The 57,252-nt window shown below is 65.5% G+C and carries 51 protein-coding genes and 2 pseudogenes (1 of these 53 only partly in view); 30 read left to right on the forward strand and 23 right to left on the reverse strand.

The features are described from left to right. Positions 1–218, forward strand: a pseudogene (locus E7773_RS14850) (TrbC/VirB2 family protein); the annotation flags it as partial. 116 nt (positions 219–334) lie between these two features. Here the strand turns inward: E7773_RS14850 and E7773_RS14855 are convergent. The 6 genes from E7773_RS14855 to E7773_RS14880 form a co-directional block, all read right to left on the reverse strand. Next, positions 335–544 carry a hypothetical protein gene (locus E7773_RS14855; protein ID WP_293992814.1) on the reverse strand — a complete coding sequence of 70 codons (210 nt, stop codon included), beginning with the start codon at positions 542–544 and terminating at the stop codon, positions 335–337. Between the two features lie 484 nt (positions 545–1,028). Continuing rightward, a complete protein-coding gene (locus E7773_RS14860; protein ID WP_293992816.1) occupies positions 1,029–3,797 on the reverse strand; it encodes an RHS repeat-associated core domain-containing protein in 2,769 nt (922 codons plus the stop codon). Continuing rightward, complete coding sequence (locus E7773_RS14865; RefSeq protein ID WP_293992819.1) at positions 3,797–5,650, reverse strand: hypothetical protein; 1,854 nt, start codon at positions 5,648–5,650, stop codon at positions 3,797–3,799. The genes E7773_RS14860 and E7773_RS14865 overlap by 1 nt, the downstream gene beginning before the upstream one ends. 82 nt (positions 5,651–5,732) lie before the next feature. After that, positions 5,733–6,362, reverse strand: coding sequence for an Ig-like domain-containing protein (locus E7773_RS14870; protein WP_293992821.1), 630 nt, complete (start codon positions 6,360–6,362; stop codon positions 5,733–5,735). 224 nt (positions 6,363–6,586) lie between these two features. Next, a complete protein-coding gene (locus E7773_RS14875; RefSeq protein WP_293992823.1) occupies positions 6,587–7,225 on the reverse strand; it encodes a PilZ domain-containing protein in 639 nt (212 codons plus the stop codon). Continuing rightward, a complete protein-coding gene (locus E7773_RS14880) occupies positions 7,226–7,873 on the reverse strand; it encodes a PilZ domain-containing protein (RefSeq protein ID WP_293992825.1) in 648 nt (215 codons plus the stop codon). It abuts the gene before it with no gap. Positions 7,874–8,123: 250 nt separating this feature from the next. Between E7773_RS14880 and E7773_RS15575 the strand changes: the two are divergent. The 6 genes and pseudogenes from E7773_RS15575 to E7773_RS14905 form a co-directional block, all read left to right on the forward strand. Then, positions 8,124–9,845 (forward strand): annotated as a pseudogene (locus E7773_RS15575) (PAS domain-containing protein); the annotation flags it as partial. Positions 9,846–9,894: 49 nt separating this feature from the next. After that, entirely contained in the window at positions 9,895–10,488 is a 594-nt protein-coding gene (locus E7773_RS14890) for a histidine kinase dimerization/phospho-acceptor domain-containing protein (RefSeq protein ID WP_293992828.1), read from the forward strand. An 8-nt stretch (positions 10,489–10,496) separates the two neighbouring features. Beyond that, positions 10,497–10,685 carry an ATP-binding protein gene (locus tag E7773_RS15580; RefSeq protein WP_363130594.1) on the forward strand — a complete coding sequence of 63 codons (189 nt, stop codon included), beginning with the start codon at positions 10,497–10,499 and terminating at the stop codon, positions 10,683–10,685. A 458-nt stretch (positions 10,686–11,143) separates the two neighbouring features. Continuing rightward, a complete protein-coding gene (locus tag E7773_RS14895) occupies positions 11,144–11,488 on the forward strand; it encodes an antibiotic biosynthesis monooxygenase (protein ID WP_293992831.1) in 345 nt (114 codons plus the stop codon). A gap of 37 nt (positions 11,489–11,525) precedes the next feature. Continuing rightward, positions 11,526–12,422, forward strand: a complete 897-nt coding sequence (locus E7773_RS14900; RefSeq protein ID WP_293992833.1) for an aldo/keto reductase — start codon at positions 11,526–11,528, stop codon at positions 12,420–12,422. Between the two features lie 54 nt (positions 12,423–12,476). After that, positions 12,477–15,038, forward strand: a complete 2,562-nt coding sequence (locus tag E7773_RS14905) for an excinuclease ABC subunit UvrA (RefSeq protein WP_293992836.1) — start codon at positions 12,477–12,479, stop codon at positions 15,036–15,038. 5 nt (positions 15,039–15,043) lie between these two features. Here the strand turns inward: E7773_RS14905 and E7773_RS14910 are convergent, their stop codons facing one another. After that, positions 15,044–15,727, reverse strand: a complete 684-nt coding sequence (locus E7773_RS14910) for a TMEM175 family protein (RefSeq protein WP_293992839.1) — start codon at positions 15,725–15,727, stop codon at positions 15,044–15,046. Positions 15,728–15,834: 107 nt separating this feature from the next. Between E7773_RS14910 and E7773_RS14915 the strand changes: the two genes are divergently transcribed. The 9 genes from E7773_RS14915 to E7773_RS14955 all read left to right on the forward strand — a co-directional run bounded on the left by E7773_RS14915 (position 15,835) and on the right by E7773_RS14955 (position 27,913). Further along, complete coding sequence (locus E7773_RS14915) at positions 15,835–16,959, forward strand: NADH:flavin oxidoreductase/NADH oxidase (RefSeq protein WP_293992842.1); 1,125 nt, start codon at positions 15,835–15,837, stop codon at positions 16,957–16,959. A 371-nt stretch (positions 16,960–17,330) separates the two neighbouring features. Beyond that, entirely contained in the window at positions 17,331–17,672 is a 342-nt protein-coding gene (locus E7773_RS14920) for a hypothetical protein (protein WP_293992845.1), read from the forward strand. A gap of 895 nt (positions 17,673–18,567) precedes the next feature. Beyond that, the gene (locus E7773_RS14925) at positions 18,568–19,917 is read left to right on the forward strand and encodes a site-specific integrase (RefSeq protein ID WP_293992847.1); all 1,350 of its coding nucleotides are present in this window, start codon (positions 18,568–18,570) and stop codon (positions 19,915–19,917) included. 32 nt (positions 19,918–19,949) lie between these two features. Continuing rightward, a complete protein-coding gene (locus E7773_RS14930; RefSeq protein ID WP_293992848.1) occupies positions 19,950–20,186 on the forward strand; it encodes a helix-turn-helix domain-containing protein in 237 nt (78 codons plus the stop codon). Between the two features lie 44 nt (positions 20,187–20,230). After that, positions 20,231–21,178 (forward strand): hypothetical protein, encoded by a 948-nt coding sequence (locus E7773_RS14935; protein ID WP_293992851.1) that lies wholly within the window; start codon positions 20,231–20,233, stop codon positions 21,176–21,178. Continuing rightward, a complete protein-coding gene (locus E7773_RS14940; protein ID WP_293992854.1) occupies positions 21,175–22,128 on the forward strand; it encodes a hypothetical protein in 954 nt (317 codons plus the stop codon). Before E7773_RS14935 ends, E7773_RS14940 begins: the two co-directional genes overlap by 4 nt. 81 nt (positions 22,129–22,209) lie before the next feature. Beyond that, the gene (locus E7773_RS14945; protein ID WP_293992857.1) at positions 22,210–25,194 is read left to right on the forward strand and encodes a RelA/SpoT domain-containing protein; all 2,985 of its coding nucleotides are present in this window, start codon (positions 22,210–22,212) and stop codon (positions 25,192–25,194) included. Positions 25,195–25,363: 169 nt separating this feature from the next. Beyond that, complete coding sequence (locus E7773_RS14950) at positions 25,364–26,674, forward strand: MBL fold metallo-hydrolase (RefSeq protein ID WP_293992860.1); 1,311 nt, start codon at positions 25,364–25,366, stop codon at positions 26,672–26,674. A 69-nt stretch (positions 26,675–26,743) separates the two neighbouring features. Further along, complete coding sequence (locus E7773_RS14955; protein ID WP_293992863.1) at positions 26,744–27,913, forward strand: SEC-C domain-containing protein; 1,170 nt, start codon at positions 26,744–26,746, stop codon at positions 27,911–27,913. Between the two features lies 1 nt (position 27,914). Here E7773_RS14955 and E7773_RS14960 read toward each other — a convergent pair whose 3' ends face one another. Continuing rightward, positions 27,915–28,190, reverse strand: a complete 276-nt coding sequence (locus E7773_RS14960; protein ID WP_293992865.1) for a helix-turn-helix transcriptional regulator — start codon at positions 28,188–28,190, stop codon at positions 27,915–27,917. A 123-nt stretch (positions 28,191–28,313) separates the two neighbouring features. On the opposite strand from E7773_RS14960, the gene E7773_RS14965 reads away from it, so the two are divergent. From E7773_RS14965 to E7773_RS14980, 4 genes are all read left to right on the forward strand, one after another. After that, on the forward strand, positions 28,314–28,676 hold the full coding sequence (locus tag E7773_RS14965; RefSeq protein WP_293992868.1) for a hypothetical protein: 363 nt from the start codon (positions 28,314–28,316) through the stop codon (positions 28,674–28,676). 80 nt (positions 28,677–28,756) lie between these two features. After that, positions 28,757–29,113 (forward strand): hypothetical protein, encoded by a 357-nt coding sequence (locus E7773_RS14970; RefSeq protein WP_293992871.1) that lies wholly within the window; start codon positions 28,757–28,759, stop codon positions 29,111–29,113. Positions 29,114–29,116: 3 nt separating this feature from the next. After that, positions 29,117–29,524, forward strand: a complete 408-nt coding sequence (locus E7773_RS14975; protein WP_293992874.1) for a hypothetical protein — start codon at positions 29,117–29,119, stop codon at positions 29,522–29,524. A gap of 182 nt (positions 29,525–29,706) precedes the next feature. Beyond that, positions 29,707–30,570: a GyrI-like domain-containing protein gene (locus tag E7773_RS14980; protein WP_293992876.1), complete on the forward strand. Its 864-nt coding sequence runs from the start codon at positions 29,707–29,709 to the stop codon at positions 30,568–30,570. Positions 30,571–30,618: 48 nt separating this feature from the next. Here the strand turns inward: E7773_RS14980 and E7773_RS14985 are convergent, their stop codons facing one another. From E7773_RS14985 to E7773_RS15000, 4 genes are all read right to left on the reverse strand, one after another. Then, positions 30,619–31,164, reverse strand: a complete 546-nt coding sequence (locus E7773_RS14985) for a hypothetical protein (RefSeq protein WP_293992879.1) — start codon at positions 31,162–31,164, stop codon at positions 30,619–30,621. After that, positions 31,161–33,623 carry a hypothetical protein gene (locus E7773_RS14990; protein ID WP_293992882.1) on the reverse strand — a complete coding sequence of 821 codons (2,463 nt, stop codon included), beginning with the start codon at positions 33,621–33,623 and terminating at the stop codon, positions 31,161–31,163. Before E7773_RS14990 ends, E7773_RS14985 begins: the two co-directional genes overlap by 4 nt. 42 nt (positions 33,624–33,665) lie before the next feature. Next, positions 33,666–35,057 (reverse strand): hypothetical protein, encoded by a 1,392-nt coding sequence (locus E7773_RS14995; protein WP_293992884.1) that lies wholly within the window; start codon positions 35,055–35,057, stop codon positions 33,666–33,668. A 223-nt stretch (positions 35,058–35,280) separates the two neighbouring features. After that, entirely contained in the window at positions 35,281–36,006 is a 726-nt protein-coding gene (locus E7773_RS15000) for a hypothetical protein (protein ID WP_293992887.1), read from the reverse strand. A 33-nt stretch (positions 36,007–36,039) separates the two neighbouring features. Here E7773_RS15000 and E7773_RS15005 point away from each other — a divergent pair, with 33 nt between their 5' ends. After that, positions 36,040–36,675, forward strand: coding sequence for a hypothetical protein (locus E7773_RS15005; protein ID WP_293992889.1), 636 nt, complete (start codon positions 36,040–36,042; stop codon positions 36,673–36,675). Here E7773_RS15005 and E7773_RS15010 read toward each other — a convergent pair. From E7773_RS15010 to E7773_RS15025, 4 genes are all read right to left on the reverse strand, one after another. Further along, the gene (locus E7773_RS15010; RefSeq protein ID WP_293992892.1) at positions 36,650–37,111 is read right to left on the reverse strand and encodes a hypothetical protein; all 462 of its coding nucleotides are present in this window, start codon (positions 37,109–37,111) and stop codon (positions 36,650–36,652) included. The genes E7773_RS15005 and E7773_RS15010 overlap by 26 nt on opposite strands. A gap of 112 nt (positions 37,112–37,223) precedes the next feature. Beyond that, a complete protein-coding gene (locus E7773_RS15015) occupies positions 37,224–37,730 on the reverse strand; it encodes a hypothetical protein (RefSeq protein WP_293992895.1) in 507 nt (168 codons plus the stop codon). Positions 37,731–38,106: 376 nt separating this feature from the next. Next, positions 38,107–39,198, reverse strand: a complete 1,092-nt coding sequence (locus E7773_RS15020) for a hypothetical protein (protein ID WP_293992897.1) — start codon at positions 39,196–39,198, stop codon at positions 38,107–38,109. Positions 39,199–39,247: 49 nt separating this feature from the next. After that, entirely contained in the window at positions 39,248–39,910 is a 663-nt protein-coding gene (locus E7773_RS15025; RefSeq protein WP_293992900.1) for a hypothetical protein, read from the reverse strand. A gap of 56 nt (positions 39,911–39,966) precedes the next feature. Here E7773_RS15025 and E7773_RS15030 point away from each other — a divergent pair, with 56 nt between their 5' ends. Beyond that, positions 39,967–40,527: a hypothetical protein gene (locus tag E7773_RS15030; RefSeq protein WP_293992902.1), complete on the forward strand. Its 561-nt coding sequence runs from the start codon at positions 39,967–39,969 to the stop codon at positions 40,525–40,527. Then, positions 40,524–41,813: a DNA sulfur modification protein DndB gene (locus E7773_RS15035; RefSeq protein WP_293992905.1), complete on the forward strand. Its 1,290-nt coding sequence runs from the start codon at positions 40,524–40,526 to the stop codon at positions 41,811–41,813. Before E7773_RS15030 ends, E7773_RS15035 begins: the two co-directional genes overlap by 4 nt. A gap of 4 nt (positions 41,814–41,817) precedes the next feature. Here E7773_RS15035 and E7773_RS15040 read toward each other — a convergent pair whose 3' ends face one another. From E7773_RS15040 to dndC, 4 genes are read right to left on the reverse strand one after another with little or no spacing between them, the layout of a single operon-like run. Then, on the reverse strand, positions 41,818–42,984 hold the full coding sequence (locus tag E7773_RS15040) for an aminotransferase class V-fold PLP-dependent enzyme (RefSeq protein ID WP_293992907.1): 1,167 nt from the start codon (positions 42,982–42,984) through the stop codon (positions 41,818–41,820). Next, a complete protein-coding gene (gene dndE / locus E7773_RS15045; protein ID WP_293992910.1) occupies positions 42,981–43,355 on the reverse strand; it encodes a DNA sulfur modification protein DndE in 375 nt (124 codons plus the stop codon). Before dndE ends, E7773_RS15040 begins: the two co-directional genes overlap by 4 nt. After that, positions 43,336–45,348, reverse strand: coding sequence for a DNA sulfur modification protein DndD (gene dndD, locus E7773_RS15050; protein WP_293992913.1), 2,013 nt, complete (start codon positions 45,346–45,348; stop codon positions 43,336–43,338). Before dndD ends, dndE begins: the two co-directional genes overlap by 20 nt. 4 nt (positions 45,349–45,352) lie before the next feature. Beyond that, positions 45,353–46,825, reverse strand: coding sequence for a DNA phosphorothioation system sulfurtransferase DndC (dndC, locus tag E7773_RS15055; RefSeq protein ID WP_293992915.1), 1,473 nt, complete (start codon positions 46,823–46,825; stop codon positions 45,353–45,355). 165 nt (positions 46,826–46,990) lie between these two features. Here dndC and E7773_RS15060 point away from each other — a divergent pair, with 165 nt between their 5' ends. Together E7773_RS15060 and E7773_RS15065 are read left to right on the forward strand one after the other, a co-directional pair. Then, positions 46,991–47,905, forward strand: a complete 915-nt coding sequence (locus E7773_RS15060) for an HNH endonuclease signature motif containing protein (protein WP_293992917.1) — start codon at positions 46,991–46,993, stop codon at positions 47,903–47,905. Next, positions 47,902–48,975 (forward strand): class I SAM-dependent methyltransferase, encoded by a 1,074-nt coding sequence (locus E7773_RS15065; protein WP_293992920.1) that lies wholly within the window; start codon positions 47,902–47,904, stop codon positions 48,973–48,975. Before E7773_RS15060 ends, E7773_RS15065 begins: the two co-directional genes overlap by 4 nt. Before the next feature lie 329 nt (positions 48,976–49,304). Here the strand turns inward: E7773_RS15065 and E7773_RS15070 are convergent, their stop codons facing one another. Both E7773_RS15070 and E7773_RS15075 read right to left on the reverse strand, forming a co-directional pair. Then, on the reverse strand, positions 49,305–50,054 hold the full coding sequence (locus E7773_RS15070) for a hypothetical protein (protein ID WP_293992922.1): 750 nt from the start codon (positions 50,052–50,054) through the stop codon (positions 49,305–49,307). After that, positions 50,054–52,384 carry a hypothetical protein gene (locus E7773_RS15075; protein ID WP_293992925.1) on the reverse strand — a complete coding sequence of 777 codons (2,331 nt, stop codon included), beginning with the start codon at positions 52,382–52,384 and terminating at the stop codon, positions 50,054–50,056. Before E7773_RS15075 ends, E7773_RS15070 begins: the two co-directional genes overlap by 1 nt. A 342-nt stretch (positions 52,385–52,726) precedes the next feature. Here E7773_RS15075 and E7773_RS15080 point away from each other — a divergent pair, with 342 nt between their 5' ends. Next, the gene (locus tag E7773_RS15080) at positions 52,727–53,212 is read left to right on the forward strand and encodes an outer membrane beta-barrel protein (RefSeq protein ID WP_293992928.1); all 486 of its coding nucleotides are present in this window, start codon (positions 52,727–52,729) and stop codon (positions 53,210–53,212) included. 202 nt (positions 53,213–53,414) lie between these two features. Here E7773_RS15080 and E7773_RS15085 read toward each other — a convergent pair whose 3' ends face one another. Then, positions 53,415–53,921: a GNAT family N-acetyltransferase gene (locus tag E7773_RS15085; protein WP_293992931.1), complete on the reverse strand. Its 507-nt coding sequence runs from the start codon at positions 53,919–53,921 to the stop codon at positions 53,415–53,417. 95 nt (positions 53,922–54,016) lie between these two features. Here E7773_RS15085 and E7773_RS15090 point away from each other — a divergent pair, with 95 nt between their 5' ends. The 4 genes from E7773_RS15090 to E7773_RS15105 all read left to right on the forward strand — a co-directional run. After that, entirely contained in the window at positions 54,017–54,271 is a 255-nt protein-coding gene (locus E7773_RS15090) for a hypothetical protein (protein ID WP_293992933.1), read from the forward strand. Between the two features lie 94 nt (positions 54,272–54,365). After that, the gene (locus E7773_RS15095) at positions 54,366–55,499 is read left to right on the forward strand and encodes a hypothetical protein (protein WP_293992936.1); all 1,134 of its coding nucleotides are present in this window, start codon (positions 54,366–54,368) and stop codon (positions 55,497–55,499) included. 127 nt (positions 55,500–55,626) lie between these two features. After that, complete coding sequence (locus tag E7773_RS15100) at positions 55,627–56,895, forward strand: hypothetical protein (protein WP_293992939.1); 1,269 nt, start codon at positions 55,627–55,629, stop codon at positions 56,893–56,895. 14 nt (positions 56,896–56,909) lie between these two features. After that, on the forward strand, positions 56,910–57,252 hold the 5' portion of the coding sequence (locus E7773_RS15105; protein WP_293992942.1) for a hypothetical protein. 5 nt of this gene lie beyond the right edge of the window; only the first 343 of its 348 coding nucleotides appear in the window; the start codon lies at positions 56,910–56,912; its stop codon lies off the right edge, out of view.

A 57,252-nucleotide genomic window follows, 5' to 3' on the forward strand; every position in this document is an offset into this window, starting at 1 on the left:
CCGACGGTGCGACCGCGCTGGTCGCGGCGGTGCAATGGCTGCAGGGGGCGTTGCTGGGCACCGTTGCGACGACTGTGGCGGTGATCGCGGTCGCGGCGGTCGGGTTTTTAATGCTCGGCGGACGGATGGATTGGCGGCGTGGGGTGACGGTTATCGTCGGATGTTTTGTACTGTTCGGGGCAACGAGCATTGTCGCGGGGGTGCGGGGAACAACGGGCGATGCGATCGCGGCACCAGCTGTTCCACCCTATAGCGCCCCGCCGCCCGTGGTGCGGCCTTCGCCGGTGCCGACCGCGGCATACGACCCCTATGCCGGAGCTTCCGCTCAGCCGAATTAGGGTGAAGCGCTGCCCACGTACCACAGCAGCGGGTTGTCCTCTCCAGCGCCCGGCACGTAGCGCGCGGTCATCGCGCCGGTGCCGTCATATCCCGCGATCCGCTGGTCGCCGGCGTAGAGGTACGTCTCCGTCCCCGCGCCGTCGCTCGCCTGGTACAGCCGCCCCAGTGGGTCGTACACCAAGGTCGCGCCCGTGCCGCTCGCCACCAGCCGGTTCTCCGCGGCTCTCTTCGCAAGCCCATCTTAAGAGCAAAGCCGACGCCATGTGGCGGCCTACGCGTGCGTATATGTGATCAGTAATGAGCGTAGCTCCATAATCCGTAATCGCGGAAATCTTATCCTATACCTAGCTGAATATTTTTTTCGTGAGAGCACAGATAGAATCCGACGCTGTAATTATCAGTATCCAACCACCCCTTTGCTGTTTCAACGTACGCACAATACTTATTAGTGGCGTCGGCAAACTTATATGAATACATATATGGCCCTTCAATTTTGTAATAAGGATGTGATCGGTAGACTACATTTGACAAACTACGTCTATCAATCTCTTTATAATAACAATGTCCACTCTCACGACTAAGGCAGTTATTGACCATATCGATAGGATCGAGCTTTTTGTAAGAATTTGAAACTAAGAACGCTACTATAACTATAACTACCAAAAATATTACGGGTAAAATAAAATTCCTCATTTTACCATTCCCCTAAATGTTCCGTATATATCTCTATCTGGAACCAAATACATAGTTGGATGTTTGCCATCGACGCCTGGTACTAAGCCTTTGTCGACCAGCGCTACGCCGACATCACGGATCAAGTTCGTGCCACTGGAGTCTGGTTTCCAGTCATATGGCTGTCTTGCTACCTGCCCGTAAGCTTTAATAGTATAAACACCGTTTTTTACACTGACGCTGCCCTGCCAATTAATACGGTAATAACCTACGAGATTCGTGGGGCTTGAAGATGTAGTAAATCTTACAGCGGCTGGCTGACCTGTTCTGACCGCCTGAGCGATTGCTTTGGGAATTTGAGAATTAGGATAATACCCAGCAGCCGCATCTCGCACAATTTGGCCGTGACTTTGCTCGGTACCGATACCAAAGCAGCCGACGCAGAATTGAACATCTTTTTCGGCATATCTATTAGACTCAAAGGCTCTTTGCATTTCGATGTTGCTGCTTATTGCCGGGGTCGTTGGGTCGTTAGGCTCCGCATATGAGATGCCGCATCCATTTACCGCCACAAAGCTTTCGCCAATTGCGCATTCTCCGCTTGGATCATTTCCATTTACGGGGTCGTTGGCGACATAGGCATACAGATTGTTCTGATCCTTATACCCGATCGGGTCTGTCTGCAGGAACCGGCCGAGGAACGGCGAGTAGAACCGCGCCTTGTAGTAATACAGCCCGAGCTGCGGGATCCACAGCTGCCCGGTGTACTGGTAGCGCCCCATGTTGAGGTTGGCCCCGGTCGTGCGGTCCAACGAGGGCACGCCGTACTCGTCGTAGCCGTTGATCCCGAGCAGCGCGCCGCTCGCGTCCGCCACCGACACGATCGAGCCGCGCTCGTCGCCCTGTAACGCGCGAGGGGCGGTGGTGGCGCTGCCCACGTACCACAGCAGCGGGTTGTCCTCGCCCGCACCCGGCACGTAGCGCGCGGTCATCGCGCCGGTGCCGTCATATTCCGCGATCCGCTGGTCGCCGGCGTAGAGGTACGTCTCCGTCCTCGCGCCGTCGCTCGCCTGGTACAGCCGCCCCAGCGGATCGTACACCAAGGTCGCGCCGGTGCCGCTCGCCACCAGCCGGTTCTCGGCGTCGTAGGTGAAGCTGTGCGTCCCGTCCGAAGCGAGGTTGCCGTTCGCATCGTAGCCATACGTCCGCGCGCCGCTCACCGTGCTGACCGACCCGGTGTACTGGTTGAGCGCGTTCACCGCGTAAGAGTGGCTGACATCGGTATAGCCGGGCCACGCATAGGCGGTGTTGCTGCGGAGCCTCGTCACCAGCTGGCTCGCGTTGTTGTAGCCGAACGTGCTGGTCACGTCCCCCGCCGTCCCCGACAGATCGTCGGCCAGGCTCGCCAGACGCGACGCAAGGTCGTACCCGAACGTCGTCGTCACCGCGCCCCGCGTCTCCGTCCACGGGCGGCCCTGCGCGTCATAGGTCATGCTCGCGATCGACGTCGTGTTGCCGAGCCTGACAAGGTACAGGCGCGCGAGCTGGTCGTAATTGTACATGAAGAACACGCTGTCGGGGAAATTGAGCCGCTTGCGGTTGCTCTCAAAGTCGTAGCCCGAGGTCACCGTGCGGGCGACGCCGCCCATCGCGACCGTCTGCGAGCTTTGCCGCCCGAACCCGTCATAGGCGGTGTCGACCGTGTCCGCGCCGCTCGCCGAATCGAACCGCGCGTAGAGCTGCAGCCCGCGCGGGTCGTAACCGTAATAGACGTTGCGCACCGCGGAAGCCGGCGGCGTCGTACACGCGAAGCTGGCCACGCACGCGCCCGGCACCGTCTTCTCGATCGGGCGGTCGAGCCCGTCATAGGCGTAGGTGAACACGCGCGCGTCGCGCTTGACCAGCTTGGTCCGGTTGTTGTTGCGGTCGTACGAATATTTTTCGCAATCGTTGCCGCTGACCGACGCGCCGTCCGGCCCGGTGACGAACGCCCCGAACGCATCGGTCGTCTCGGTGATGTTGCCGATCGCGCACGTCGCGATACCGCCGGGCACCGTTTTCGACGGGAACGCCCAGGCAACCAGGCGGTCGAATCCGTCATACGTATAGCCGGCCACATTCCCGTCGGCGTCCGTGACGGTCAGGGGCTTGCCGTTGGCGCTGTAGGTGTAGGTGACGTAGTCCTGCTGTAGCGGCGTGCCGAGTGCCTTGATGACCTTGTTGAGCTGGCCGTCATCGTAATATTTGTTTTGGGTGATGCGGTCGGGATTCGGCACGGTGCTGGCGGTGGTGAGCATGCACGCCGGCGTCGCCGTCGAGCCCCAGGTCGATGAATCCATCCGGACCGCGGTGCATTCGGCGCGACCGACCGAGTCATAGCTGTACTGAGTCATGGACTTTTCGACCCAGGCGGGGGCGCTCAGGCTGGCGTCCCATCCCCACACCGTAACCACCGACTTGCGGTCGAGCAGGTCGTTCGTCGTTTCCACTTTCGAGAACGGCGTGAACCCGGTCCAGTCCGACGGCGCCACCGTTTCGGACTGCCAAGCGGATAGTGCGCCGGTTTCGACCGTCACCGTGTTCGTCGTGTCGTTGTAGGTCGTTCGGGTCGCCGGATAACTGAATGGGGTTACACCATCGGCATCGGGCGCGATCGTCCCTACCACCCGGTCGATGTCGTCGTACCGGACCGCTGACAGGTACGGCGAAGCCGACGTCTGCGCGACGGCGGCGCCGGGGAGCGCGAGCGCGACGACCGCGAGCAGCGCTTGAGCCAGACGGACCATCACTGGCACGTCGTCCGCGCGGCGCCGGGTGTCGTCGTGCTGATCTTTCGACTGTATGCGTCATAACCATAGCAGGTGCGCAACGTCGTCAGCGTGCTGCCAACATACGCTGTCACCGCCGTCCCGCGCAGCAGCAGATTATCTACCGTGCCGTCCGCGCCGTATTCGTACGAGGTCACGCGTTGCGGCGCTGACGTGTCGCACACCGGGGTCGGGCTGCTGCCCGCCGCGGTCTGGCACTCGGTCATCGTGTCCGGCATCCAGATCGACTGCCCGGTCGAAACCAACGCCCCTCCCGAATTCAGGACGTATGCCGCCTTCTGCACATAGGTATAGACCTTGAGCGGCCGCGCCGCGCCGGCCGTCGGCGCGGGCTTCATCTCGGTCAGCATCCCGCCCCAAGCGGCGTAGGTCCAGTTCGTGACGTTGCCTTTCGGGTCAGTCCGCGACAGCGGTTTTGCCAGGTTCTGCGTGGTGACGCCGCTCGAACCCGCCGTGCCGTATGTAAAGGTTACGACGCGATCCGCCAGTCCGCTCCCGGGTTTGGCCCTGACGGTTTCTGTGGCGATCGCGTTGAAGTTCGCCGCGGAGTAGGTGGCGAGATATTTGTTGCCCTCGGGGTAGTCGACTTCGGTCAGCATCGTCCCGTCCTGCGACGGGTTGTTGGGACTGGGCTCGGCGCTTTTGCCACCGGCCCATTTGTATGTCGTCGTTCGATTGTAGGGATCGGTGATGGTCAACGGGCTCGAGTTCGAATAGCTGATCGTCGTTGTCTTGCCTGACGGGCCTGACGGGTCAGTCACCTGAGCACTGTCCAGATCGGTCCAGTTGGGAAAATCCCAGTCGTAGTTGCGCCAGGAAGCGTCCTCCGGAGCAGCGATTTTCCAGACGCTTCCATCGGCGAGTGTTTCGATGGGAATGTCGCTCGAGTCCGTGCCCAGACTTGCCTGGCAGACGCTGTACGAGGGTGGCTTGACGCACGTCAGGTCGCCGGGGTTTTCAATGCCGCTATAGGTATAAGAGGTTACCCTGCCGAGCGCGTCCGTGAAGCTCGATAGCTGCGGCGTCCCATCGTACTGGTAAGTGACCTTGCGCGGCCTAAGATCGCAGGTGGACGAGGCGTCCACATATGTTCGCGCCAGATCGATGGCACACGCATCGGCGACATAACCGTTGCTGCCGATATCGAAGAGAATTGCATAGCCCGTCGAATCGGTGACGAGCTTCAGGTTCTTGTTAGCGTCATAGTAGAATTTCTGAATGCGGCCGTCCGCGAACAGAATGTTGTCGACTCGTTGCGAGTAGATGCCACCGCCGATTGTTCCACCGGCATCGACGGACGGATTGAACGTGTAGATGTCCCCCGCGCTGTCGATATAGACGTAGGCGCTTCCGACTAGCCCGAGCACGCCCGAGAATGCATCGCCGTTCAGGAGGTCGAAGGTCGTGTTCGTCGTGCTGTACTGCTGCTGGTAAAGACCGCTTGCACCGCTCCCGATATGGACCGTATCGTGGTACCGCAACGGGAGTGTATAAGTGTTGCCGTCATAGGCGACAAAAGCCTTGGTGGCAGGCTCCACACTCGGCATTACATAGATGTCGAAATTGCTCGTCATTCTGAAGCCGAACTGCGCGTGCTCAGGATTGTTCTGACCGCGGCTCTTGTTCTTGCCGGGATAGCCCTGGTTGAAACGCTCCAGCGACAGACCTGCGATGGTCAGATCCGTATTGCTGACCTGCATTGTCCCGGTTTTGGGACTCATGTTCCACGCCATGATCGTCTGAACCTTCGGCGGCGGCAAGTCCTCCTCCTGCGCAGCCGCGGGCGCGCTGAACAGGAAAAGCGCGGACAATACCCCGGCAGTGGCGCAGGCGGCTCGGGCCCGATTCATCTATTTCTTCTCCGGTCGATGGGCTTGATCATTCTCGATCGCGTCAGGAAGCTACGCGTGCGTAATTCGGTGGCTCGCCTACGCACGTCGAGCTGTTGCCCGTGACCGTGATCGTAACGGACCCGGTGCTAGTGGCACCGAGTGCATCCGCGACAGTATAGGCGAACGTGAAGGTGCCGGTGGACGATGCGCTGAAGTTCACCGTCGTGCTGCTGGTGATGGTGGCATAGGCGCTGCCGGACCCATTGGTCGAACTCACATCGATCGATGCAACCGACAGGGGTAGATCGTTGTCGGGATCGGTGTCGTTCGCCACCAGATTTAGCGACTGCGTCGTCGCGCAATTGAAGCTGACCGTATCATGGACCGCGACAGGCGGTTGATTCGTCGGGCTGGGCGTAGGAGTGGGGGTTGGCGTAGGCGCCGGGGTAGGAGTTGGCGTCGGACAAGCGGCAGGCGCGCTCGTCGCAACATCGTACCGCGTACGATTGCCCGCCGCATCGAAGCAGGTGCCGGTCTTGCGCGTATCGTTCGGGCCGCCGCTGATGGAGCTCCCCGTGAGTCGGCCGAGCGCGTCGTACGTGTATGTCGTGGTTTCCTGGGCGGCGGCTGCGCCACCCATGACGGATACCGTCGCCACCGACGACAGAAGCCAAACCCTTTTCCGGCTCATCTTGCATCCCCCTGCAAAAAAGAATGCGTGCCAGAATCCAACATTACAACAGGGCTTTAGCAGCAATCCGTTGTGGTGCGTCGTTTTCTGGGGATAACTATGGGATGAGGATCGGCTTCAGCTTTTTCGCGCAGTTGCACCTAGCATTTTCCGACCGGTTTGCGCCCTAAATTCGGTCGTTCAGAGCGAGCGGCAACGGACCCAAAAGCAGTCGTAATCACAGCCTAGTTCAGAACTTGCGGCGCTCGTCCTCGTGTTCGCCAAGCCGCGAATTCGCGAAAACTAAGCGGGCGTTTGAATTGAAGGCCAGCCGCGCCGTCACGGCACCAGCGGACGATCGCGCCGCGTTCGTCGAGACCCGCGGCATTGATGTCGCACGACGCGCCTTCGAGAAGAAGGCGATCGGTTTTGATGCACATCCCCGCCTGCGAGGCATCGGCGATATGTACCGCAAATTCGCGGTCGGTTACGCGAACCGTTGCTTCCCCGTTGAGCTGGACACGAGGCGCGCGAACGCGTCGCCCCAGTTCCCCGAGTGTCTGGTGCGCCAGGTAAGCAAGGATAGGCACTTTCCGGTCGAACTTTACGCCGATCGACCCGCCCTCTGCCCAAATCACGCGCCCCGCGATCCTGCGCCCGGTTCTCAGTTCAAACTCCACCGTTTCTCCCACAGCGAGCGCGCAATAGATGTCAGCACGCAATCCGCCCGCGGACACGTTTCGCAGGATACACAACTCGTCGCCCCGCGCCGTGGCGAGCCTGGCGACCTGGAGGACCGTGCGGTGCCGCAGTTCGGCCCGCTGATCGCCAATTGCCCGATCGAACAGTGCGGCGCGATCGCTACCCACTGAATGAACTGTCATTTATCCCTCTCTCGATGCTTGATATTCGATTCCGTCGCCAAGAAAACTCACCGCGCCCAACTCTTCCGCGGACAAGATGTCGACGAGTTGCAGGCCTGCGGAGGACTCCTTCGTCCAGCGAACAACGCCTTGGCACTCGCGCCCGTTGGGCAGCTGGACGCTGACGCGCAGCCCCGCCTTGAAGGAGCCGTCGTGCCGCACCTTCATGCCACGCTGCGAAATGTCGTCGACTTCGAGCTTGTGAACGCCTTCTGCGCTGCGCCCATTGGCGCTGACTCGCCCTGTAGCCAGACGCAACGGCCGAGCCCGCTTGGACCGAGCTTCGGCCACTAGCCGCCTCAGCAGCTCAGCGCAATTGACGGGGCGCTGGAACGCCAGAGCGTAGCGGTTGCAGGCCTTCCCCGCCACGGTTGCGGTGAGGGAAACCGTCTCTGAGAAATCGACCCGGATTGCTTGCCCCATCCGCAGATCCATGATCGACGACAGTTCAATGCCGCCGTCAAATAAGGTATGAACCCTCGCCAGCCCTGCTTCCCCCGCAATGTGCAGGCGAGCGATTCGGTTCACGGTCGAGAGTCGGACATCTCCAACCAATCCACCGTTCTGCGCAGCGGGCCGCAGCCGATCGAAATCGTCCTTCGTGTCCATATTGATGCTCCCCTTGCTCCTGCGAGCCAAGTCGCAAGGGGCGGTCAAAACAACAATTCGTATGGGCTACGGTGGCGCGGGCAGGAAATTGTTTACCCAAAACCAAGATGCACCGCCGAGGCATCATAGCAATCGCGGCGGCACGCACCCATTTGCGTGTTGTTACCGTAAGATTACGGTAAGCCTCACTTTTTTGGTTCATCTAGAGCTTGGATGAGGTATCGGCCCTGAGTTCTCGTAAGGTAAGTGCGTGCCCTTGATCCATATCGTCGACGACGACGCTCACGTTCGCGCGGCGACCAGTTATCTGCTCACCAGCCGAGGTCATCCGACCCAGGTTTATGCAAGCTCCGAAGAGTTTTTAAACTACGCCGACCTCGAGCGAGGCTGCGTCCTTCTCGATCTACGCATGCCAAACGTCGACGGGCTCGCCACCATGGCGAGACTAGCCGAGCGAGGTGCGGTGGTGCCCGTCATCATGATGTCCGGGCACGGCGATCTTTGCACCGCGGTTCAAGCGATGAAACTCGGCGCCGTCGACTTCATTGAAAAGCCCTACAAGGAGCAGGAGCTTCTCGCCGCGGTTGCGCGTGCGCTCGATCTGCGCGCTCAGGAACGCCGCCGTACCCAGGGCCGGTCGGACGCGCTGGTCAAGATCGGCAAGCTTTCTCCACGAGAGCTCCAGATACTCCAAGGGCTGCTGGGTGGGCTCAGCAACAAGGGCATCGCGCGGCACCTCGATCTCAGCCATCGCACCGTGGAAATGCACCGGGCCACGATGATGGAGGATCTGGGCTGTGGCAGCTTGTCCGAGGCAGTCCGCATCGCGCTCGATGCCGGGCTCACTCCGCTTGCCGCGAGACCGTCGGAGCCCGTGAGCCTTCTGCCGCGCGCCAGCGAAGAGCCGCGGACCGAACCAGACACGAATGTCATCGGCACCGGCGCTCTTCCTCCTGCCGACGAGTTGCTCGAGGGTGCCATAGACTGCATCTTCCTGCTCGATCATGAGTGGCGTTTCACCTACCTGAACCGCAACGCTGCGGAGAAAATCGGCCAAGATCGCAATCTTATCGGGACTGTTATTTGGGACAGTTTCCCCCATTCGGTACATACGCTCGGCTGGTCCGAGCTTCATCGCGCCGCCGCCGAACGGAGCATCGCGCGGTTTCAGTTTTTTGAGCCCGATGTCGATTGTTGGTTTGACGTAAATGTCGTTCCCATCGCGAGTGGTCTGCAAATCGCGTTCCGCGACATCACCGCGCAGCGCCAGACGAGCGTGGCGTTGCAAACTAGCGAAGAGACGCTTCGCATGGCGCTGGACGCGACCGGTGACGGTGCGTGGGACTGGAATTTCGAAAGCGGCAAGATCGCCATGTCGAGCCGCTTCGTCCAGCACCTCGGCTACGCGCCGGGCGAGGTTCGCGGGGACATCGAGGCAATTCGGGAGCTGATTCACGCGGATGATTGGCCCCTTCTCGAAGAACGCCTGCGGGATCATCTCGATGGGCGAAGTGATACTTTCTCCTGTGAATATCGGCTGCGCCGGCGCGATGGCAGCTGGTGCTGGAATTTCGATCGGGGTCGCGTCGTCATGCGCGATCCGCAATCGGGCGCTCCCTTGAGGATGGTGGGCACGGCCTGCGACATTAGCGAGCGCAAGGCCGAGGAGGCCGAAGCGAAGGAGGCGTTGGAACGTATCGCGCTGGCCCAGCAAAACGCTGGCGCTGGCACATGGGATTTGGACCTGGACAACTACCGGCTCCGGCTCTGCCCGCGCAGCCGCGAAATGCATGGCTTGTCGCCCGACGGCGCGCCCGAGTTGAGCGATGACGAGTGGAGCACCTGTCTGCACCCCGATGACGTGGCTAGCACGCGTGAGGCACTCAACGAAGCGGTACGCACCGGAACGGACCTTCGCGTACGATATCGTACCGTCGCGACGGGCGGGCGTTGTCGGTGGATTCTAGGGCTGGGCAGTCTCGTTCCGGGGGGCTCGCGGCCGATCAGCTCGCTTCGTCGGATTGAACCTCGACATCACGAACGGCATGGAAGCGCAGCTTGCACTTCAGCGGATGCAGTCGGAGATCATGCACCTTTCGCGTTTCAGCGCGATGGGAGCGCTCGCGACAACGCTGGCGCACGAACTCAACCAGCCGTTGACCGCGATCGCGGGGTTCATGGGCGGGGTCAGGCGCTATGTCGAAGCGGGGGAACCGCGCGAGCGCGATACTGCGTTGCAAGCGATCGATGGTGCCGAACGTGGCGCGCATTATGCAGCGGAGATCGTTCGCAAGCTGCGCGAACAGGCGAGTGACGCTGCCCCCGAGCGGAGACCCGACAGCCTGCGCGAGACGCTCAGCGAAGCGATCCAGCTATACGGCCCGAGAGGCAAGGGGCGACGCGAGATCGGGCTGGAGGTCGACCAAGCCGCTGATTCCGTTCTCATCGATCGAGTTCAGATCGAGCAAGTTGTCCTCAACCTGCTTCGCAATGCCTGCGAGGCCAGTGAATCATCGCGCTCGATCAAGAAAATCATTGTCTCCGCTTCCATCGGGGACGCGAATATGGTGCCGGTTCGGGTGAGCGATGGGGGGGCGGCATCCCCGATGCCCTGAAGGATGACATCTTCAAAGCCAGCTTCACGACAAAGCCTCAGGGCATGGGCCTAGGGCTTTCAATTTGCAGGACCATTGTCGAAAATCATGGGGGCCGGATTTGGGTTGAAGGCAATAGCCGCGGCGGTTCGGATTTTTGCTTCACCGTTCCGCGAAACTCGGACCTTACTTCTGCGAATGGCGGGATCGCAATTTAGGCAATATCAATCCTGCTTGAACCCACTGCTCTCCAACCGGGCGTCTGAATTGCGCCCTGATTCCGGTCATCTGTCCCGACCGTCGGCAGACCTAAAAGCAGCCATTCGTCCGCTGTGCCTATCAGTTATATCTAGGCCGCGGCTCTATCGGCAGCGGTTTCACGTCGGCGCGTGAGCTTACAGCAAATGAAGCTGCCCGAGATCGATGAGAGAGAGAGGAACTGATGCGAGTGCCGCTGCAGAAGCGGCCTAATAGAGTTCTCTAGGGATTATAGCGATGCGGACGCTACCGACATGGAGACATAGCCGTTTTTGCTCGGCTGACATTCAAAAGATTTGATTGCACCCAAGACGAGATCTGAAGCGTTCCTCAGCTATCCGTCACGATCGGCCAAGCCAAGCGCTTGGGTTTCGCGCGCTTGGGCTGCGCTAGCCCGCCTGTCCTCAGGAGGTGATCCGTGGCCGAAGAACAACGAGCATCGGTGGTGAAGGCGTTATTTGTTCGCCTCACCGCGCAGGACGGAAAAGGCGATGAGGTCGAGGCCTTCCTTCGCGACGGCCTCGCGGCCGTCATGGAAGAGGAGGATACGACCACGTGGTACGCCTTGCGCTTCGGCGACCACGACTTCGCGATCTTCGACACTTTTCCGCACAACAGCGGGCGTCTCGCCCATCTTGCCGGCAAGGTCGGCCGCGCGCTGGTCATGCGCACCCCGGAGCTGCTCGAGGGCATGCCCAAGATCGAGCACGGCCACGTCCTCGCCTACAAGCTGCTGAACGACAGCGGGCAGGTCCCCGAGTGATGCGACCCGGCCAGCGCTGGCTGCAGGCGACTGCCGAGTGAGGCCCGAAGCCGACCCCGCGCCGCTGGCGCCTTCCTCCCGAGAACCGCGCAGCATGGAGCGGCGTCCGTTCGGTATCGTGTCGCGACCCGTTCCGGTGATCGGCCAGGGCACTTGGTACATCGACGACGGGCACCGACCGACTGCTGTGGCTGCGCTGCGCCGCGGTCTCGATCTCGGCATGACGCACGTCGACACTGCCGAGATGTACGGCGACGCCGAACTCGTGGTCGGTGAGGTCATCGCGGGGCGGCGGGACGAGGTATTTCTCGTTTCGAAGGTGCTCCCCAACAATGCTTCTCGCAGTGGGACCGTGGCAGCGTGCGAGCGCTCGCTCGCGCGCCTGCGGACCGACCGGCTCGATTGCTACCTCCTGCACTGGCCGGGCTCGCATCCGCTCGAGGAAACCTTTGCCGCTTTCGAGCGGCTCCGCGAACAGGGCAAGATTCTGTCCTGGGGGGTCAGCAACTTCGACGTGCCCGATCTCGACGCAGCATGGAGCGCCGGCGGCGAGGGCCAGATGGCTTGCAACCAGGTTCTCTACAATCTCGGCGAGCGCGCGATCGAGCACGCCGTGCTCCCCTGGTGCGAGGCGCACAATATCGCGGTGGTCGCCTACAGCCCGTTCGGCCATGGCGACTTCCCCGGCCCGCGCACGCCCGGCGTCCGGGTGTTGGAAGAGATTGCGGCAAACCACGGCGCTACCGCGCGCCAGGTCGCGCTTCGCTTCCTGACGCGGCACTCCAATGTGTTCGCGATCCCCAAGGCTTCCAGCATGGATCACGCCACCGAAAATGCCGGCGCTGGCGCGCTGCGGCTGACGCAGGCCGAACTCGCCCGGATCGACGCGGTAATCCCGCTCGGCCCGAGACCGTCCCGGCTCCCGATGCTGTAAGTCCGCGCAACCGAGTTTGAACGCCCAAGCGTATCCGGGATCCAGGAGGTGCGCATGCGAGATACCAAGGCCTCCGGGTTCGTGCGCGTTCGCGGCGCGCGCGAGCACAATCTCAAAAATGTCGATGTCGACATCCCGCGCGATGCGCTCGTCGTGTTCACCGGCGTATCGGGATCGGGCAAGTCGTCGCTCGCATTCTCCACGCTCTATGCGGAGGCCCAGCGCCGCTATCTCGAATCGGTCTCGCCTTATGCCCGCCGCCTGTTCCATCAGATGGAAGTGCCCGAGGTCGACGAGATCGAGGGTCTGCCGCCGGCAGTGGCGCTGCAGCAGCAGCGCGGATCGCCGACCACGCGCTCGTCGGCCGGCAGCGTCACCACCCTCTCGAACCTGCTGCGCATGCTCTACTCGCGCGCCGGCGACTATCCGCCGGGCCAGCCCCATCTCGATGCCGAAAGCTTCTCGCCCAATACGGTCGAGGGCGCCTGCCCGCGCTGCCACGGCCTTGGCCGGATCCACGAGGTTACCGAGGCCTCGATGGTGCCCGATCCTTCGAAGACGATCCGCGAGCGCGCCGTCGCCGCCTGGCCGCTGGCCTGGGGTGGGCAGAATCTGCGCGACATATTGATCAGCCTCGGAATCGACGTCGACACGCCGTGGCGCAGCCTGCCGAAGAAAGTGCGCAACTGGATCCTGTTTACCGAGGAACAGCCGCAGGTCCCGGTCTATCCCGGCTGGAGTCATGACGAGATCCAGCGCGCGATCCGGCGCAAGATCGAGCCCGCCTATATGGGCACCTTCTCGAGCGCGAAACGCCATGTCACTCACAGCTATGCGACCACCCAGAGCGCGATGATGAAGAAGCGCGCCGCGCGCTTCATGATCGCCCGGCTCTGCCCGGTTTGCGACGGCAAGCGGCTGCGCCGAGAAGCCCTGTCGGTCCGCTTCGAGGGTCTCGACTTCGCCGAGATAAGCCGGCTGCCGATGGCCCGCTTCTCGAAGATCTTCGCCCCCTATGCCGAGGCCAAGTCCGGCAAGCTCAAGGCGTTGCGCAAGACCCACCCGGAGAAGGCGTTGGTCGTCGAGCGCATCGCCGGTGACCTGTGCCGGCGGCTGTCGGTGCTGCTCGACCTCGGCCTCGGTTATCTGACGCTGGAGCGCAGCACCCCGACGCTGTCGCCGGGCGAGCTGCAGCGGCTGCGGCTCGCCACCCAGGTCGTCTCCAACCTATTCGGCGTGGTCTATGTGATGGACGAGCCGTCGGCCGGGCTCCACCCCGCCGATACCGAGGCGCTGCTCCGCGCGCTCGACGGCCTCAAGGCGGTCGGCAATTCGCTGTTCGTCGTCGAGCATGAGATGGATGTCGTGCGCCGCGCCGACTGGATCGTCGATGTCGGCCCCGCCGCCGGCGAGCAGGGCGGCGAGATCCTCTATAGCGGTCCGATCGAGGGGCTGCGCAAGGTCGCGGCGTCGGAGACGCGACGCCATTTGTTCGACGAAGGCGGCGGGACTCCGAGCCGGCAGCGCACGCCCGCCGGTTGGCTGAAGCTGGAGGGGGTCTCGCGCAACAATTTGAAGGCAGTCGATTGCGCGATCCCGCTCGGCGTGATGACCACCGTCACCGGAATTTCCGGCTCGGGAAAATCGAGCCTGGTCAGCCAGGCGCTGGTCGAGCTGGTCGCCGCTGCGCTCGGCGCGCCCGTCGCCGTCGAAGAGGAAACGGACGCCGAAGCCGCGCTCGAGGACCGCCCCGCCGGCGCGACCGAGGGGCGGATCCTGGGCGGGCTCGAAGGGATCCGGCGGCTGATCGAAGTCGACCAGAAGCCGATCGGCCGCACCCCGCGCTCGAACCTCGCCACCTATGCCGGCCTGTTCGACCATGTCCGTGCGCTGTTCGCGGCAACGCCCGAGGCCAGGAAACGCCGCTACGATGCCGGCCGCTTCTCGTTCAACGTCGCCAAGGGCCGCTGCCCGCGCTGCGAGGGGGAAGGCTTCGTCATGGTCGAACTGCTCTTTCTGCCGAGCGTCTACGCACCCTGTCCGACCTGTCACGGCACCCGCTACAATCCCCAGACGCTCGAGATCCGCTATCGCGGCAAGACCATCGCTGAGGTGCTCGCGCTAACGGTCGAGGGTGCCTGGGAGTTCTTCGACGACGCGCCTAACGTCTGCCGATCATTGAAGGTGCTTCGCGAAGTCGGGCTCAACTATATCCGCCTCGGCCAGCCCGCGACCGAGTTTTCGGGCGGCGAGGCGCAACGGGTGAAGCTCGCCACCGAGTTGCAGCGCGCCCAGCGCGGCGGCGCGCTCTATGTTCTCGATGAGCCGACCACCGGGCTGCATCCGACCGACGTGGAGCGTCTGCTCGGCCAGCTCCACGCTTTGGTTGACGCCGGCAACAGCGTCATCCTGGTCGATCACGACATGAAGGTGGCGGCGGCGAGCGACTGGGTGATCGACATCGGCCCGGGCGCCGGCGACGAAGGCGGGCGGATCGTCGCGAGCGGCCCGCCGGCAAAGGTCGCCGCCTGCCAGACCAGCCGAACCGCACCCTATCTCGCACGCGCCCTTGGTGGGGGGCGGTCGCCGCACCCAACTGAGAGCGGACCGACTTGAGCGCCTCAGTCGCTCGTTATCTCTTTGGCGTCCGGCTCCTCTCCGGGCTTGTAACGCGGTTTGGGTTGCGGGAGCAGGAAGAAGGCGAGGCACAGCATGGACATGGCCACCCCGACGCGCGGTGCGACGATCGCTACCGGAATCGCGGCGATCTGGATCAACGTCGCAATGCCGTAGCGGCGTGTCATCTGCCGGAGGAAATCGGGCGCGAGCCGTTCGTCCATCACTCGGCGACCCGGCATGCCGTAGAACCACTTGCCCATCCAGGTGCAGGAGGTGAGGGCAAGCGCCGCGACCAGCGTTATCGCCGCGGTGGGCTCGAAGGACGTGCCGAGGTGAAAGCACCAGGCGCGGATCGGATAGGGAATCACGATCATTGCCAGGAGGAACAGCAAGTTGAGCGCGCCGAACCAGTGATCGCTCCTGGCGTAGATGCGTCCCGAATAATGATGCTGCAGCCAGTAGGCGCCGATCACGCCGTAGCAGACGATCAGCGCGAGATGTTCGCGCCATTGCTCCGCCATGGCGCTTGCGAGGTCGCTGTATCCGTGCGGGCCATCGGGAGAACCCGGGACTTTTATCTCGACGATCAGCAGAGTCAGCGCGATAGCGAAAACCGCGTCGCTGAAACCTTCGAAGCGCTTGAGCCCGCGCTCAGCACCGTGCGTCCCATGGTTGCGCTGAGCCATATGTTCACAACGCCGGGCCTCGCCCAAGGTTGCCGCCCGGGGGTGTTGTCGGGGCAATGGCCGGGACGTGATGCCGCGGTAGAGCCAAGTCGAACAGGAACTCCATGATGAGCGGACCTAAGTTATTCGAGCCCATTACCGTTCGCGGGCTGACGATGGCGAACCGCATCGTGATCGCGCCGATGTGCCAATATTCAGCCGTCGATGGTTGCATGACCGACTGGCATTTGATCCACTTGGGCCATCTTGCCTTGTCTGGCGCGGGCCTGCTGACGATCGAAGCGACGGCCGTCCTGCCCGAAGGGCGTATCTCCTATGGCGATGTCGGGCTATACGACGATGCGACCGAAGCGGCGATGGCGCGTGTGCTCGGTAGCGTGCGAGCCCATTCGGACATGCCGGTCGCGATCCAGCTCGGCCATGCCGGACGCAAGGCATCGACCAACTTGCCCTGGCTTGGCGGCCAGCAAATAGCGCCTTCAGAACAGAATGGCTGGCAGACTCTTGCGCCTTCGCCGTTAGCGTTCGCAGAAACCGACAACCCGCCTTTGGCGCTGAACTGTGAAGAGCTCGACCGGGTGCGTGACGCATTCGCGGCCGCCGCGGTCCGAGCCAGCCGGCTCGGCATCGACGCGGTGCAGCTCCACGCCGCGCATGGTTATTTGCTGCATCAATTTCTCTCGCCGCTCTCCAACCGGCGCGACGACGAATATGGTGGAAGCCTCGAAAATCGGATGCGCTTCCCGCTCGAGGTGTTCGATACCGTAAGGCAGGCGGTCCCCGCGGAAATGCCGATCACCATGCGGGTGTCCGGTACCGACTGGGTGGATGGCGGCTGGGACATCGACCAGACGATCGCTTTCGCGCACGCGCTGGAAGCCCGTGGCTGCTCGGCCATTCATGTTTCGAGCGGAGGGCTCGACTCGCGCCAGCAGATTCCGGTCGGGCCCGGCTACCAGGTCCCGCTTGCGCGCGCGGTGAAGCAGGCCGGATCGATCCCGGTAGTCGCGGTAGGCATGATCACCGAGCCCGAACATGCTGAGGCGATAGTCGGCACAGGGGATGCAGACATGGTCGGACTCGCGCGTGCCATGCTCTACGATCCGCGCTGGCCCTGGCACGCCGCGGCCGAACTCGGCGCTCAGGTTGTGGCACCCGAACAGTATCTTCGATCGCAACCCCGGCGGTACCGCGATTTGTTTCGAGCTCCGAAGACCGCACGCTCGACATAGCTTGCCGAACGACCGGTTTGCGCCCCAATATCGGCCATTCAGCAAGATCCCGCGGGCACCTGAAACCTGCCATTCCGCCATACCTTCTGAACGCAGCATCCTGTCGGGCGGCGGCCATCTTGATGAGCGGAATCCGTGCGCTGCCTCCTAACGGATCATTTCGCGCTTCCCGTTAGGGTTCCCACTAGACAATATCAGTGCATGACAGATGACGCATCGCTCAGTTCGCAAGATTATATGGACGTCAGGGAGCGGGCCAAGGCTCTGCATTTAGACTCGAGCCAATTCTCACGTTCCTGCCCGGCAACCTCGAAGACGCGGCGTCGGCCGACGATTTCGTGATCCGGGGCGAAGTTACCACCATACGCAAGGTGATCGAGGGCGGCGGCGTGCCGACCGGAACACTTGCGGCCGATAAGAGCCAGCCGCCGGGCTTCATCCACAACAAGAGCCACGACTGGGCCGTCCCAATCATCTTTGTCAGCGCTGAGCTTATGAAGACTTCCCCGGACCTGATCGCCGCCGCAATCGATCTAATCCGCGATTACGCGCTCAGCATCTTCAAGGGCAGCGGCGCCGACAAACGGGTGAAGCTCGAGGTCGTCGTCGAGCGCAACGAAAAGCGGACCTACCAGAAGGTCACCTATGAAGGCGACGTCGCAGGCCTAGGGACCGTCGCCGATATGGTCACAAAAGTGCACCGCTCGGCATGACGTTCGAGGAGGTTGTTGAGGAGTTCAACCGCCGGACTGCGGAAGTTGAGCCGCTCCTGATACTAACGCGGGACAGCGGCCTTCAGGCGCGTGCGGTGGATGAGCTCCAGTCGTATCACGCTATATTGGAGATCTATCGGGCGCATGCTGAAGCTCAAGGTGCGGAAAACCCTGCCAACATCCTACTCGGCTTCAAGTCGGTGGTGAGCGGGCTAGCCGAGGAACTCAACTTATACCGCCTGTTGAAGTTGGAGGAGCCGGATCGCGCGTGGGACGCACTCATTCGCGCCCAGGCCGGATTTGACGCGGCGCTCCGCGCCCACCGCAGCTTCGACTACTTGCGGCCAAAGGCGGAACGCCTCCGTCAGTTGGAGCGAGCAACGATCTATACTAGGATTTTGCTGAAGTCAGCGATGGCCTCTTCTGTGCCATCACAAGACTCAGGACAGCAATTCGGGACCGAGAGACTTGCACCTACAATCGGCGCCGGATGGGGATGGGCGCCCCGGTCTCTGGCCTCACCGTAGGCTAGATGCCCGAGAAAGCCCGCAGAATCGCGCCGTTTTTTGCGGTCAGTCTCCAAGACCACGAATATGGCCCGGAGACTTGTAATGAATGGTGCTGCCGGTGAGGATTGAACTCACGACCTCAGCCCTACCAAGAATCGCTGCACAGATAATCGCACATAATCGTAGTTCATCAGACTTCATCAGAACTCATCGTAGTGCATGTAACTCGCTGCCGATGCTGGATTATTCCTCATCCTAGCTAATCACCGCGCATCGCACTTCACATTCCCGTGATGGCCCGGTGATGACCCGATTGGGGTCGCTGGGGACGAAGTATTCGCATGGCGGACGACGAGACTGGAAACCGCGGCCGACGGTCGACGATAATGATCAAGAAGGGCGTGGTCGATACCATTCCCCTGCCGCCCAAGGGGTCGCGCACCACCGTATGGGACCGCGAGATCAAGGGCTTCGGCGTGCGCGTCGCCTCGACTGGCGTCCGCACCTACATCCTCAGATACCGGATGGGCGGGCGAGACACGCCAGTCCGCACCGTGACGATCGGCCAGCACGGGTCGCCCTGGACCGCCGACCAGGCGCGCCGACGCGCGGCCGAGCTGCTGACCGAGGTCCGTAGCGGGCGCGACATCGTGGCGGAGAAGGAGGCTCTGCGCGTCGAGGAGAAGGAGGAGTTCGCACGCCGTGAGGAGAGGCTCTTCGAGGTCGTCGTGGAGCAGTGGTTCGAGGACCACGTCCAACGGGACGAGCTGCGGAGCGAGGATGACATCCGCGGCGTCATCGACCGCGACCTGAAGCCGGCGTTCGCGGGAAGGACGATCGACGAGATCACGCGCAAGGACGTCACGCGCGCGCTCTCCGCGATCGGCCGCCGGAGCGGATCGGCCGCGAACAAGGCGCACAAGTGGATCCGGCAGATCTTCAACTGGCTGATCGGCCAGGGCGACATCGAGCATTCGCCCGTCGACAAGGTGGAGAGGCCTTTCCCCGAGCCGAGCCGCGACCGGGTCCTGCGGCTCGGCGAGCTAGTCGTGCTCTGGGTCGCGCTCGACCGGATCGTCGAACCCTTCCGGACCTACTACCGCTTCCTGATCCTGCTGGGGCAACGGCTGCGTGAGGCATCGGACGCGCCCTGGAGCGAGTTCGACCTCGAGGTCGGCGACTGGCTGTTGCCGACGTCGCGGACGAAGTCGAAGCGCGACCATCTGGTCCCGCTGTCCGAACAGGCGATCGAGTTGCTCGAGGGTATCCAGCCCGATCCCAGGCGGCGCCGCGGACCCGTGTTCACGACGAACGGCTCGGTCGGCATCTCCGGCTTCAGCAAGATGAAGGCCGAGATCGATGCGGCCATCGCGGACCTCCTCGCCGAGAGCGAGGCGGCGCGCGCGCTCGTCGGCGACGCCCTGCCGCACTGGGTCGTCCACGACGTCCGCCGCTCCCTGTCGACCGGCTGCCAGGCGATGGGCATCGACCTCATGCACACCGAAGCCATACTGAACCACGTGATCGGGAAGAAGGCGTCCGGCGCCGCGCGTGTCTATCACCTCTACGACTACTATGACGAGAAGGCGGTCGCGCTGGAGAAGTGGGGCGACCTGGTCGAGAAGGCGGTCGCCGCGTTCCGGCGAGGCGATGTCGAGGCCGTGCGCGCCATGGATCCGGCGCGGCGGGCGAAGCGGCGCGAACGTCGCCGTCGCGGCGGAGTATGCGAAGATTGACAAGTATCCTATAGGATACTATAAAGTGCGCCATGAATGCGGGAGTCGATCACAGCCAGGGCACGCCGTTCGCGTCGCAGACCGAGTTCAATACCGTCGAGGCTGCGGAATTCCTCGGCTGCAGTCCCGGCTACTTACAGAATCTCAGGCAGCTGGGGGATGGCCCGCCCTACAACAGGAGGTGGAAGCGGAAGGGCATCTACTATCTGCGCCCCGACCTCGTGGAATGGCGCCGTGGCCGGCGCTACCTGTCGACGACCGAATACTGATCCCGTCGCGCCCTGACGGGCGATGAATCCAAGGAGCGGCCCGCTTGGACGCAGTGCCCGATTTCACGCTGAGCTACGGCGGCGTCGAGGAGTTCTTGCTGGAGCTCACCGGCGCGCCGCTCGCGCCCATCGCATCGCGCTTCCGCAAGCTGCGCCCCAAGTTCGCGCCGGATGGCCTTCTCACGAGGCCCGGAACGCGGATCGGCTACGATCTGAGCCGCGTCCTGTCGATCGGTGCGGTCTACAGCCTCAACGCTCTCGCCATCCCCCTGGGGCACGCGGTCGACCTCGTCGTGGCCAACTGGCCCGAGATCGCCCGGTCCTGCCTCAAGGCGCACGGGGCGGCGGAGACCGCGGCCTGGAAGCCGACCCTGCGCATCTACGTGGACGCGCTCGCGCCCGACACGGTCGATGGCCAGCCGGGACCCGCGTCGTTCGCCACTGCTTCTTCGGATGGTCCCGAGGGGATCAGCCACCTCGTGCTGGATTGCCAGACGATCGTCGACCTCCTGGCTGTGATCGCCGAGCGCCACGATGCCGTCTCTGGCGCGCTCGACGCCGCCTATGGGGAGCTGGAGCGGACGTTCGGCTGGGACACGCCGGCCGAACGCGCCCCGCCCGTCGTTCCCAGCCGGGTCGCGAGTGGCTTCTTCGGCACGGGCCCCTACTTCGAACGCGCCCGCGCCCTGCTGGCGGTGGACGACGGCGAGCAGGTCGGTCCGCTGGAGCGCATGCGCCTGCAGAGCCACCTCGACTACATCGAGACGCCGCCGCCGGTCGATGGCTGGAAGCAGTTCATCGGCACGGATGCGGCCAAGCCGCGCCTCAACCAGCGGCTGGCCGCCTGGGGCTACGGCCTTGGCCTCAAGTCCTCCGTCATCGGCCAGACGGACGTGCTGCAATCCGCATGGGCCGACCGGGCCGCGACGCTCGATCTCATCGCGCGCGGAGAGCGGCGCCTGTCCAAGCTCCGTGAGGAAGCGGCGCAATGAGCGTCGCAGTCGCCGATCCGGATCCCTTCATGGCACTCACGCTCGACCGGACGAAGGGCGCGGCGCTCCGCGCAGCGTCGTCGGCCCTGCGCCGCTGCTGCGCCGCCTTCGGCCTGGACAGGCGCCGTTTCCTGTTCGACGTCAGCGTTGACGCGGGTGGCGACAGTATAGCCGTCGCCGTCGAGTATGGGTCCCGTCCGGGACAGAGAGGGATGGCGCAGCGCCGGGACGTCGGGCTGTTCTACGACAGCAACGCCCGGATGTCGTTCAAGGTGAGGAAGGCCGTCGATGAGATGGTCTGGAACGTCGCCCTCGCCTTCCACTCCGAGACCCCCGTGCCCCCGACCGGGTGGTCGGTCCACCCGGTCGTGGCCAGTCTGATCGCCGCGTCCGGCTCGGCTCTGCCGAACCCGGCGGACCCGCTCGCCTGGCTACGGTATAGCGACCGCAGGCTACGGCTTCCCGACGGCGGGAACGTCGTTGATGCCTTCTTCCGTGGCCGGGAGGGGGTGCTGACGCTGGAGAGCGCCAGGATTGTCGACGCCGGCGGGCGGCACGTCGCGAGGCTTGCGATGGATGGGCCGCGTCTCAACGCGACCTTCGAGGGTGCGTTTCCCGCGACCATCGCGGAGGCGCTGGTTGGACGCCGGGCAGGTGATCTGTGCTCCGTCTTCTCCGCGGACCCGCGCGGGCGCGACGCGAAGATCGTCTTCGCCGTCGCGGTCTCGCGTGGTGACGAGGCGCTGATAGTCGGATTGGGCAACAGTCTGGTGCCGCTGCTCCCGACCGTCGCGGGCGGTGAGCGGTGGCGACCGCGACGGGTCAGCGGCGACGCGGAGGCCGCCCATACCGGCTGGCAGACACGGCACGTGAACCACAGATCGATAATGCGCTACTACGCGCGAGCTCGCGCGAGCCTGCTAACAGCGGTGACCAGAGCGGCTAAGTGACGACGTCGTTGGGCGCTCGCTCGACACGGCCGACACGGCAACGCTAGCTTCGCTGCCACTGCGAGCGAGGCACATCAAGCTATGACATTCGAGGACTACCGGCGCGACGGGCGAACCCAGTATCAAGCGCTGGTTGAGTCGGCGCAGCACATCCTCCGGCAAGCGCTCGTCCACGCAGGACTGTCGGCCCATTCTGTCACAGGCAGAGCGAAGGACGTGGAGTCGCTGCGTAAGAAGCTCGCCGACCGTAGTATTCCACTCGATCAACCGATGGACGAAATCAAAGACTTGGCGGGATGCCGCATCGTCTTTCTCACCAATTCGCAGGTCGACGCCTTCAATCGAACGGGAGCGTTGCACGAAAACTTCGAGGTGGTGAGCGTCAACGTGCACCACCCCGTTCCGGGCACCGACACGGAAACCAAGCTCTTCGACAGCACGAATTACTTAGTGCGCCTCAAGCCCGAGCGTCTGGCTCTCGTAGAATATCGCGCGTTTGACGGGATTGAGATCGAGATTCAGGTTCAGACCCTGCTCAACCATGCATGGGCTGAGATGGGCCACGACACGATCTACAAGGAGCCGAAGCTGGTCCATTTAGGCGCGGCGAGGATGACTCGGATCGGCGAGCGCATGAACAAGGTCATGCAGGACCACCTTGTCCCGGCGGGCCACGACTTCGATAAGATCGCGCGCGACTTCCACCGGCTGCTGGAGGCTGACGGGGCGGCGGACGCGACGCTCGCGACGATCCGGGACAGTGCCGACATCAACCAGCTCGATGAGGCACTCGAGACGTTCGTCGATCTAGTCCTCCCGCACTATGACGAACCTGCGGCCGAGTTCTCTCGCCATCTTGAGATGTTCGTGGGCACGGTCGAACGCGCGCGCGATCTTCCGATCACGCCGATCCAGACGCAGTTCGGCGATTATCCAGGTAAGTCGGCGTTGGACGCGGCAAGACATGTCGCGCGTCTCATCCGTTCACATCGCTACTGGGAACCGGATCGCACGTTCCATGCCCTGGTCAGGCTCTATGTGGGTGCTGGGGATGAGGACGAGCGAAAGTTGTGGGTCGAAGCGGCCGGGGAACTTGCCCAGCACAACCTCGACGTCTGGCAGCGCTTCGGCCCCGTCGCGCAGAGGGTCGTGCTCGACGAACTGCGCAGGCTTGGGTCCGGAGACGCGAGAGCGGCTCGACCGCTACTGGTCGCAATGCTCGCCAAGGTGCTGTCCGCCGACCTCGAAGGCGCCACCTGGCGATCCGACAGCGTTACGATCCACCAGGGGTCGGTGCTCGCGACGGATGACTTGAGGGCGGTCCGGGGCGAGGCCATCGATTGGCTTGAGCGGTGGCTCGACGAGGCCGAGGACGACGTCACCCGACTGTCCGTCCTGCAGGCACTCGGGAGGGCGGATGCGGCGCCCATGCACATCGGAGAAGAGGGGAGCTTGATGCAGATGCTGCTGGAAGACGGCACCCGCGTCGCGCGCCTCGTCCTCGCGCGTGTGTCGGAGTGGGGACTCGAGCTCCGACGCGGGCGAGAGGTCGATGCCCTGCACACCCACTACCGCTTTCTCGGGCTCCGTTCCGACCTGGCGCAGCAGCCCGAACTCGTCACCGCCCAGCAGGGGCTCCTCGCTGCGCTGCTCGCGATCCGCGACACCTTGGCTGAAGACGCGGATTACGTGCTCTACAAGACGCTTGTCGGTCACGATACGGTGCGCCCGGACGCCTGGGACGGAGACCATTTCGATTTCGAGGCGACCGACTTGTGGCGTCGCGCGCGCTTTCCCGAGATCATCGAAGGCGTATCGGCCGCGACCCGGTCAGACTGGATGGCGAAGATCGACCGCTACGTCGACGCCGCGGGGAACGACGGCGGGCACTTCGCGCCCATGCGCGAGTTCCTAGGCCTTCTCGCAGAATACAGACCCGACGTTGCGGTTTGCATGCTGGGGGAAGTGAGCCAGCAACGCGCCGCATTCGGGGCGGCAATGCTTGGAGGCCTTGATCGCGCCGGCAGGGGCGGTGACGTGCTCGAAATCGTCGATGGCTGGATCCGCTCCGGCACGCTTCTCCCCGCGGTCGGCGACTACCTGCAGATGCGGCCGTGCGCCGACCTTAAAAGGCTGCGCGAGTTCACCGAGAAGGCGGTCTCCGTCGCCGACGCGCGCTCCGCGATTGCGGCGGCGACCGTCGCTGCCGTCTGGTATCAGCGCGAGCCGGACGAGGCGCTGATCGAGACGGTCCTCATGCCGGTCGTGCGCTTCGCGATCGAACGGGCAATCCCCGAGTGGATTAGCCAGTTCTGGACCCCCGGCGACGCCGGCATCGTTCGCGACCTCAACGAAGACCGGTCTTCTGAACTGCTGGCATCGTTCGTCGGGGCGGCGGAGATAGATTACCGCGCGGTGCGGTTGCTAATTGCCGTGGGGCGACGGTTCCCGAAGCTGATCATCGACTTCTACGGGAACCGCATCACCCGTGAACTTGGCGAGGCGGCCGGGCGCTTCGAGCCGATCCCCTTTCATTCCCACGACATCGGCACGACGCTTTCGCCTCACGCCGGCCTGCTCGTCCCGGCGGCCCGCGAATGGTATCGCGCGATGCCCCGATTGCACGAGTATCGCGGAGGTCGTCTAATCCACCATGTCTTCCCCGAACTCCCAGTCGAAGTGGCGGAACTGCTCTCGGGCCTCGCGCGCGAGGGCGACGAGGATGACCTTAAGTTCGTGCTGAAAACACTGGCCCCCTACGAGGGGACCGCGCAGATTTATCCGGTTTGCATGGACGTGGTGGCTCGCCTCGAACCGGGCGACAAAATGTTGGATCGGGTGACTGCGGTCCTGGGCGAAACCGGCGTCGTCAGCGGGGAATTCGGTTTTGTCGAGGTCCACGCCGCCCGCCGCGAGCTCATCGGACGCTATCAGGATGATACGCGTGATCGGGTGAGGCAATTTGCGCGAGATCGTGTTCGCGAACTTACACAACACATGGCTTGGGAACAGCGACGAGCGGGCCGAGATGTTGCGCAGAGGCGCCGCGATTGGAACGAGGAATGAAGACCAGCGAGGTTTTCGATGAGCGATCAAGATGGATATTCGAAGCGCCTTCAAGTGACGAAACGGCGACGGCGAAGGGTCCGACTTGGTTCAACATCCACCCCTGATTGACGGGAAGTCTTTCCGCTCCCAGACTGAATTGGTCAGACACCCGTCGAAGGGGACGATCGTGGCACGAGGTCTTGGCTTCTTCACCGTGTGTCTCGCCGGGCTTGCCTTGTTCTCGTCCTCGGCAGCGCACGCCGACGATCTCGTGGTCACGCGCAACGTCACGATTCGGGTGGCGCCCGCCAGGCAGTCCGAGCGGGTCGAGTTCCCGGCCATCGGCGACCGGCTCGAGCTCCTCGATGACGGCCAGCAGCAATCAGGCTATTACCATGTCCGGCTTCCGGATGGCCGGACGGGCTGGGTCTATCGGACATTCGTCCACCGTGAACCCTCCCCGCCGGCACCGTTCGTGTCCGGGCCAGCGTCGGCGCCGGAGGCACTGACCGGCGGCAGCGCGATGACCGTGCACTATCTCGACATGGACCAGGGCAACGCGGCGATCGTCGAGTTCCCGTGCGCGGCGGTGCTGATCGACTCCGGCGGCCGCGATCCCGTCGCCGCCGGTCGGCTGAAGGCGAACCTCGATGCGTTCTTCGCCCGTCGCACCGACCTGGGGCGTCGATTCGCGGCGGTATACGTCACGCACACGCACCTCGACCACAACACCACGCTCGGCACGCTGATCTACAACTACCGTGTGGGAGCATACATCGACAACGGCAGGCTCGTCGGGTCCGGCGACAAGGACGCGGTCTGGATGGCGGCGTATGCGCGCGATGCGACGCCGAAGGTCGAGCGCGCGATCGTCCTCGAGAAGGATGTCCGGGCTGCGGGCGCGCAGGGCCTGACGAGCGCGGTAATCGATCCGGTGTCATGCGCCGGCGTGGACCCGCGGATCCGCGTCCTGAGCGGCGGCCGCGAGCGCTCGGACAATCCGGGTTGGTCCAACGACGACTTCGATAACGGCAACAACCACAGCATCGTGATCCGGATCGACTATGGCGAGGCGTCGTTCCTCTTCCCCGGTGATCTGGAGAACGCGGGGATTACCGATCTTCTGTCGCAGTATGGCGCATCGGGCCTCCTGGACGTGGACGTGCTTGAGGTCAGTCACCATGGCGCCGAGAACGGCACGACGCCGCAGTTGCTCGCCGCCGTCACGCCCGAAGTCGCGGTGATGTCGATGGGCCCCGAGAGCGTGCAGGGGCAGTGGACGGCGTTCGCCTACGGCCATCCGCGGCTCAAGACCGTGCAGCTCCTGCGTGGTGCCGTCAGCGGGTCGCGCGCGCCCAAGGACGTGCGTGTCGCCAATGCCGTCCGCAGCTTCGAGACGCTGCGCATGGACAGGGCCGTCTATGGCACCGGCTGGGATGGCACGGTGACCGTGACCGCCGACGCGCAGGGACGTATCTCGGTGAAAACCGAGCGATAGGACGGACGCCGCGGCCGCCATCGCGGACCATGGCTTTTCACGGACGCCGGGCGTCACCACATCGCGGCGGTGCCGGACCATCCGTCCCTGACCGCGCCACGCGTCGAGTTGCCGCCGTTCAGGCCTGTGGCGACGATGGACCCCTACAAGCCCTGCTGGTGCGGATCGGGGACCAAATACAAGTGGTGCCATCACCGGAGGGAGCAGGCGCCCAAGATCAACCCGTTCGAGATCGAGCAGCGGATAACGCAGGCGTCGCGTGAGGGCGGCTGCTCCCATCCCGACCCCGTCGCCGACCCCTGCCAGGGCGACGTCATCAGGTCGCATACCGTGCAGCGGAATGGCGGGCTGAAGCAGATCGCCGAGAACGGGCACGTCCTGACCGTCAAGCCGCTGATGAAGGGTCTTATGGAAATGCAGGGCGAAGCCTGGCCGCGTCCGGTCGGGACCGGCAAGGCCTCCGTGTTCCCCGGTTTCTGCGAGCGCCACGACCGCGAGCTGTTCAAGCCCGTCGAGGGATCGACGCTGCCGCTCGACGCCGAGCACGCCTTCCTGCTGGCCTATCGGGCCATTGCCTACGAGCGGCATGCCAAGGATGCGCAGTTGCGTGCGACCGAGCTACAGCGCGACATGGACGGCGGCCGTCCGCTCTTCAACCAGGCGATCGTGCAACGGATGCTACGTGACACGTTGTTCGGCATCCGCATGGGCTATGCCGACATCGCGCGCACGAAGGACGAGTTCGACCGGCGGCTGATGAGCGGCGACCGGTCCGGGTTCCACTTCCTGGCCGTGCGCTTCGACGGCCTCCTACCGATGGTCGCGTGCACCTCGTTCCACGCCGAGCTGGACTTCGACGGCAACCGGCTTCAGCGGCTCGGACACGGGGACGCGCCGTTCGAGCTGGTGACATTGACGGTGACCGCCTTCCAGGGCCGCACCGTCGCCGTCTTCGGATGGATCGGGGATGCCGATGGCCCGGCCGCACGGCTGGTGTCGTCGTTCGCGGCGATCGCCGACGACGGCAAGGCGGACGCGCTGTTACGACTGCTCTTCGTGCAGACCGACAACATCTTCCTGCGCCCCAGCTGGTGGGAGGGGTTGGACGAGGCCGACCAGAAACGGCTCGTCGGTCAGGTGATGGCCGGCACCACGGCCGTCCCGCGTCTGGACGGCGCACTTGAGGCGGGCGCTGGTCCGCTGCTCTCCGCAGCCGTCATCGAGACGGTCGAGGGCTGACCTAGCCGGTGTCCGCGGTCGTCCTGCCCCGCCGGCCGGTCGACCGGGTATTTCCGGTCGTCGGCACGCCCTCGAACAGCGAGCTCAGCGCGACGCCCAGCGCTTCGGCGATGCGGGCCGCCGTCACCACCGACACGTTCTTCTCGCCGCGCTCGACCCGGCCGTAATAGGCCCGGTCCATGCCGACCTTGGCGGCGAAGCCCTCCTGCGTATGGCCGCACGCGCGCCGCAGGCTGCGCACGCGGGCGCCGAGCGCCGGGAGGATGTCGTCCGACATGGGCGAAAGCTAGCATCTCGGCCGTGCCGCCCCAAGGGCGGGCAACATTGATTCCGCTCGCACCCCTATGGGTGTTTTAAGTCCCCGGCCTTCGGGTCGCAGGCGACGATGCGGGAGGGGCCGGTGAAAGCGGTGCTGATGCGTCAGATGCGGGTCGTCGTCACCGACACCCGTCAGCTCGAGGAGATGTTCGAGGAGGTCGCGGACGCCTGGGGACTGTCGGGCGCGGAGCGCGACGCGGTCAGGGGCGACGCCCTCGCCGGGCGCGGCGGCCGCCGCCGGTCGGCGTTCATCAGCGAGCGGATGGCGCTGGTCGTCGAGATCGACTGGCTGCTCTGCGCGCACATGGACGCGAGGCAGATCCGCCATTGGGTCCGGTCACGCGTTGCCGGGGTGCTCGGCACCTCCCCGCTGGACGACCTGGTCGGCTCGACCGACCGCCTGCGTCGCATCCGCACCATGCTGTCGGCGGAGTTGCCGCAGTGACCGCCGCCACCGGGATGCCAAGCGTCTGCGGCGGCAAGCCCGCCGCGCGCGCGAGGGGACCACCAGGAAGGGAGGGCCGTATGGCCAGGGAAGACGCGATCGAGATGCGCGCCGTGATGGCGCGGTGGGATGCGCTGCGCGAGCGCTGGGCGCTTGATGCCGACGAGGAGGCGGGGCTGCTCGGCGGGGCGGTGCTGGCGGGGCCGATCGGCGAGGTAGCGAGCTGGCGCGCCGCCAGCATGGAGCAGCGCATGCGCCTGCTCATCGACCTGGGCGTGGCGCTCGACGCCCTTCTGGCGGACGGCGTCAAGGTCTGCCTGTGGCTGCGGCGGCCGCGCGATTCCATGGGGGGGATGAGCCCGATCGACGCGATGTCCTCGTCCGTCGAGTGGATCCGCAGCCTGCGGAAGGCCGCGCTCGACTTCATCGCATATTGAGCGATGCCCCACATCCTGCTGGACTGGCGGGTCAGTCGTGGCGAGACCGTGGCGGGCTTCTCCGCCGTCGTTGAAGACGTGCAATCGACCCTCCGTATCGTCGAGCAGTTCGGACGAGACGCGGTCAATGGCGAATACCGCGTTACGGTCGGCGACCACTCGACCGTCTATGCGAGCGCGGCCGGCATCCGCGCGTGGCTGGCAGCAGGCACCGATTTGCCTCCGGCGATGCGCGTCAGCGCGTGGCGGTCCTCGATCGAGCGGGCTATCGAGGCGGAGGCCTTGGTAGCGAGCCTGCGGTCATCGCTCCGGTCGGCCGCGCGTCGGGGACTGGTGTCCGACGCAGATGCGGACCGTATCCTGGCTGCGGCTATTCGGGCGAGTGCGGAGATGAAGACGTCAGGTGATTGACATTGCGGGACGACGGCTCGGGTTCAGGACATGCCGCGACTTCGATTTCCGGTCCGACCTTTCTCAACTGATCCGGTGGTGCCCGGAGAGCCGCCTGTTGGGGGCCAAGTTCAACTAAGCAAGTTCGGGAACGCCTCCGGCGATGGGACGAGTATGATCGGCCCAGGAATTGGAGGTTCATCATGACGAGTTCGACCACAGATTACGGCGTCCGCATGGCGCGCGTCGCCGCTCTCATCGAGGACTGCCTGGAAAACCAGACGGTGCCCGACCTGAAGGCGCTCGCCGGGGCGGCCGCCCTTTCCCCGTTCCACTTCCACCGGGTCTATCGATTGCTGACAGGCGAGCGCGTCGCGCAGACCGTCCGCCGCCTTCGCCTTGCAGTGGGTGTCCGGTCGATGGAGGAGGAGGGAGCGAGCGTCACCGCTGCGGCCCAGAGGGCCGGATATTCCTCGAGCCAGAGCTTCGGCCGGGCGCTGAAGGCGGAGACCGGTGTAACCGCCACCCAGTTCGATCGGGGGGACTTGCCTGCCGCGAGCGACGCCCTCGATCTTCGTCCGGGAAGGCGGCACGGCCTCGAACTGGTCTCGCTGCAACCGATGAGGGTCGCAGCAAGGACCTACGTGGGGCCCTACGAGGCGCTAAACCGGGGATATGCCGCATTGTTCGAGACGCTGTCGTCGGCCATCGGCCCGGACGGTGTGCTTGGCGTCTTCGGTATCCCGATCGACGATCCGCGCGACGTCGAACCGAGCGAGCATCGCTTCGAGTGCTGCATGGCACTGGGCCGCTCCGCCGCAGGGCTGACTGGCGTTGCGGAGCGCGTGCTGCCGCACGATCTGCACGCCGTTCTTCGGCACAACGGTTCCTACGCGTCATTGCCTGGGGCGGTCGACGATCTCTATCTCGCGATTATCGAGGACGGCCTAGCTTTCCGGGACGAGCCGACGCACGTCCACTACGTCGACCAGCCGCGATCCGACGGTGGCGTCGACGCCGAGGACCACATCTCCGACATCCGCGTCCCCGTCGCCGGGTGCGTGTGACTCGATTTGGCACGTGGGAGGCCGCGATCCGGGTCGTCGCCGCTCCCCCTAATTCGGGTCTTCGCAGATCCCGGTCGCTTTCGGCGGCCAGATCTCGTCGATGACGCCCAACTCGAGCCGGCGCACGTCCTCTTTCAGGCCCTCGTTCTCCTTGCTGAAGCGCCTGTTGCTCTTCTTCAGCTTCTTGATCTCGGCCAGCGCGGCGGTGAGCTGGGCGCAGACGCGGTCGTGGTCGACCTTTGGCACCCAGTCCTTGAGCTCGTCGCGGTTCCCGCCGCGCAACTTCCTGGTCGGGCGGCCGGCCGCCTTCTCGCGCGCGTTCCAGCGCGACTGCGCCGCATACATCAGGTCCTGCTCGTCGTAGACCCGGTTCTTGCTGAGGCCGCCGTCGGCGTGCTCGAGGATGGCGTGCACGTCGGGGAACCGCCTGTCGTCGGCGGTCTCGAGCGCCGCGATCGCCGCCTCGACGCGCGAACGCCGCAGCTCCCGCTGCTCGTCGCGGACCTCCTCCATGTGGTCCGGACCGCCGGGCCCGCTACCGATCCTGATCCGGGGAGCGTCGCCTCCCGCCTCGATGTCCTCGTCCTCGGTCACACCGTCCTCCTCTGTCTGTCGGCCTCGATGCGGTCGACCTTCTGCGTGCGGACCTCGTCCGCCTGTTCCTCCAGTTGCTCGGGCGTCAGCCCGGAATAGAGCTCGATGAATCCCGCACTGCGCTGTCCCAGTCCCTCACCGATCGCGGCCAGCGGCGCGTTCTTCATGCGCGAGCGGTTCGAGGCACCGGCGCGCAGGTCGTGGAAACGGGCCTCGGCCACGTTCGCCAGCAGGATGTTGAGGTAGCCACGCAGCAGGACGGGGGTCACGACCGCGCCGTCGAAGGCGAACACATAGGGGCCGTCGTCGAGCTTCCATGCGAGGGACTTGAACGGGGGAACGATTTCGGGCTCGGCCAGCCGGCACCGCCTCGTGGTCAGGCCGAGCAGTTCGACGCTCTCGAGGTAATGGTCCTCGTCGCATTCGAGGAACTGCTCCAGCCCGATGGGGTCGCGGCGGTGGAGCTTGCGGCTGGCGAACCACCCGAATACGCCGGTCCCCGCCGGATCCTCCCACCTATCGGCGTATTCCACCTGCTGCAGAAACTCCGACTGCCGGCACCAGGTCTGGGCGGTCGCGTCGACGCCGTGCGCCGCGAGACGGAGCGCGTGCTCCGCCTCCTCGTGCGGAACGAATGTGCGCCGGTGCTCGCGGTCGGAACGCGACGCGAGCCTGGCGAGGCGCGCGCGGCCGGAATCGAACTGCAGCAGGCCGCGCGCTTGGGTGTGGGGGCGCGGGATCCGCCAGCTCCGCAGCAACTTCTCGCGGAGCTCGCGCTGGTCGACGTCCAGGTATCCGGGATCCGCAAGGATGTGATGCGTCGCCAGCGTCGCGAGCAGGGGCGGTATCGACGGGATGCCGGGCTGCTCGGCGACCGTCGTGGAGAGATGCTCGCAGACGAACTCGCCGCCGTGGAAGTCGGGCGACGGGAAGTCCGTGGGTATGTTGCGCACCTTCACCGGATCGCCGCCGGCGTTCGCCTGCCGGTCGTGCCAGACGTCGGGTGCCGGCTCCTGCGACCAGTGGCGGTCGTGCAGCAGCGAGCGCCACGCGCATTTGAGGCGCCACCAGCGGTATCTGCGGACCTGTAGCCTTCCGGTCGGGTGGCCGGTCTCGGACAACTCGGGGCCGGGCACGAAGACGTCCCAGTAGGCGAGCTGCTGCCCGCCGGCGCTGCACAGGTGGTCGATCGCGGCCCGGCCCGCCTCGCCGTCGTGCTTAATCTGCAGGATGCGGTGGGCGGCCGCGTCGATCACCCGGTCGTAGGCGTTCTTGATCCGGTTTGCGAACTTGGTCCGGCTCGCACCGTATCCCGCGCGGTCGGCGGCGTATTCGTCCTTCACCCGCTGCAGGAACCCGTCCCGGTCGGACTGCTCGGCCGGAGCCAGCGGCGCGACGCCCTTCGTGCCGTCCGGATCGAAGGTCGTCATCGCGCGGCGCGCGTGGCGCATGACGCTCGCGGCGTCCTGCACCATCCTGTCGCGCCAGCCGCGGCTTCCTGAGATCGCCCGCAGTTCGCCGAACGCGACGTGCTCGAACGCGCGGTCGATGTCGGCGACGACGGCGATGTCGAACGCCGGGTTCTCGGCGACCGCCTCGGTCACGAACCGGTGAAAGCCCCGCAGGTAGCGCGGCAGCATGGCGGGGCTGCGCATGACCGGCGCCTTCGAATAGACGAAGGCGGCGGCGGCCGCGAAGCCGACGGTGATCCGGTCGAGGCGGGCGAGCGACGTGGCGTCCGGCGCGACGAACCGCTCCTGGTCGGCTTCGGGGTCGAGGCAGCTGTTGGCGAGGCCGGCGAGGAAGGACGCCCGCCCCGCCATCTGCGCCTCGGTGACGGCGTCGAACTTCGGCGCGCTGCCGGCGGCCGCAATGTCCTCCCGCTCGGCGCGGATCGCCGCCAGCAGCCTCGGCAGCTGGCCTCTCCGGACGAGCATGAACTGGCGCAGGTCGCCGCCGCGGACGGGGTTGTGGGTCATCGCCCGCGCCGCGGCGGTGAGCACGACGCGCGGAGGCAGGCGTTCGTCGGGCGGGTTGGCGTAGCGGTGGAAGTCGCGCGCGAACGCGAACGCGGCCATCGTCGTCGGCTCCTCCAGCCGACCCTCCCAGGCGTCGTATATGTCCGACATCCGCGTCGCGGGATCGAAGTGGTGGAAGACCTTCCGTCCTCCGCCGGACGTCGGCATCGGGTGGACGCTCTCCAGCATCGGCCAGCGCGCCCAATGGAGGTGGAGCAGCCGCATGACGCCGTAGCGGCGCATGCGCACGAGGGTCCCTTGGAGCCCGGTGATGTCCACCATGCCCTCGGCGTCGGCGACGTGGCCGTCGTCGGGATGCAGCAGGTTGAGCGGCATCAGGATGCGGCCGTCCGGCTCGACGTCGGAGGCGTGCCAGTCCCAGTCGCGAATGCCTCCCTGGAAGTTGACAGGGTATTTCCAGTCGTATTGGCCTTCACTCATCTCGGTCCCTCCTCCGATCCGCGACGGCGCGGGTGGGGCCCGTCACAGCGCGCTGCCCCGCATCGTGGCCGCCAGCTTGAACTTCGAGGTCGCCGGGCTGCGCCGGGCCTTCTGCCTCGCGAGGACGCCGCGCGTGGCGCCGGGGATCGGGCGGGGCGCGGGGTCGTTGCCCTCGCGGCGTGCCTTGTCCTCGGCGATCCGTTTGATCTTCTCCTCGCGCGCCAACACCCACTTCGCGTGCGAGGCGTAGTTGTGGTGCTGCGGCGACTTGTGGCCGCGCTCGTCGCTGAGCTTCTGCTCCAGGTAGGCGATCACCTTCTTGTCGCTGTTGGTGCGGTGGATGCGCAGGTATTCGCGCTCGTGAAGCGCACGGCGCGCCCAGCGCGACGTGGCGGGCCGGAGCTTGCCGCGCCGGAACACGAACACCTTCGCGGCGGTCAGCGCCTTGACCTCGAGACGGTGGTAGCCGTTGTATGAATAGTGCTCGTTGGTCCCGGGCTGGAAGAAGACATACCATTTGTCGAGCTCGTCATAGTTCTCCTCGTCCCACCACCGGCGCAGCGTCGCCAGGTTCGGGAAGGACGGGTCGGCTGCGTGCCGGGCCTCGATGCAGCGGTGGATGCCGTCGCGGGCTTCCTCGGAGAACGTGACCGGCTTGCTCGGCTGGCGCCGGCCCTCCTCGTCCTCGACCCCGCCCTTGTTCGAGCCGAGGATGTCGATCTCGAGGTCGTAGAAGGCGAAGGTCGTGAAGTTGAGGTCGGCCCAGCGCTGCCCGTCGTCGCGGTTCACGCAAGCGATGTTGGTGACAGCGTGGTCGCCGAGCAGGGCGCGGCAGGCGAGGTATTGCTTCTCGGCGAGCGTGTCGGGATCCTGGCCCGACGGCGTGTAGACCTCCGCGCCGCTGGAGATGAACAGCGTGCCGGCGTTGCGGATCTGGCGCTTGGCCATCTCCGGACCGTAGACGTTGACCAGGTGCTCCATGCGCTCGTCCCTGGTCTTCTTGTCCCAGTCCTTGACGACCGTCGGGTTCTGCCCGCCGCGCAGCTGGAACTTGGGGCTGCGCAGGATGTCGAAGAGCCGTCGGACTACGCTCGGTCCGCGCATCCAGTAGTTGAGGGGGCCCTTGAGCTTGCTGACGTAGTAGCTGCCGTCTCCGAACTCGGTGAGCTCGAGGTGGAGGCCGAGGTCTTGTTCGAGCCACGCGATCACGCGCATGACGGCCTTGGCGTTGCTTTCGAAGAGGCAGGCCCAGTCCGGCTCGTCGGGGTCCATCCGGAAGTTGAGGAAGCGCTCGAGCAGCGTGCGATACATGTCGCGCCCCGACTTCTTGTAGCCGATCAGGACGGCGGTCATCAGCAATGAGGCCTGCCGGCTGACGCCGGAGCTCACGCGGACGACCGTCCGCTGGCCGACCTTCCCTAGAACGATACGCATGGCTTTTACCCTTAGAAGAACGATCTTCATATAGTATTGGAGAACGCGGCGTCGATGCCGTTAAGCCTCTTCTGCGCGACGGCGATTTCCTGGCCTATAAGCCGTTGGATTTATGAGACTTTACTAGTCGGGAATTTCCCGGACATCAGGGTATGTAACAACGACTGTTTGTTCTACAGAGGTCTAGTGTCCGGGAAATTCCCGCAATTCTCGCCAGTGCCAGCTACCGAATGCGGTATTGATTCGCTGCCGCCTCCAGGTCGGGACTGGTGGAGAGCTGCAGCAGGTGCGGTCTGGCAGCGGCGTGGTGCGTTATATGCTCCGCGAGCGCGGACCAGCCGCCGGCGAGCGTTCGGGCATCCCGCCGCTCAGCAGCTAGTCCGTGCAGCCGCAGGATCATGGTCGCGACGGCATCCACCTCGGCCTTCCGCCGCCGCGGTATCAGCTTGCGTCCGCCGCCTACCGGATCCTGGTCCGGGTCGCAGGTGAAGCCCAGTCCCGCGCATGCCTCGCGCAGCTTCGGCCAGTCTCCGGCGCCAAGGCCGGCGGCGCGCATCACGTCGACATGCGTGATGGGGCTGGGCGGGAAAAGGCCGTCGAGCTCAAACATCCAGTTGCGTGTCGCGCGGCCCCGGATGATGGGCAGGTCGTGCCGCTGTCCGTTGTAGGTCACGAGCTCGCCGCCGCGGTCGGCGACGATCCGCAGCACCCGGTTGAGCGCGAGCAGGATGTCGAATTCCTCCGTTGGCGTCCCGAGCGAATCCAGTTCCTCGACGCGCCATTCCCCTCCTTGCCCCTCGGCCATGACCAGCCAAGCCGCCGCCGAGATGCGGTGCACCGCGACGTTGCGGCTGGTGTTCGCGAGCATGTCCATCGCCTGCGGATCGGGGGCGGTTTCGAGGTCGATCGAGACGAGCGTGAGCGGCGCGTGGCGTAATGGTCCGGCCATGCTAGGGTGTCCTTTCGGATCGAGGGGTGTGGGTTGAAGCTGAGCTACGGGGAGGTCGAGGCGGTGGTGCGGACGGTCCACGGACCGGGCGCGAAGCCGACGGCGCTGCTCGGCCGGCTCAAGTACCTGCAGCGCTTCGATTGGCCGCCGGGCGGCGCGAAGGGTCAGGGCTCGCGGGCGGGATACGGGCTGGAGCAGCTGCTCGCGCTGATGCTGGCGCTCGAGTTGCTGGAGCTGGGACTGCCGCCGTTGCGCGTGGTGCGGCTGCTTCGCACCGGATGGGACCAGACGGTCCGGGCGCTCGTCATCGGCTGGGGTGCGGCGTTCGAGGGAGCCCGGCCGATCTTCCTCGCCCTGGCGCCACGCGCCTTGGAGGAGCTTGGCATGCCGGAGGACCCGGACCGGCCGTCGCCGGACCGCCTTCGGGCAGTGGACGCCACAACCTTGGACTCGTGGCGCGACGATTTCACTAGGGGGTCGGCCGCGCTCTACGTCGTTGATCCCCGGCGCATCGCGTTGGCCGCCAGGACCGAGCTGGATGCCCTGGGCATAGCGCCGGAACGTGACGCCGACGCGGCGTTCATCGAGCTGGGGACGGATCTTTTCGGTGCGGACGAGCCGGCTGTCTGGCTAATCGAAGGCGCTAGCGGACGCCGACGTCGCGCATGACGCGGTAGCGCTCGGACCGGCGCGCGACGATCTGGTCCCGCAGGACGGTCTCGGTCTCGTGCGGGTCGATGTAGGGGGCGACCGGTCCCAGCAGTTCCAACATCGCGGCCCGCGCCGATGTCGCGGTGGGGTAGGCGTCGTCGAGTCGGCCGCACGCCGACACCAGGACGGTCTCGGGAATGTGGTGGTCGGCGGGGAGCGTGCCGCACTTCCTGGCGAGCGCGGCGATCGCGAACCGGAGCTTCATGCCTGCGAACTCGACGTCCGCCTCCGGCGCCGCCGAGGCGGTGGCGAGCGCGAACACCCGCGCGCGCTTCGCATTCAGGAGGCGCGCACCGGCCGGCGCGCGCATCGTCCGGGCGAGGAAAAGCGCCTGCGTCAGGTAGGGCGCGGACGCGTCGTCCGCCGGTGGCTGTTCCATGATGCCCCTGTGCATGGTCGCATGAGATAGGCGTTGGCGTCGCAGGTGCCAACGCCGCCGCACGTCGGACTGACGCACGATGCAGGAAGGGTCGGCGCCGCCTGGAGGAAGCGGCGCCGCCGATGCGTCAGGCTGCGAGGGCCATCCTGACGATCACGCCGTTGGCGGCCGCGGGCGTCACTGCAGCCAGTTCCCGCAGGCGCGTCGCCGCGCACCCGTATCCGGCCTCCAGGTCACCGGTGGGCTTCCCGGGCCGGGTGTCCATGCCGTCCGGGTCGAACGTCATCGTCGCGTGCTTCCCGGCGACGGTCGCGACGAGTTCGACGCGACCGTCCTCGCCGATCCAGAACCTGCAGGTGCGGCGGATGTGCCCGACGCCCTCGCGCATCATGCCGACCGCCACGTTGACCGGCCCCTCGTGCTCGCGGCCCGGCGCGAACTCGAGGTGGATGTAGTCCGCCCCGACGCCGTCGGCCGCCTGCATCCCGGCGATGAGGGTGATCCCGGCGGGCCCGGACGAGCCGGCGACGATGTATGGCGTGGACGCCGCGAGGATCGTCCGGTGCGGATCGATCATGCGGCGCGTGGCGGCGAGGAATTTTTGGATTTGCTGTTCACCGGTGGTGGAAAACATTGAAGGCTCCTAGGCTCGCGTGCTGCGCACGCTCTTTTTTCCCCTCCCATCGAGGGGACATCCCGACGCGACCACGCTGGGTCGCATTGGTCGCCGGGGCCGACGGGCTCCCGGCCCGCCCGGACGGCGCAGCCGCCGGGCGGAACCTTGACCGGCCAGCGGGCCGGCCGCCTTTGCCCGCGCGCCGAGCGCGTCGGCGAGGCGGGCCTTCAACGATTTCTTAACTCCCGGTCGGATACGGCGTAGCCGCGGGGCCGGGCCCGGCCTCCGCTTTTCCTCTCCACCCGGCTTGACCTGCTGACGCTGCGGTGGTCGTCGGCGCTCGGCGGTGCATGCCGCGTCGCCGTGTGCCCTCCGTCCGCGATTGCCGCCGGCGCTATCGCGCGTCGAGCATCCTGACCGCGTTCCCGTAGATCCAGCCCTGCGCCAGTTCGTCGGTTAGCGGGTCGCGGTATATGGCAAGGTGCCACCGGCCTTGCTTTCCGGCGATCGCGAGCAAGGTGTCCGCAGGCGCCCGCCACAGCGTCTTCCCCTGCTTCCGGGGTTCGGCGCGGATTACGGCGGGCCGGCTCAGCTCGGCGCGCGGCATGTTGGACACATAGGCCTCGTTCAGCCGGTGCTCGCTGTCGGCGAACTTCCTGAACTCGGCGCGCAGCTCGTCGGCGGCGCGGTGCGTCTCCTGCAGCATCTGCACCTGCGCGGGCGTCATGCCCGGCGGCGGCTCGCGCGGGATGAACGAGTTCACGTCGGCCGACAGGCCGAACAGCATGATCAGACCGGCGCCGAGGAGTTCGCGCTTCGTGTTCCGGGCCACAGCCCTGAGCATCGCGAGCATCGCGGTCAGCAGGGTGGCGAGGATCGCGACCCGCTCCTCGTCGGTCTCCGCCGCCTCGATCCGCTCGGCGGCGTCGCGCATGGTCGAGAACTGCTCGGCGAACTGCTGGGCCAGGTATTTCGGGAAGGCGTTGCGGCCCATTTCGACCAGACGGAGCGCGTCGAACTGCCGGACTATCGACGACGCCAGGCCGGCGAGTTCGTCGTGTCGGCGGGTGGCTGCGATCGCGCTCGCGATGGTGCCGCTGTTCCGCGCCATGATCTCGGCTGTCCGGAGGATGCCGGAGTCGAACGCCGTCATCGCCAACTGGTGCTGACGCAGCAGCTCGCCGCCTGCGATGGAGCGGAGCGCCAGGTCGCGTCCGCGCTGCGCCTCGGCGATCGCGCGCGCGGTGGCGCGCAGGCTGTCCTCGTCGCGGAACCGCTGGGAGAGCTGGACGGCCGTATCGCGGATCGGGTCCCGCTGCAGGTCCTTCAGTATGCGTGCGGGGCCGTCGATCCGGTCGAACATCTGTTTGATGCTCGCCGCGTGGTCCAGCGCGTTGCTGGCGAGATCGAGCTGCGGACGAGTCCGGCGCTGCAGGTCGCGGAGCATCTTCGCGTGGCCGCCGCCGAAGGGATCGTTGAGACTCATGCTCGGACAATGGCACAACGGAGAGGGGCAAGACAGCGACGCGGCGGCGTCACCCGCGGATCCGTAGTGCGAGCGTGGATAGGTCCAGCTTCAGGGTGCGGAGCCATGCCGCATCCTTGTGTCGAAATGCCCAGCCCGCGTCAGCGACGTCGCCGACGATCCTCGCGACGAGGACTCCTATCGCAGGGATACCACTGACCTCTATCGACCAGCCCATCGGCGCGAAGTGGATGAACTGATTGCGGATCGTCTCGTGGAAGCGCCGCAACCATGCCAATTCACGGTCGCTGACCGGTATGCCGATGACATTGCTCCGATCGCCAGCGGAATGCGGTCGACGGATCGCCTTGACCAGTTCGGGAAGCGCGAGCAGAACGGTCTTTGGCGCGCGGAGGGGACCGTCGCCGGGCGGCGCTTGCAGGAATGTCAGCCATTCGGCCGTGCTTTTCCCGGTCAGCGCGCCGACGGGCGCCGCGGTCGTGGTGAGATGGCAGACGCAGGCGCCCTGAAGAGCGGAGTGAAGAGCAAGCGCGACCCACTTCCAAGCCAGGCCATCGGTCGCGGTCATATGGAGGGCGGCCAGCGCATAGCGGATCGACCCTGCGACATCCTCAGCTTCGTCGATGGAAATCCAGCACTCGTTGTCCACGGGAACATCCAAAGTGGAGGGAGTTTGCCGAAGGTGGTTTAACTGGTTGAATTGCGGCTTCACTTGGCCATTGTTAGTCTTTCAAGTCGACCGGTTGTCGATGGGGGAGGAAAATCCAGTTGCCAGCTGGCGTCAAGGCTAGCGCCACGGGCGCGTCCAAGTCCAAGCGCAAGAAGGTTTCTGCGGCTGAGCACGAAGCCGCAGTCGCCGACATCAAGCGGCACATGGAGGACTATGTCCTACATCCGCCGAGCTGGAGGAACTATCGATCGGCGCTTCCGCTCAAGTGGCAGCATGTCGATTTCAACCGGACTTCGCGGGCGCTAGTTCCGAAAAAGCCCGGACTCTACGCGTTCGCCGTTCAACCGCCCCATGCCGATTTCCCGCCGAGCTCCTGGCTGTTCTACGTGGGAGAAGTAGGTGCAACTGGCTCGGAAAAGCGGACCCTCTGGCAGCGCTATAAGGAATATCTCAACGAGCTCGAGGAGAGCATTCGTGCCAAGGTGGGCACCTTCATCTATCGCTACCGCGGTTACGTCCGCTTCTACTATTGCGAACTCGACCCCGCAGCCAACGACCTGAAGGCCATGGAGATGATGCTGATCAGCGCGCTCTGGCCTGACGGCAATATCAACGACTTCGACGCCGACGTGGCGAGGATAAGGCGGGCATTCTCATGAAAAAGGGACCAATCCATCTTCCCGCGCTGTCGGCGCGGATGGGAGACTGGCGTTATTACACCACGGTAATGCGGCTCGCTGACGCGAAGGTCTGGATTGAGTTCGCCGACGAGGTCGCCGAGATCAGGCCGGGACGGCAGCTCTCCGACTTGATCCAGCGTGCGCTGACCAAGGGACGGGCCGCGGAAATCGCCAAGTATCTAGTCGGGGAGACCGACCATTTCTTCAATGCGCTGGTTGTGGCCGTCTACGGGGGCGAGCCGGAGTGGATGGAATTCAACGTAAGCCCGACCGCCGGCACGCGATCTAAGGACGGCGGGGATCCAGTGCCCGCGTGGGCTCGTTCGGCCTTCGGCTACCTTCATCTCACCGGCACTGAGACGCTGTTCGCTCTCGACGGGCAGCATCGGCTCGCGGGCATCAAGCTGGCGGTTGCGGACAAGCCTGAGCTGGCTGATGAACTGGTGTCTGTCATCGTCGTCTCACACAAGAAGACCGATGCGGGCCGCCGCCGCACCCGCAAGCTGTTTACGACGCTGAACAAGACTGCGGTTGCGGTCAACAAGTCGGAAATCATCGCGCTCGACGAGTCCGACACGGGCGCCATCATCACGCGGCGGCTCGTCGAGGAGCATCCCTACTTCTCGCGCGGGCAGGTGCTGACGAAGTATGGCACCACCAACCTATCGGCAACCGACGCCGAACACTTCATGACGATCATCAAGCTCTACGACGTGGTCACCTACCTGCTCGGCTACGTCGTGAATTCCCTGACGCGGGAAGCTCGTATCGAGTTGCGCTACGTCCGTCCCAAGGACGACGAACTGGAGAAGCATTACATAAGGGTGGTCGATTTCCTCGAGAAACTGATCGCCGCGATTCCGGAACTGAAAAGCTACTTCTCGAAAACCGGCGATGCAGCGAAGGCCGTCGTGAAGGGCGAACGATTCACGAACAGGAACGTCCTATTCCGCGCCGTCGGCTTGGATATCTTCCTGCGCTTGACGCCCAAGCTGGTGGAGGAGAAGGGTTCCATCAAGGCCGCGATCGCGGTGCTCTCTAAGATCCCGCGCGCCTTCACCAACAAGCCCTACCGCGACGTTCTATACAGCGTGGCCGAGGAGAAGATCCTACCTGGACGCGTGACGCTCACGATCCGGCTGCTGAAGCACATGCTCGGCTTCACGGACCGCGACAAGGTGCAGCTGATCAAGGCATATGCGGAGGCGATCGGCGAGGATCCCGACGACGTCAAACTGCCGGCTCGCATTGCTGGGATAGGTTGATGGGTTAGGCGGCGAAGCGCCGCAGCTCGCCGACCGCGCCGATCAGCGCGTCGGTGAAGCGCTCCATCTCCTGCTCGGTCGTGAAACGGCCGGGCGACACACGGAAGGCCTGCCTCGCGCGCGGCGTGTCGCCGAACATCGCCAGCAGCACGTGGCTCGTCTCCACCTTGTCCGTCGCGCAAGCGCTCGATGCCGAGAAGCTGGCGACCTCCCGCAGGTTGTGCATCAGCGCCAGCGGCTCGACCCCGGCGATCGACAGCGAGCAGTTGCCGGCGATGCGGTCGGTCGGATGGCCGTTTAGCTCGACGCCGTCGAGGGCGCTCATGACGCGCGCGGCGAAGGTCCGGCACATGCCGGCGAGGCGGTGGTCGTCGGCGCGCCCCTCCTTCGACGAGATCGCGAGCGCCTCTGCCATCCCGACGATCAGGGGCACGTTTAGAGTTCCTGAGCGCAGGCCGCGCTCCTGCCCGCCGCCGAACAGGACCGGCGCGAGCCGTGCGCGCGGTCCGCGCGACCGGGCGTAGAGCGCCCCGACCCCCTTGGGCCCATAGGCCTTGTGGCCCGACACGCTCGCGAGGTGCACGTTGCTCGCGCCGACGTCGAAGGGTCCGTGCGCCATGACTTGCGCCAGGTCGGAATGGAGTAGCACGCCACGCCGCTCGCACTCGGCACCGATCGGCGCGAGCGGTTGCGTCGTGCCCACCTCGTTGTTCGCGCCCATGACCGAGACGAGGAGCGTGTCGTCCCGCAACGCCGCGGCGACCGCCCCCGGGTCGACCTGCCCGAATCGGTCGACGCCGATCACCGTTAGCTCGTAGCCCTCACGAGCGAGCTGCCGCATCGGCTCGAGCACCGCGGGGTGCTCGACCGCCGTCGTGACGACGTGCCGGCGGTCGGGCTGGGCGCGGGCGGCGCCGAGGATCGCGATGTTGTTCGCCTCGGTGCAGCTCCCGGTGAACACCACCTCGTTGTCGCGCGCGCCGAGCGCGCGGGCCACCTTCGCCCGCGCATCGCCCACCGCCGTCTGCGCGGCGTGACCGTGGATGTGCTCGACGCTGGAGGGGTTGCCGAAGGTCGACGTGAAGAACGGCAGCATCGCCTCGACGACGCGGGGGTCGGCCGGCGTGGTGGCGTTGTGGTCGAGGTAGGTAGGCGCTTGCCGCGCGCTCATGCGGCGATCGCGAGGCGGACGACGTCCGCGGGCGACTTCGCCCGGACGGACAGCAGCCCCACGCCACGGTGTATGTGGGCCGCGAAGCGGAGGAGCAGCTCGTCGTTGGCGAGCGGTTCGCCCCGGCCCTCGTCCTCCTCGACGAAACGGACCATCGCGCCGAACACGCCGGTGAGCTCGCCGGTGAGGGTGTAGGAGTTGAACTCCTTCCCCTTATCGTCGGGCGCGCGGATGGTGCCGACGGGTCCCTCCTCGAGCGACATCATCGCCGCGATCCGGCAGAGCAGGTTGGGCGTCAGGCCGGTCCGCTGCTGCAGCGAGCGCAGCCGGCTGGTGGCGTCGAGCGACGCGTTAAGTTTTGTGTAGCGCACGCACTTCCCCCTTTCTTCCTTCGGCGAAGTATCCGGCGGCGACGGACGTCGCGCGCTGCTCGGGATCGTAGTCCAGCCGGTAGGCGTGGCTGACGCTGGCGCCGAGCTTTCGGAGCAGCGGCCCGTCGATCTCAGTGTCGGTCGACAGCACGATCACCTGGTGGCTAGCCTCGGGGAAGTAACGCTCGACCAGCGCCGTCCGGTGATCGAGGTCGAGGCGCGCGAGCGGCGTGTCGATGATCATCGGCAACGGGCGCCCGCTGGTGCGCGCGAGTGCCCAGAGCATGGCGATCGCGTAGACCTGCTTCTCGCCCGCGGACAGGCTCGACTTGGGGATCTCGCGCCCGCTGCGGTCGATCAGCGTCGTCTCGAACGTCGACCGGTCGATGCGTGCGTCGGCGATGAAGTCGTCCTTGCGCGAGAGGTGGTTGAACCGCGAGACGAACGCCGCCTGTAGCTGGGCCAGCTTCTGCTCAAGCAGCCGCTCCTCGTATTGCTCCAGCGCGACGCCGACGCGCTGGGCGAGCGTCGCTCGTCCGTCGGCCGCCTTTGCCTCGTTCTGCGCGCGCGTCAGCTTGTCGAGCGTCCGCTCCGCGGTGAGCCGGCGGAACTCGAGCTGCTTGAACTCCTCTGCCTTGGTGCGGACGGCGGCCTCCGCCGACTCCGCCTCGCGGTCGGCGAGCGCCAGTTCCTGCGAAAGCATGCCCGCGCCGTGGCCGCGTGCGCGCTGGAGGTCGGCCTCGATCGCGGCGAGCCGCTCTGTCTGGGCCTCGATCTCGGCGGCGAGCAGCGCGGCCTGCGGCGCGACGGCGTCCCTCACCTGTCCGAGCGCGTCGAGCAGGGCGTGCCGGTCGGCGATCGGCAACGACTTCAGCACCGACCCGGCGGCGGTGGGGCGGGTGGCCTCGCTGGCGAGGAACCGCTCGATGTCACGCCAGTGGCCGGGCTTCCAGGCCGCCTCGCGTTCGGGCTCACCGATGGCGCGCCACGCGAGCAGCCGCTCGCGCAGCGCCTCCGCTTCCTTCGTCGCCGTCGCGTCCGTCGATGCCCCGAGCGCGTGCCCGATGCGGCTCAGCAGCCGGGGCGCGACGGCGAGCGGCAGCAGGCCGCCGGCCAGTTCGCGCAGCTCGGCGGTCCGGCGGTCGAGCTGCGCCTTCGCGTCGTCGCGGCCGGCCTCGAGCTGGCCTCGCCGCGTGGCCGCGTCGCCGCCCTCGGCGAAGTAGCGGCGGCGGGTGTCGGCGGCGTGGTCCGTGGCCTTGGCGGCCGCCGCCTCGAGGTCGGCGAGGTCTTGGGCCATCTGGTCGACGTCGCGGCGCAGAGACTGGTGCTCGCGCTCGGCGGTCTCGAGCCGGCGCGCCGCGCCGCTGTCGCCCTTGCGGGAGTGGCGGGCGAGGTAGAGCGCCAGGTCGACGCGCAGGCGACCGACGAGCTCGATGCCGAGCAGGCCGCGGACGGCCTCGGCCAGACCCTCGTGCGAACCGTCGTGGGCGATCTCGGCGATCTTCTCGCCGTCGAAGAAGAAGAACTGCGATACGCCGGGCGGCACGAGGTCCTGGAGGAACTGCGCCCACTCCTCGGGCGGCACCGAGCTCACCAGTTCGCCGTCTTTGTAGAGGTCGAGCGTGTCGGTGACCTTGCTGCCGCGCGAAGGCCAGCGGCGCTCGACACGGTAGCGGTGGATGACGCCAGCCTCGGCGTAGTCGAACTCGAGCCCGACCGCGGCGTGCTCTGGTGTCGTCCCGTCGGCCGCGACGTGGACCCGCGACGCGAGGTGCCGCTCGTATTCGGCCTGTCCCACGCGCGTCCCGAGCGCGCGCTTGCCGTAGAGCGCCAGCCGGACTGCCTCGAGCAGCGTCGTCTTGCCGGCGCCGTTCTTGCCGCCGACGAGCACGACGGGACGGTCGCGTTCGGCGTCGCGGCCGGGCACGAGGTCGAGGGTCTGGCGTCCCGAGTAGAGGCCGAAGTTCTCGAGCGTGATGGTGCGCAGGATCATCGGCTCAGTCCTGCCCGCCGTCGAGGAGCTCGGCCTCGTCCACGGCGTCGTCGACGTCCTGGCCGCTGTCGCCGAGCAGGGCCCGGCGCTCGGCGATGATCTCGTCGATGTCGCGCCACTCGCGCCGGAACGTGTTCTCGATGCCGGTGTGGACGCCGTGCCGGCGCTTTAGGCCGTGCGACGCGCGCTCGACGTCTAGCAGGCGGACGACGAGTTCGGTTGGGACGCCGTTCTCGGCGCAGACCTGGTCGAGCAGTTCGCCGTCGTCGGCGGTGAACGCGACCGCGTCCTCGGACACCCAGGCCAGTTCCTTGCCGAGCACCTCGCGCACGATGCGCGGGACCGAATCCTCCCAGTCGCCGCGCTCGGTCCGCCAAAGGCGACGGATCTCGTGCAGCTCGGCCTCGGTGATCAGCGTCGTGTTCTCGCCTTCGGGCGCACTCGCCTTGATCTCCTTCTGCGTGACGAGCAGCTGGCGCAGCATCTGGCGGCAGTGGGCCATCGTGTAGGGGCCGGGCATCGGGCGCGCGGTCTGGCCGATGAAGGCGACCGAGCCGGACCGCCGGCGGGCCTCGCGGTATTTGAGCTTGTCGTCGGGCACCTGCGTGCGCGCGAGGTCGTCGCGGAACTCGAGCAGCGGTGTCATCCACTCTTCGCCGGAGTCGATCATCGCCTCCATCGCGCGGTCGCGCTCGACCACCGTGCAGACCCAGCAGCCGAACCGGGAGTTGCCGCACGAAGGCGTGGTGTCGTCGACGACCAGGGGGCACTCGCCCGCTGAGGCGGCGTTGCGGTACATGGCGACCAGGTCGCGGTTGTCGTTGCCCCAGGGCGACTGTTCCTGGAGCAGGTATGTCCACACCTCGTCGGTCGAGAAGTCGGCGATCGGTGCGTAGACGAATGCGTTGAGCAGCGACGAGTGGCGCGACAGGCGCGAGCCGGCGATGCTGTGGAGGGACATGACCTGCGCGCGGGTCGCGGATTCCTGCGAGCGGACGCCCAGCACCATCACGACCTCGCCGAACTCGGCGACGCGGCTCTTGATGAACTCGTTGGCGGGTTCGATCTTCAGGCGCTCCGTGCACCAACGGAACTTGCGCGACGGCGCCGGATATCCCCGTCCCAGCAGGTTGACCCAGAAGCTGCGGTCAACGTCGGGAACGACCTTGTGCGGCTCGAACGGCATCCCCTGCTCGGCGGCGGCTGTCCCGATCCTCTCGAGCGAAACGTCGATGTAGCGCGAAACGACCGGGGTCTCCACCAGCGTGTCGGAGCTGATCACGTAGACCGGTTTGAGGCGCTGCTCCGGCGGTAGGTCGGCGAGCGCGGTCCAGACCAGCTGCAGCGCGGTCGTCGAATCCTTGCCGCCGCTGTATCCGATCACCCACGGACGGCTGTCCGCGAGATAGATTTCGCGGATTTCCGCGCGCAACGACGCCAGGCTCTTGCCGTCCAACTTCCCCGTGCCCTTGCTCATGCCCGTTTTCCCATTCCCGATGTTAGCCCCAAACCTTGCCCAGATGAATCCCCCAAGTTGCCCTGGACCGCTTTTTGTTCTCGCGCGGCAGCTTCGCCACAGTGTTTCCCGCGGACTGCATTTCCCGCTATTCTTCCGTTGCTTGGGAAATACGGCGGGGTGTCGATGGCGAATGCGGAGCAGGCGGACGGGGGGCGCGCGCAGACGGCTGACGCGGTCGGGCGGCTGAAGGCGTTCCTCGGGACCGAGATGGCGATGAGCCACGTCTACCAGCCGGTCATGATCCGGACGATACTGCAGGGCGGCGGCGCCGCGACGCGGCGGCAGATCGCCGCGGCGTTCCTGGTGGCCGACCTAAGCCAGCTCGAGTATTACGAGAACGTCGTGGGCCGCTATCCCGGGCCGGTCCTGCGCAGGCGTGGGATCGTCGACCACGAGCGCGGCGTATACCGGCTGGCTGCGGGCCTACAGCGGATGGACGAGTGGCAGCGTGCCGAGCTCGTCGCGCTATGCGACGCCAAGGTCGCCGAATACGTGTCCCGGCGCCAGGCGACGGTCTGGTCCCATCGCGCCGCGAACGCCGACCCGGTGCCGGGAACCCTGCGCTGGCAGGTGATCAGCCGCGCGCGGGGAAGGTGCGAGGCCTGCGGCGTCAGCAGCGAGGTGCGCGCGCTGGAGGTCGACCACATCGTTCCGCGGTCGCAGGGCGGATCGAACGACCTCTCCAACCTGCAGGCGCTCTGCAGCCTCTGCAACGTGCAGAAGCTGGACCGCGACAGCACCGACTTCCACGCCGCGCACGCGGAGGTGGCGCTCCGGGCGGACGGCTGCCCGGTCTGCGCGGCGGTCGACGTGGATGACGAGGGTGCGCTGGCGCTCGTGGTGCGTTTCCCGGACGGACCCGCGGTGGCGCCGCGTCGCCATGGCGCCCGGTGGCTCGACCTCTGGCAGCCGGAGGTCAACGCGCTTCGCCGGGTCGAGTCGGCGGCCGGCTTCGCGCCCGACGTAGCGATGTCGTCGAAGATGGTGGCCGCGGGTCCCCACGATCTGGGTCATCTGGTGCTGAGGCATTCGCTGTGAGCGGCCCGACCGTCGTCAGCCCCACCGTGTCGCCGCAGCCGCTGGGGCAGAGCGAGCTCGAGCTCGCCGCCTACAACCAGAATTCAGAGACGTTCAGGGCGCTCAACGCGCTTATGTGGCAGATTCCCCTTATCGCGATGACGCTGACCGGCGGCCTGTGGTTCGGCGTGTCGAGCCTGTCGAGGGAGAGCGGTCTCGCCTATCTCCGGCCGGGCCTCCTGCTGCTGGCCGCCGTCGGAGACCTTCTCCTGATCGTGGTGCTTGAGCGCCTGAGGCACATCATCGGCGAGTATCTGACGTGGTTGCGAACCGCGCTGCCCGCCGGCCACGTCGCCGCGCCCGGCGACCGGTGGTATAACTCGTCGCGCATCGTCAAGCTGTCGTTCCAGATCATGTTGGGGTCTGCCGCGCTGATCAGCGCCGTGCTATGCTATCTTACGATGACAACCGTGACCGACGATCCCGCGAGGGCCACGCCCCAGGCCGTCGTCGCCTGGTATGATGCGCATGCCCGCGAGTTGGCTGATGGCTACGAGGGGCTCGACGCCGAGAAGACCCATCCGAGGCTTTTCGCGATGCTGCGTGGCGTCAGGGGTGCCCGGATCCTCGATGTCGGCGCTGGGACTGGCCGCGACGCGGCGGCTCTGGCGGCGCTCGGCCACCATGTCACGGCGGTCGATCCCTCTGCCAAGATGCTGCGACTGGCCCGGGCGCTGCATCCCGATTTGGACATCCGCTGGCTAATCGACGCGATGCCGGCGCTCGGCAAGGTCCAGGGCGATTACGACGTCGTCCTGCTTAGCGCGGTCTGGATGCACGTCCCGCCAGCCGACCGCCGGGCGGCGTTCTCACGCCTGGTCGATCTGCTGGCGCCGGGCGGGCGGATCTACATGACGCTGCGGCTCGGTCCGGCGGATGTGGACCGGGCCATGTGGACGGTCGACGCCGACGAGGTGCGCGGGCTCGCGTCCGCACGGGGCGTCGTGGTGACCGATCTCGGGGTCCAGCCGGACCTCCTCGGCCGCGACGACGTGAAGTGGCAGACGCTTGTGGTGAGCAGGCCCGGCTGACCTCGCGGCGCCGGCCAGGTCCACGTAATCCCGGCGCATGCATGCTCGGCCGTTCCCGAGGGACGCCTACGTTCCCTACCTTAGGCGGGGCTCGGGCATCGTGCCGGGCGCCCAACGGATGAGGTCAAAGTCAAGCCGCGCAATTGCAGTTGACCTTCGGCTTCCGTCGCCGGGCGCGAGATGCGGGATCTGCGGAAAATAGATGCGTCGAGGGCACCACCTGCTGCGATGTTCCGAACCACCTCGAAGCCGAGTTTTAGCATACGTCTGAGCTTCAGCTGGTCGGTGTGGATTCTTCATGTAGAGGTCAGGACTTCCATCGGAGCCGTTTAGGGCTTCGTTGGCGCCGCTGTCCGCGATGCCCCCGCCGTCTCCGAACCCTCTGCTAGTTTGCCCGGATAGCGGCGCAGTCCGGCAACGATCGGGGCGACCAGCGCTCGACGCTCCTGCTCACTCGAGGCGCGCAGATACCCCGCGGCGCCCAGGATTTCCCCAGCGCGCGTCGCGATCGCCGACAGGCGGTGAGCCTCCCGATTGCCTAGCAACGGCAAAGGGAGGGGATCGGCATTCGCGCTCGCGCTCCTTTCGAACGCGCTCAGTCTTTGGAGGTATTCGCCGACCCACCCCATCGCCAGCTCCCGCGAGTGGTGACGGCGTTCCAGCCATTTCGGGAAGATTGCGACGGTCATGCCCGAGAGGAATGCGAACAACGCAGAGAGCAGGGCGATCACCAGCGGCTTCAGTCCGTCCGCACCGGTCGGCGGTAGGACGCTGCAGGCGGCGGCGTTCGTGATGCCGGGGCGCGGCGCCTCCTCCATCCAGCTGGGCCCTGCCAGCGGTGCATTGCTATCCGCCACGATCACGCCCTGCGGGTCGGCCCTTACGGCGCGGCAGTCTCGGCCACCCTCCGTCGACATGCACAGGCTTCCTGCGGTTGCCGGCGTCGCCCCGGTCACGACCACGGTGCGGTCGGCGGCGGTGATCGTGCAGGCGCTCGATGTCCCGGCCAGCACACAAGTCGCGAACAGCGCCGCAGCTGAAAGCGCAGTGCGGCACGCCCGGATACCCAGGGGGGCCATCACTGGCCGGCTCGCGCGAGGAAGTCCTCGATGTAGCGGCGCGCGAATCCCGCGATCTTCGGGTCGGCGTTCTTGGCCATGATGATCCTCTCGACCGTTGCGGCGACGGATGCCCGGATCTCCTCGAAGAACCGGGAGTGACCTGTCTGCTCCGCCGTCCTGATGAGGCGCAGGAACAGCCAGCAGTGGTAGATCGAAGCCGCCACCCATTCGTGCCGCTGCGACGAGCGCCGATAGACGTCCTTCGCGAACCGCTTGACTCCGCGCGGCAGGAAGGTGCCGAAGAACACGTTCTCAAGATAGATCATGTTCGGAACCAGGTGTGCGCGCAGCATTCGCCCGAACGTCGTGGCCTCGTAGCCATACGAACCGGCCTCGAAGTGGTGACCCGCGACCATGTTCTCGCGGATGAGGATCGCGAGCGAGAAATCGAAGAACGGCGAGGTGCGCCAACCGCGCTTCTCGAACTTGCGGACGATCTCCTCGACGCGGAGCGGCTCCGGCCCGCTCTCGATCAGCAGGTCCAGGATCCGCAGCTTCTCGAGCAGGAACTCGATGTCGTCGTATCCCTCGTAGGGGATGTGGTAGTTGAAGACGTTGCCGACGTATCCGGACTTCGTGTTGTTGTCGCGCAGCACGTTCTGAAGGTAGCTGGGATCGGCCTGATGCAGCGTCAGGTCGATCCCGTCGCCTTCGATCCTGATGAAGTTGGCGAAGCGCTCGTTCTTTGCGTGGAGCAGCATATCGACCAGGCGGTATTCTTTGCGCTCCAGCAGTTCCGTGGTCTCGTGCCGCAACCGTTCCAGCAGGTTTTCCCGCGACCGCTCCCTGCCGCTCTTCTCCAGCGTTTCGAGGGCGGGCTGGAATAGTTCTTCAAGCACGTTGCGGGCGAAGTGCACCCGGTAGCGCACGTTCTGCATGAATAGGTCATCGATCTGGCGAGGACGGAGGCCCAGCACCCGGCCGAGCTGCACTTGGATCTTGGAGAAGAATTCGAGGATCTCGTCCTTCGCGACGTTGGCGACCCCGTCGTCACTCGTAAAGAGTGGGGCACGGGTCGCGTTGCGCACTATGTCCCGGAACTCGGCGGGGACGATATAGTAGGTCGGAGTCTCGAGATCGATCAAGGCTTGGGAATAGTCGCGCCAGAACAGTTCATGCGTGTTTGGGCGCATGGTTACTTGGAACGCCGGATAGAGATGACCCCTCGTCCGGGGCAGGCAGACCTTGTTGCCGTCGGTGAGCCAACTCGCGATGGCCTCGAGGTTTTCGCGATGCCGGGTGTAGCCAATGAAGTCGCTGATCTGGACGTAGTCGAGCCCGTCGAAGATCACAAACGTCTGTATGCCTTCGGCCTCGACGAACTGCGCGAAGGGTTCTAAGCGCGCCTGCCGCTCTGGATCGCCGAGCACCTCGTAATACCAGCGCCTCCGGTCACGGAGTTGTGGAGAGGTGAACTCACGGATCGCGCGTTTGACTTCCTGGATCGTCTTGGCGAGGTCGATGCCCGCCGCCTTTTGCTCATCTTCCGGCCCGTATCGGTCTTCGGCGAACGCGACTAGCTTGTTCTGGACGCTGGCGTCGCGAAGATCGATTTCGGGCCAGGCGCACTCCTGCGTTGGTGCGAAGGTGGCGGCGCCCTCGGTCGATTCAGGATCCTGATGTAGCTCTGACCAGCCAGCGTGGAAAAGGTCGCGCAACATGGAGCAGAAGACGACTTGCTCTATCAAGCTACGTAGCTTTTCGCGTCGAGCCTGATCCGCGTTCGGCTGATGGTTGTAATGCTTGCCGACGTGCACGTCGAGCTTTCGATATTCAACGCGGCTCACGACTATGCGCTCGCCGCGAAACACGGGGTGATATCGGGTCTTTAGCAACTTGTTGAAAGTGGTTTTACCTGACCCGACATCGCCGATAAGCACGGTGATCCTGTCGACCCGGGCTTTGATGGCAGGAATCAAGTCGTCCGACACCCACCCGTCGATCGTGTCCTTGCTCCGGTTGACAATCGCTCCCTCTGACAGGCCCCGATGATCGGGTCTTCGCATGAACGCCTTGATGGTCCGGTGCCGGGGGAACTGATAGCGCTTGTCCCAGTCTGCAAGCTGAACCTCGCCGAACTTGAACTTCCTAAAATCTGTGTCGAGTGTTGCTAAGTGGCGCTTCAGGTCTGGCTGGGCCGCAATCCGCGCAAGGTCGCCATTAGCCGTGGGCGGCGTCGCTTTGTTGAGAAAGGCGGAATGTGACCACTCTTCATAGAGGTCATCGGGAGCGAAGGCAGGCAATCCCTTGGCGTCGAACTTGCCGCGCAGAAATTCTTCAGCAGTCACCTATTCCCCCCGCGCCGACACCCCCGTGCGGCGAATTAATGGTCTAGCGCAGATTGTTAGAAGCGGAATAGTGTTTCTAAGTCGATTTGGACACGACCACTTCCGGGCATTTCCTCATCTTCGATGGAGCGGTCATTCGAAACATCGGCACGGCTTCTCAACTGTCCTTCCTCACACCGATCAGCCCTTGAAGGACTGGCTCCAATCGGAGAGCCACGCCCTTCCCCATCCAATGGCCGCTTACAGAGCCTGACTACCGGTATTTGATTGACTATTCAATCAAGTTGTTCGATCTTCGCGGGAGGTCGTCGCACGTCGCGGCGGCCAGTTTTGGAGACCGCTGTGAAATCTGTATTAGTCGCTTGCGCGTTCACTGCCTGGTTCGCGATCGCGCCGGCGCGCGCGCAGGAGTTGAAGCATGACTTCCACTTGGACGCTCTCGTCGGAACGGGCGTGGGAGAAGACCGGGTCGACAATAACGTCAAGGGAGGGGCGTCCGTGGGTTACGATCTACGGACTGGTGGCGTCGTCCTCGGAGCCGAGGCCGAATTCTTCGATGCCGCTTCGCTCGGCGTGCGAGTGGGCGCGGCACTGCCCGGGGGCACACTCTTATACGTGAAGGGGGGCTACGCCACGACCCGGGTCACCATATACGCGCCAGGCGGCACGTTGCTTGACCGCCGGTGGATCGACGGCGGTCGGGTGGGTGCAGGCGTGCAGTTCCCGATATCCCGGAAGCTCTCGCTAAAAGGCGAATACCGCTACACCAACTACGAACTGGGATTGGAATCCCATCAGCTCGCGGCGGGGCTGGGCTTCCACTTCTGAGTGTTCTGGCCGAGCGCGGCGCAAGGTTGCCGTGTTCGGCCAAAACGTCGAGGATTGCTCAAGCCGTCCGCTAGGGTGAGGGCCCCGCTCGAAATGTGCCGAGCGCAATGGAAACTGGGCCGAAAATGTCAGCGCTCGACTTCTACGCAAGCCAGTCTTCGCTGGCGGACGTTTATCCAAGACGCTCGGGGCAACTCCACGCTCACTTGGCGACCGGCGGGGCGGCGAGCGAACGCCGCCAAGACCAGACGGGGCCGTCCTCGGGATCGATCACGGCGCCGCCGAATGCGAATCCGTTGGCGTCGAGCACGCGAGTCGATGCATTTTCTTCCGGCAGCGTGTGGGCGATCACCTCGCGCGCCCCGTTAGCCCGCGCCACCTCGATCAGTTGTCGCGCCATGCCCGTCGCTACGCCGTTCCCCTCGACTTCGGGGAAGGTGAAGTATGCAATCTCGACCCGGCCGTCCCGATCGGGGGAGTGCTTGAACCCGCACAGGCCAGCGACCATCCCAGCATCGTCGGCGACGCCCCACCAGGAATGCCACGGATAGGCCCGTTCGACGCGCTCGAAGGCCGCGAACACGTCCGCCAGTTCCGCCGCGCCGTCCGCCCCATCCGCGAAGCCGAGCGCGATCCCGCGCTCCAGCTGCGGCGAGGGATCCGCAAGATCGGTCGCCTGCGCAACGGCCAGTGAGATACGCTTATCCATTCAAGCCCTTTCAGGAAGTTCGCTGGGATGCAGGCGACCCGGTTCCGGTGGGTGACAGCTTACCCCTTGAGGAAGCCGAAGCTAAATAAACTTGAATGATCGTTCAAGCGGGTTTAGCTGCGGTGTTCGGAGAGCCGCCGGCTGGTCGGCTGGCCATCTATTGGGAGGGAACAATGAGACTATCCATCGGCGCCATCGCGGCCGCATTGGCGGGGTCCCTGTCCGCGAGCTACCTCGCGTTGAACCATGGCCTGCTAGTTGGAGCAGGCGCTGGTATCGTGATCGGCGCGGTCGTGGGTGGCATCGTCCAAACCTTCGCGTCCGTCCGTCCGTCGGATGAGAACCCGTGACATCGGAAGTGGCGAACCACACCGATGCACACAACTACTTGATTGAACGATCAATACACTGCAAGCTCATGTTCCTGGTGGAGGGTTGTGTGAAATGTCCTGGGGAGGGTTTGCCGCGGCGCTGATCGCAATTGGAGGGGCGCTGGTTCCGTCCACGGGCGAGGGGTCGGATCCCGTGGTGCCGGTCATGGTGGACGGGCCGGAGTGGACCGTGGAGGATGCCTCCCCATCAGGCTCTCCCTTCGTTGAGATCGACGGGCGTAGAGCAATTCATCTTCGTCGCGGTGTTGCCGTTTTCGAGCGCGGCCAGACCCGGGATGGCGTTCTGGAAGCGGACCTTCGTCCCACCGCGGCCAACGGCGGATTCCTGGGCCTGGCGTTCCGCGTCCAGTCGCGCGAGCACTTCGAGCTGGTCTACGTCCGGTTCGGGCACAGCGGGCAGGCGGACGCCGTGCAGTATGATCCCTTCCTCAATGGGTCGATAACCTGGCAGCTTCATCCCGAGGCGCAGGCAGCGGCGGCGTTGCCTTCCGACCGCTGGACCCACCTGCGCATCGTCTTCGCCGGGACACGCGCGAAAATATTTGTCGGCGATGCCTCGAAGCCGACGCTAGTAGTGCCGAACCTGTCGGAGATGCCCGTAAGTGGGAAGATCGGCGTCTTTTCCCTAGCCGATGGCGGCTATGTATCGAACCTCAGGTTGACACCGCTCGTAGGGACGGCGGGACCGTCCGCGACCCCTGCTCCGGCAAAAGGCACGATCGTAGACTGGCAGGTGTCGCCTTCACTGGACGTGCGCAAGATCGATCCGTCAAGCTATCCCGCCACCGACAACTGGACTTGGCGGGACCTGCGGTCTGACCCGTCCGGCATACTTGTGGTGAACCGTATCTACGCGTCCTACACGGGCTTCCCGCCGACGCGGGCGGACATCGAGGCGAGACGCGCGCCGGGACGTTTGGTCTTCGCAAGAGCGACGATCCGTTCGGACCGTCCGCGCGTGCGGGCGCTCGATCTCGGCTACAGCGACAACGTCACCGTCTTCCTCAACGGGCGACCGCTCTACACCGGTGCGAACGCGCTGGGCTACCGCGAAGCGGGGCACGCCGGTCGAATCAGCCTTAGCGACAAGGTGGCCCTGCCGCTGCGCGCCGGGCGGAACGAGCTGATGGTGGCGCTGTCGGATTACGGCGGGGGCTGGGGAATGCAGGCGCGGCTGGAGCCGTAGATCTTGAATGTGTGGTCGTCCGCCGCGGGTGGCCACGAACGACGTCGAAGGAATACCCCTTGCACTTCGGAAACCGGCGGACGTCATGTTACATGATCCTCGCATCTTGCGCGCTTCCTCGCCGGTGGTGAGCGACGCGAGCAGGCGCGAGCTCCTCGCGATCGGACTCGCCCTTCCGCTAGCGGTGGCGGGACGGGCGCATGCCGCGGAGGTCGCGGATGCCGGCGGTGGCCTGCTGCAGGCCATTCGTCGAAGCAGCTATCCGATGAGGATGGCCGGCGGCGTATTCGGCGGTAGCGGATGGTCGTTCATCGAGCAGGCGGCGAAGGGTTCTGATTTCGTGCTCTTGGGTGAGGAGCACGGCGTCGCCGAGATCCCGACGTTCGCCGGCCAGCTGTTCGATTCACTGGCGGCGCGTGGCGACGCGCGGCTGTTCATCGAGGTCTCCGATCCAGCCGCGCGGATGATGGACCTCGCCCTCGCCGACGGCGGCGTCGGGCGTCTCGCCCGGTGGATCGACGGCGACGCCTTCGGGGTTGCCTTCTACGGATGGCGACAGGAGGCGGAATTCCTCGCGCGCGTCAGGGCGAATGCGCCCCGCGACAGGCGCGTCGTCTACGGAACGGATTACGAGCCGTTCGCCACGCGGCGGATCCTGGAGGAGCTGGAGAGGCTGGCGGAGCATACGCCGCAGGCGGCCATGATCGCCGCGGTCCTCGACGACGCCCTTCGTCGGCGTGCCGATGCGGCGGCGTCGCGCGACGTGGGAAGGCTGCTGGGCTTCGGCGGCGATCCCGGTCCGGTCGATTCGATCGTGCGCGCGTGGCCGTCGGCGCCTCCGGCGGCGAAGCTGCTGCTCGAGACGCTGCGGACGACGATGGAGATAAACCGTCTGTTCGTCGGCGGTCAGCGCTGGCGGTCGAACCAGATGCGTGCCGACTTCCAGCGCGCCAACTTCCTCCGCCTGTATCGGGGCATCCGGGCCGAACGCCGTTCCGCGCGGGTGATGATGAAGTATGGCGCAAACCATCTCAGACGCGGTTTGGGGGACGCGAGGGTCTTCGACCTCGGAACACTCGTGCCCGAGCTCGCGGCGGCAGAAGGCCGGCGCTGCCTCCAGGTCGCGGTCCTGGCTGGTAGGGGCTCCGTCCATTCCGTCGTCGATCCGGCGAGCTTCCGTTCGATGCCCCAGCCCGCGACGGGGGCGACCGACTACGCATTGGACGCTTTTGCGGAGGTGGCGGGCGACACGGCCACCGTGTTCGACCTTGTGTCGCTGCGACCCGTGGTCAACGGCGCCGGTGGCGCGGGCCTCGACGGGCGCACGTCGGCCGTCATTAACGGCTACGACGCGTTGGTGCTGCTCCCTCACGCGACGGCGGCGGGATCCTTGTGAACGGGTCGCGCACCATGGGCGGTGCCTACGTCCGCAGCGTCCTCATGACGTTGCTAGACCGCGTTCGGGGCACGAGGCGGGGGATCCGCGATCATTTCTTCGAGCGCGAGGCGGTCTGGCCGGAGAGCGCGATCCCGTATGCACCGCCGACCCGGCGACATGCGCGGGAGTTCGGACGCTTGTTCGAGGCGGGAATCATCCGCGCCGTGGCCGGGGGCCGCTTCTACATGCATCAGTTCGCACTCCGGCATGCGCGCGACAGGGCCGCGCGCCGCGCCGTCCCCTGGGTGATCGTCGCGGCGGTGGCGATCTCCTACCTGGCGACCCGATTCTACGTCGACGCCTCCCAGCTGGGCA

This window comes from Sphingomonas sp., assembly GCF_004799495.1.
GTDB lineage: Bacteria > Pseudomonadota > Alphaproteobacteria > Sphingomonadales > Sphingomonadaceae > Sphingomonas.

What these genes read in the sequence shown, in the direction of transcription:
- E7773_RS14925 (WP_293992847.1), top strand. Translation starts at nt 18,568, where the DNA reads ATGATCAAGAAGGGCGTGGTCGATACCATTCCCCTGCCGCCCAAGGGG.
- E7773_RS14930 (WP_293992848.1), top strand. Translation starts at nt 19,950, where the DNA reads ATGAATGCGGGAGTCGATCACAGCCAGGGCACGCCGTTCGCGTCGCAG.
- E7773_RS14875 (WP_293992823.1), bottom strand. Translation starts at nt 7,225, where the DNA reads ATGACAGTTCATTCAGTGGGTAGCGATCGCGCCGCACTGTTCGATCGG.
- E7773_RS15035 (WP_293992905.1), top strand. Translation starts at nt 40,524, where the DNA reads ATGAAAAAGGGACCAATCCATCTTCCCGCGCTGTCGGCGCGGATGGGA.
- E7773_RS15000 (WP_293992887.1), bottom strand. Translation starts at nt 36,006, where the DNA reads ATGGCCGGACCATTACGCCACGCGCCGCTCACGCTCGTCTCGATCGAC.
- E7773_RS14860 (WP_293992816.1), bottom strand. Translation starts at nt 3,797, where the DNA reads ATGGTCCGTCTGGCTCAAGCGCTGCTCGCGGTCGTCGCGCTCGCGCTC.
- E7773_RS14960 (WP_293992865.1), bottom strand. Translation starts at nt 28,190, where the DNA reads ATGTCGGACGACATCCTCCCGGCGCTCGGCGCCCGCGTGCGCAGCCTG.
- E7773_RS14975 (WP_293992874.1), top strand. Translation starts at nt 29,117, where the DNA reads ATGCCCCACATCCTGCTGGACTGGCGGGTCAGTCGTGGCGAGACCGTG.
- dndD (WP_293992913.1), bottom strand. Translation starts at nt 45,348, where the DNA reads ATGATCCTGCGCACCATCACGCTCGAGAACTTCGGCCTCTACTCGGGA.
- E7773_RS15010 (WP_293992892.1), bottom strand. Translation starts at nt 37,111, where the DNA reads ATGCACAGGGGCATCATGGAACAGCCACCGGCGGACGACGCGTCCGCG.
- E7773_RS15085 (WP_293992931.1), bottom strand. Translation starts at nt 53,921, where the DNA reads ATGGATAAGCGTATCTCACTGGCCGTTGCGCAGGCGACCGATCTTGCG.
- E7773_RS15040 (WP_293992907.1), bottom strand. Translation starts at nt 42,984, where the DNA reads ATGAGCGCGCGGCAAGCGCCTACCTACCTCGACCACAACGCCACCACG.
- E7773_RS15020 (WP_293992897.1), bottom strand. Translation starts at nt 39,198, where the DNA reads ATGAGTCTCAACGATCCCTTCGGCGGCGGCCACGCGAAGATGCTCCGC.
- E7773_RS14945 (WP_293992857.1), top strand. Translation starts at nt 22,210, where the DNA reads ATGACATTCGAGGACTACCGGCGCGACGGGCGAACCCAGTATCAAGCG.
- dndC (WP_293992915.1), bottom strand. Translation starts at nt 46,825, where the DNA reads ATGAGCAAGGGCACGGGGAAGTTGGACGGCAAGAGCCTGGCGTCGTTG.
- E7773_RS14880 (WP_293992825.1), bottom strand. Translation starts at nt 7,873, where the DNA reads ATGGACACGAAGGACGATTTCGATCGGCTGCGGCCCGCTGCGCAGAAC.
- E7773_RS14980 (WP_293992876.1), top strand. Translation starts at nt 29,707, where the DNA reads ATGACGAGTTCGACCACAGATTACGGCGTCCGCATGGCGCGCGTCGCC.
- E7773_RS15095 (WP_293992936.1), top strand. Translation starts at nt 54,366, where the DNA reads ATGTCCTGGGGAGGGTTTGCCGCGGCGCTGATCGCAATTGGAGGGGCG.
- E7773_RS14910 (WP_293992839.1), bottom strand. Translation starts at nt 15,727, where the DNA reads ATGGCTCAGCGCAACCATGGGACGCACGGTGCTGAGCGCGGGCTCAAG.
- E7773_RS14870 (WP_293992821.1), bottom strand. Translation starts at nt 6,362, where the DNA reads ATGAGCCGGAAAAGGGTTTGGCTTCTGTCGTCGGTGGCGACGGTATCC.
- E7773_RS14905 (WP_293992836.1), top strand. Translation starts at nt 12,477, where the DNA reads ATGCGAGATACCAAGGCCTCCGGGTTCGTGCGCGTTCGCGGCGCGCGC.
- E7773_RS15060 (WP_293992917.1), top strand. Translation starts at nt 46,991, where the DNA reads ATGGCGAATGCGGAGCAGGCGGACGGGGGGCGCGCGCAGACGGCTGAC.
- E7773_RS14970 (WP_293992871.1), top strand. Translation starts at nt 28,757, where the DNA reads ATGGCCAGGGAAGACGCGATCGAGATGCGCGCCGTGATGGCGCGGTGG.
- E7773_RS15090 (WP_293992933.1), top strand. Translation starts at nt 54,017, where the DNA reads ATGATCGTTCAAGCGGGTTTAGCTGCGGTGTTCGGAGAGCCGCCGGCT.
- E7773_RS14990 (WP_293992882.1), bottom strand. Translation starts at nt 33,623, where the DNA reads ATGAGTGAAGGCCAATACGACTGGAAATACCCTGTCAACTTCCAGGGA.
- E7773_RS15070 (WP_293992922.1), bottom strand. Translation starts at nt 50,054, where the DNA reads ATGGCCCCCCTGGGTATCCGGGCGTGCCGCACTGCGCTTTCAGCTGCG.
- E7773_RS14940 (WP_293992854.1), top strand. Translation starts at nt 21,175, where the DNA reads ATGAGCGTCGCAGTCGCCGATCCGGATCCCTTCATGGCACTCACGCTC.
- E7773_RS15015 (WP_293992895.1), bottom strand. Translation starts at nt 37,730, where the DNA reads ATGTTTTCCACCACCGGTGAACAGCAAATCCAAAAATTCCTCGCCGCC.
- E7773_RS14995 (WP_293992884.1), bottom strand. Translation starts at nt 35,057, where the DNA reads ATGCGTATCGTTCTAGGGAAGGTCGGCCAGCGGACGGTCGTCCGCGTG.
- E7773_RS14915 (WP_293992842.1), top strand. Translation starts at nt 15,835, where the DNA reads ATGAGCGGACCTAAGTTATTCGAGCCCATTACCGTTCGCGGGCTGACG.